This is a genomic window from Pseudomonas fluorescens (assembly GCF_902497995.1).
In the GTDB taxonomy this organism is placed as follows: domain Bacteria; phylum Pseudomonadota; class Gammaproteobacteria; order Pseudomonadales; family Pseudomonadaceae; genus Aquipseudomonas; species Aquipseudomonas fluorescens_BK.
In genome coordinates this window covers 115,344-165,382 of sequence record NZ_CABVII010000016.1, presented here as the reverse complement: position 1 = coordinate 165,382, position 50,039 = coordinate 115,344, and the positions used below count along the sequence as shown (strand labels likewise).

At 61.1% G+C, this 50,039-nt stretch carries 48 protein-coding genes and 2 pseudogenes (1 of these 50 only partly in view); 16 read left to right on the top strand and 34 right to left on the bottom strand.

The genetic code is table 11. From position 1 onward, the window contains the following. Positions 1–64 precede the first annotated feature (64 nt). Positions 65–1,840 carry a glyoxylate carboligase gene (gene gcl, locus F8N80_RS19595; RefSeq protein ID WP_150749150.1) on the bottom strand — a complete coding sequence of 592 codons (1,776 nt, stop codon included), beginning with the start codon at positions 1,838–1,840 and terminating at the stop codon, positions 65–67. A 107-nt stretch (positions 1,841–1,947) separates the two neighbouring features. Here gcl and F8N80_RS19590 point away from each other — a divergent pair, with 107 nt between their 5' ends. Continuing rightward, positions 1,948–2,856: a LysR family transcriptional regulator gene (locus F8N80_RS19590; RefSeq protein WP_150749151.1), complete on the top strand. Its 909-nt coding sequence runs from the start codon at positions 1,948–1,950 to the stop codon at positions 2,854–2,856. 37 nt (positions 2,857–2,893) lie between these two features. On the opposite strand, the gene F8N80_RS19585 is transcribed toward F8N80_RS19590, so the two are convergent. The 3 genes from F8N80_RS19585 to F8N80_RS19575 form a co-directional block, all read right to left on the bottom strand. Beyond that, the gene (locus F8N80_RS19585) at positions 2,894–3,820 is read right to left on the bottom strand and encodes a sugar ABC transporter substrate-binding protein (protein ID WP_150749152.1); all 927 of its coding nucleotides are present in this window, start codon (positions 3,818–3,820) and stop codon (positions 2,894–2,896) included. Positions 3,821–3,919: 99 nt separating this feature from the next. After that, positions 3,920–4,708 (bottom strand): TIM barrel protein, encoded by a 789-nt coding sequence (locus F8N80_RS19580; RefSeq protein ID WP_150749153.1) that lies wholly within the window; start codon positions 4,706–4,708, stop codon positions 3,920–3,922. Next, complete coding sequence (locus F8N80_RS19575) at positions 4,705–5,727, bottom strand: Gfo/Idh/MocA family oxidoreductase (RefSeq protein WP_150784514.1); 1,023 nt, start codon at positions 5,725–5,727, stop codon at positions 4,705–4,707. The genes F8N80_RS19580 and F8N80_RS19575 overlap by 4 nt, the downstream gene beginning before the upstream one ends. Before the next feature lie 187 nt (positions 5,728–5,914). On the opposite strand from F8N80_RS19575, the gene F8N80_RS19570 reads away from it, so the two are divergent. After that, the gene (locus tag F8N80_RS19570; protein WP_191632951.1) at positions 5,915–7,945 is read left to right on the top strand and encodes a sigma-54 interaction domain-containing protein; all 2,031 of its coding nucleotides are present in this window, start codon (positions 5,915–5,917) and stop codon (positions 7,943–7,945) included. A 17-nt stretch (positions 7,946–7,962) separates the two neighbouring features. Here F8N80_RS19570 and F8N80_RS19565 read toward each other — a convergent pair whose 3' ends face one another. Then, positions 7,963–9,012, bottom strand: coding sequence for a substrate-binding domain-containing protein (locus F8N80_RS19565; protein ID WP_150784513.1), 1,050 nt, complete (start codon positions 9,010–9,012; stop codon positions 7,963–7,965). A 182-nt stretch (positions 9,013–9,194) separates the two neighbouring features. Here F8N80_RS19565 and F8N80_RS19555 point away from each other — a divergent pair, with 182 nt between their 5' ends. Genes F8N80_RS19555 through F8N80_RS19540 form a run of 4 tightly spaced genes read left to right on the top strand, consistent with a single transcriptional unit; the run spans position 9,195 to position 12,781 of the window. After that, entirely contained in the window at positions 9,195–10,307 is a 1,113-nt protein-coding gene (locus tag F8N80_RS19555) for a fatty acid desaturase family protein (RefSeq protein WP_150745663.1), read from the top strand. 37 nt (positions 10,308–10,344) lie between these two features. Continuing rightward, positions 10,345–10,665 (top strand): MocE family 2Fe-2S type ferredoxin, encoded by a 321-nt coding sequence (locus tag F8N80_RS19550; protein ID WP_150745664.1) that lies wholly within the window; start codon positions 10,345–10,347, stop codon positions 10,663–10,665. Positions 10,666–10,683: 18 nt separating this feature from the next. Beyond that, positions 10,684–11,925, top strand: a complete 1,242-nt coding sequence (locus F8N80_RS19545; protein WP_150784511.1) for an NAD(P)/FAD-dependent oxidoreductase — start codon at positions 10,684–10,686, stop codon at positions 11,923–11,925. A 1-nt stretch (position 11,926) separates the two neighbouring features. Then, positions 11,927–12,781, top strand: a complete 855-nt coding sequence (locus F8N80_RS19540; RefSeq protein WP_150745666.1) for a sugar phosphate isomerase/epimerase family protein — start codon at positions 11,927–11,929, stop codon at positions 12,779–12,781. A gap of 242 nt (positions 12,782–13,023) precedes the next feature. On the opposite strand, the gene F8N80_RS19535 is transcribed toward F8N80_RS19540, so the two are convergent. After that, on the bottom strand, positions 13,024–14,739 hold the full coding sequence (locus tag F8N80_RS19535) for an amidase (protein WP_150784510.1): 1,716 nt from the start codon (positions 14,737–14,739) through the stop codon (positions 13,024–13,026). Between the two features lie 435 nt (positions 14,740–15,174). Here F8N80_RS19535 and F8N80_RS19530 point away from each other — a divergent pair, with 435 nt between their 5' ends. Then, positions 15,175–16,851, top strand: coding sequence for an MFS transporter (locus tag F8N80_RS19530; RefSeq protein WP_150745668.1), 1,677 nt, complete (start codon positions 15,175–15,177; stop codon positions 16,849–16,851). 43 nt (positions 16,852–16,894) lie between these two features. Here F8N80_RS19530 and F8N80_RS19525 read toward each other — a convergent pair whose 3' ends face one another. The 18 genes and pseudogenes from F8N80_RS19525 to F8N80_RS19440 all read right to left on the bottom strand — a co-directional run bounded on the left by F8N80_RS19525 (position 16,895) and on the right by F8N80_RS19440 (position 32,718). Further along, complete coding sequence (locus tag F8N80_RS19525) at positions 16,895–18,124, bottom strand: hypothetical protein (protein WP_150784509.1); 1,230 nt, start codon at positions 18,122–18,124, stop codon at positions 16,895–16,897. Positions 18,125–18,698: 574 nt separating this feature from the next. Then, positions 18,699–19,658, bottom strand: coding sequence for a PDR/VanB family oxidoreductase (locus F8N80_RS19515; RefSeq protein WP_150745670.1), 960 nt, complete (start codon positions 19,656–19,658; stop codon positions 18,699–18,701). Positions 19,659–19,661: 3 nt separating this feature from the next. Continuing rightward, positions 19,662–19,814: a RidA family protein gene (locus F8N80_RS19510; protein ID WP_191632950.1), complete on the bottom strand. Its 153-nt coding sequence runs from the start codon at positions 19,812–19,814 to the stop codon at positions 19,662–19,664. Next, on the bottom strand, positions 19,811–20,845 hold the full coding sequence (locus F8N80_RS19505) for an aromatic ring-hydroxylating oxygenase subunit alpha (RefSeq protein ID WP_150784508.1): 1,035 nt from the start codon (positions 20,843–20,845) through the stop codon (positions 19,811–19,813). The genes F8N80_RS19510 and F8N80_RS19505 overlap by 4 nt, the downstream gene beginning before the upstream one ends. 21 nt (positions 20,846–20,866) lie before the next feature. Beyond that, on the bottom strand, positions 20,867–21,094 hold the full coding sequence (locus F8N80_RS19500; RefSeq protein WP_150784507.1) for a recombinase-like helix-turn-helix domain-containing protein: 228 nt from the start codon (positions 21,092–21,094) through the stop codon (positions 20,867–20,869). Between the two features lies 1 nt (position 21,095). Next, a pseudogene (locus tag F8N80_RS32215) lies at positions 21,096–21,182 on the bottom strand (hypothetical protein); the annotation flags it as partial. An 18-nt stretch (positions 21,183–21,200) separates the two neighbouring features. Beyond that, a complete protein-coding gene (locus tag F8N80_RS19495) occupies positions 21,201–22,166 on the bottom strand; it encodes a VOC family protein (RefSeq protein WP_150745673.1) in 966 nt (321 codons plus the stop codon). Next, on the bottom strand, positions 22,163–23,659 hold the full coding sequence (locus tag F8N80_RS19490; RefSeq protein ID WP_150784506.1) for an aldehyde dehydrogenase: 1,497 nt from the start codon (positions 23,657–23,659) through the stop codon (positions 22,163–22,165). Before F8N80_RS19490 ends, F8N80_RS19495 begins: the two co-directional genes overlap by 4 nt. A 10-nt stretch (positions 23,660–23,669) precedes the next feature. Then, positions 23,670–24,473: an aspartate dehydrogenase gene (locus tag F8N80_RS19485; protein ID WP_150784505.1), complete on the bottom strand. Its 804-nt coding sequence runs from the start codon at positions 24,471–24,473 to the stop codon at positions 23,670–23,672. A gap of 10 nt (positions 24,474–24,483) precedes the next feature. Next, positions 24,484–26,166, bottom strand: a complete 1,683-nt coding sequence (locus F8N80_RS19480; RefSeq protein WP_150784504.1) for a thiamine pyrophosphate-binding protein — start codon at positions 26,164–26,166, stop codon at positions 24,484–24,486. Then, positions 26,159–26,956 carry an SDR family oxidoreductase gene (locus F8N80_RS19475; protein WP_150784503.1) on the bottom strand — a complete coding sequence of 266 codons (798 nt, stop codon included), beginning with the start codon at positions 26,954–26,956 and terminating at the stop codon, positions 26,159–26,161. Before F8N80_RS19475 ends, F8N80_RS19480 begins: the two co-directional genes overlap by 8 nt. Before the next feature lies 1 nt (position 26,957). Then, entirely contained in the window at positions 26,958–27,794 is an 837-nt protein-coding gene (locus F8N80_RS19470) for an IclR family transcriptional regulator (RefSeq protein ID WP_150745678.1), read from the bottom strand. Then, positions 27,791–28,675: an alpha/beta fold hydrolase gene (locus F8N80_RS19465; protein WP_150745679.1), complete on the bottom strand. Its 885-nt coding sequence runs from the start codon at positions 28,673–28,675 to the stop codon at positions 27,791–27,793. Before F8N80_RS19465 ends, F8N80_RS19470 begins: the two co-directional genes overlap by 4 nt. Before the next feature lie 4 nt (positions 28,676–28,679). After that, positions 28,680–29,243 (bottom strand): cupin domain-containing protein, encoded by a 564-nt coding sequence (locus F8N80_RS19460; protein ID WP_150745680.1) that lies wholly within the window; start codon positions 29,241–29,243, stop codon positions 28,680–28,682. A gap of 13 nt (positions 29,244–29,256) precedes the next feature. Next, positions 29,257–30,024: an SDR family oxidoreductase gene (locus F8N80_RS19455; protein ID WP_191632949.1), complete on the bottom strand. Its 768-nt coding sequence runs from the start codon at positions 30,022–30,024 to the stop codon at positions 29,257–29,259. Next, positions 30,021–30,797, bottom strand: a complete 777-nt coding sequence (locus tag F8N80_RS19450) for an ABC transporter permease (RefSeq protein ID WP_064678597.1) — start codon at positions 30,795–30,797, stop codon at positions 30,021–30,023. Before F8N80_RS19450 ends, F8N80_RS19455 begins: the two co-directional genes overlap by 4 nt. 28 nt (positions 30,798–30,825) lie before the next feature. Continuing rightward, positions 30,826–31,827: an ABC transporter substrate-binding protein gene (locus tag F8N80_RS19445; RefSeq protein ID WP_150784502.1), complete on the bottom strand. Its 1,002-nt coding sequence runs from the start codon at positions 31,825–31,827 to the stop codon at positions 30,826–30,828. Between the two features lie 39 nt (positions 31,828–31,866). Further along, positions 31,867–32,718: an ABC transporter ATP-binding protein gene (locus F8N80_RS19440; RefSeq protein ID WP_150784501.1), complete on the bottom strand. Its 852-nt coding sequence runs from the start codon at positions 32,716–32,718 to the stop codon at positions 31,867–31,869. A gap of 686 nt (positions 32,719–33,404) precedes the next feature. Between F8N80_RS19440 and yiaY the strand changes: the two genes are divergently transcribed. Continuing rightward, positions 33,405–34,553, top strand: coding sequence for an L-threonine dehydrogenase (gene yiaY, locus F8N80_RS19435; RefSeq protein WP_150784500.1), 1,149 nt, complete (start codon positions 33,405–33,407; stop codon positions 34,551–34,553). A 76-nt stretch (positions 34,554–34,629) separates the two neighbouring features. Here yiaY and F8N80_RS19430 read toward each other — a convergent pair whose 3' ends face one another. Beyond that, positions 34,630–34,731: a bacteriocin immunity protein gene (locus F8N80_RS19430; RefSeq protein WP_224790718.1), complete on the bottom strand. Its 102-nt coding sequence runs from the start codon at positions 34,729–34,731 to the stop codon at positions 34,630–34,632. A 78-nt stretch (positions 34,732–34,809) separates the two neighbouring features. Between F8N80_RS19430 and F8N80_RS19420 the strand changes: the two are divergent. After that, positions 34,810–34,932 (top strand): annotated as a pseudogene (locus F8N80_RS19420) (4-hydroxybenzoate 3-monooxygenase); the annotation flags it as partial. A gap of 40 nt (positions 34,933–34,972) precedes the next feature. Here F8N80_RS19420 and F8N80_RS19415 read toward each other — a convergent pair. Continuing rightward, positions 34,973–35,335 carry a DUF6124 family protein gene (locus tag F8N80_RS19415; RefSeq protein ID WP_150784499.1) on the bottom strand — a complete coding sequence of 121 codons (363 nt, stop codon included), beginning with the start codon at positions 35,333–35,335 and terminating at the stop codon, positions 34,973–34,975. 648 nt (positions 35,336–35,983) lie between these two features. Between F8N80_RS19415 and F8N80_RS19410 the strand changes: the two genes are divergently transcribed. Beyond that, positions 35,984–36,793 carry an HNH endonuclease gene (locus F8N80_RS19410; RefSeq protein WP_150784498.1) on the top strand — a complete coding sequence of 270 codons (810 nt, stop codon included), beginning with the start codon at positions 35,984–35,986 and terminating at the stop codon, positions 36,791–36,793. 132 nt (positions 36,794–36,925) lie between these two features. Here F8N80_RS19410 and F8N80_RS19405 read toward each other — a convergent pair whose 3' ends face one another. After that, positions 36,926–38,785, bottom strand: coding sequence for an ABC transporter ATP-binding protein (locus tag F8N80_RS19405; protein ID WP_150784497.1), 1,860 nt, complete (start codon positions 38,783–38,785; stop codon positions 36,926–36,928). Between the two features lie 293 nt (positions 38,786–39,078). Between F8N80_RS19405 and F8N80_RS19400 the strand changes: the two genes are divergently transcribed. After that, complete coding sequence (locus F8N80_RS19400; protein ID WP_150784496.1) at positions 39,079–39,558, top strand: GNAT family N-acetyltransferase; 480 nt, start codon at positions 39,079–39,081, stop codon at positions 39,556–39,558. Between the two features lie 432 nt (positions 39,559–39,990). Beyond that, a complete protein-coding gene (locus F8N80_RS19395; RefSeq protein ID WP_150784495.1) occupies positions 39,991–40,614 on the top strand; it encodes a pYEATS domain-containing protein in 624 nt (207 codons plus the stop codon). 282 nt (positions 40,615–40,896) lie between these two features. Here the strand turns inward: F8N80_RS19395 and F8N80_RS19390 are convergent, their stop codons facing one another. The 3 genes from F8N80_RS19390 to F8N80_RS19380 form a co-directional block, all read right to left on the bottom strand. Then, positions 40,897–41,433 (bottom strand): AAA family ATPase, encoded by a 537-nt coding sequence (locus F8N80_RS19390; RefSeq protein WP_150745691.1) that lies wholly within the window; start codon positions 41,431–41,433, stop codon positions 40,897–40,899. A 228-nt stretch (positions 41,434–41,661) separates the two neighbouring features. Next, positions 41,662–42,834, bottom strand: a complete 1,173-nt coding sequence (locus tag F8N80_RS19385; RefSeq protein WP_150784494.1) for a DUF1624 domain-containing protein — start codon at positions 42,832–42,834, stop codon at positions 41,662–41,664. Positions 42,835–43,027: 193 nt separating this feature from the next. Then, the gene (locus F8N80_RS19380; protein WP_150784493.1) at positions 43,028–44,611 is read right to left on the bottom strand and encodes a winged helix-turn-helix domain-containing tetratricopeptide repeat protein; all 1,584 of its coding nucleotides are present in this window, start codon (positions 44,609–44,611) and stop codon (positions 43,028–43,030) included. Positions 44,612–44,872: 261 nt separating this feature from the next. On the opposite strand from F8N80_RS19380, the gene F8N80_RS19375 reads away from it, so the two are divergent. Together F8N80_RS19375 and F8N80_RS19370 are read left to right on the top strand one after the other, a co-directional pair. Then, complete coding sequence (locus F8N80_RS19375; protein WP_150745694.1) at positions 44,873–45,625, top strand: SDR family oxidoreductase; 753 nt, start codon at positions 44,873–44,875, stop codon at positions 45,623–45,625. 42 nt (positions 45,626–45,667) lie between these two features. Next, positions 45,668–46,081, top strand: a complete 414-nt coding sequence (locus tag F8N80_RS19370; RefSeq protein WP_150784492.1) for a cupin domain-containing protein — start codon at positions 45,668–45,670, stop codon at positions 46,079–46,081. A gap of 95 nt (positions 46,082–46,176) precedes the next feature. On the opposite strand, the gene F8N80_RS19365 is transcribed toward F8N80_RS19370, so the two are convergent. Further along, entirely contained in the window at positions 46,177–46,602 is a 426-nt protein-coding gene (locus F8N80_RS19365; RefSeq protein ID WP_150784491.1) for a hypothetical protein, read from the bottom strand. Positions 46,603–46,709: 107 nt separating this feature from the next. On the opposite strand from F8N80_RS19365, the gene F8N80_RS19360 reads away from it, so the two are divergent. Further along, positions 46,710–47,372, top strand: coding sequence for a TetR/AcrR family transcriptional regulator (locus F8N80_RS19360; RefSeq protein WP_150784490.1), 663 nt, complete (start codon positions 46,710–46,712; stop codon positions 47,370–47,372). 228 nt (positions 47,373–47,600) lie between these two features. Beyond that, positions 47,601–47,906 carry a hypothetical protein gene (locus F8N80_RS19355; RefSeq protein WP_150784489.1) on the top strand — a complete coding sequence of 102 codons (306 nt, stop codon included), beginning with the start codon at positions 47,601–47,603 and terminating at the stop codon, positions 47,904–47,906. 163 nt (positions 47,907–48,069) lie between these two features. Here the strand turns inward: F8N80_RS19355 and F8N80_RS19345 are convergent, their stop codons facing one another. The 3 genes from F8N80_RS19345 to F8N80_RS19335 all read right to left on the bottom strand — a co-directional run. Continuing rightward, positions 48,070–48,231 carry a DUF2986 domain-containing protein gene (locus F8N80_RS19345; RefSeq protein WP_150745700.1) on the bottom strand — a complete coding sequence of 54 codons (162 nt, stop codon included), beginning with the start codon at positions 48,229–48,231 and terminating at the stop codon, positions 48,070–48,072. A 140-nt stretch (positions 48,232–48,371) separates the two neighbouring features. After that, positions 48,372–49,310, bottom strand: coding sequence for a carbohydrate kinase family protein (locus F8N80_RS19340; RefSeq protein ID WP_150784488.1), 939 nt, complete (start codon positions 49,308–49,310; stop codon positions 48,372–48,374). Between the two features lie 104 nt (positions 49,311–49,414). Continuing rightward, positions 49,415–50,039, bottom strand: partial view of a nucleoside/nucleotide kinase family protein gene (locus F8N80_RS19335; protein WP_150784487.1) — the 3' portion only. 35 nt of this gene lie beyond the right edge of the window; the window shows 625 of its 660 coding nt (coding positions 36–660); its start codon lies off the right edge, out of view; it ends in the stop codon at positions 49,415–49,417.

The following is a 50,039-nucleotide window of genomic DNA, read 5'->3' as shown; positions in this document are numbered from 1 at the left end:
AATGTTGAATGGTACGACGCCTTCGCGGGCAAGCCTCGCTCCTACAGGGGGGAGCGGTCAGCCGTTAATCGAGCAACGAAATCGCCGTTGGCGCATCGTTGCCGACCAGCGCCAGGTCTTCGAATTCGTTGACGGCGTTGATCTCGGTGCCCATGGCGATGTTGGTGACGCGCTCCAGAATGACTTCGACCACCACGGGCACGCGATGCCGGGCCATGAGCTCGCGGGCCTCGGCGAAGGCGGCCTGCAGATGCGCCGGATCGGTTACGCGCAACGCCTTGCAGCCCAGTCCTTCAGCGACTGCGACGTGGTCGACCCCGTAGCCTTCGAGTTCCGGGGCATTGATATTGTCGAACGCCAGCTGCACGCAATAGTCCATGTCGAAACCCCGCTGGGACTGGCGAATCAGCCCGAGATAGGCGTTGTTCACCACCACATGAATGTAGGGCAACTTGAACTGCGCGCCCACCGCGAGCTCTTCAATCATGAACTGGAAGTCGTAGTCGCCGGACAGCGCAACGACCTGGCGCTGCGGGTCGGCCTTGACCACGCCCAGCGCCGCCGGAATCGTCCAGCCCAATGGCCCGGCCTGACCGCAATTGATCCAGTGGCGGGGCTTGTAGACGTGAAGGAACTGCGCGCCGGCAATCTGCGACAGGCCGATGGTGCTGACGTAGCAGGTGTCCTGGCCGAAAAAGCGGTTCATCTCTTCATACACCCGTTGCGGCTTGATCGGCACGTTGTCGAAGTGCGTCTTGCGTTGCAGGCGGGCTTTGCGTTCCTGGCAACTGCTCAGCCAGGTTGCGAAGTTTTTCAGGCGACCGGCCGTATGCCATTCACGGGCGACTTCCAGCAGCATGAGCAGGGCGCTGCCGGCGTCCGAGACGATGCCCAGTTCCGGCATCAATACCCGGCCGATCTGGGTGGGCTCGATGTCGATGTGGATGAACCGGCGCCCCTCGGTGTACACCGGGATCGAGCCGGTATGCCGGTTGGCCCAGCGATTGCCGATGCCGATCACTACATCCGATTCGAGCATCGTTGCGTTGCCGTAACGGTGGGATGTCTGCAGGCCGACCATGCCCGCCATTTGCGGGTGGTCATCGGGAATGCAGCCCCAGCCCATCAGGGTCGGAATCACCGGAATGCCGGTCAGTTCGGCGAACTCCACCAGCAGGGCCGACGCGTCGGCATTGATGATGCCGCCACCGGCGACGATCAGCGGGCGTTCGGCCTGATTGAGCAGGGCCATGGCTTTTTCCGCCTGTTGGCGACTGGCTTTGGGCTTGACCACGGGCAGGGGTTCATAGGCGTCGATGTCGAACTCGATCTCGGCCATCTGCACGTCGAAGGGCAAGTCGATCAGGACCGGACCCGGACGGTCACTGCGCATGATCTGGAAGGCCTTCTGAAAAACATAGGGGACCTGGCCAGGTTCCAGCACGGTCGTGGCCCATTTGCACACCGGCGCGGCGATGCGGGAAATATCCACGGCCTGGAAGTCTTCCTTGTGCAGGCGGGCCCGCGGGGCCTGGCCGGTGATGCAGAGGATCGGTATCGAATCGGCAGACGCCGAATACAGGCCGGTGATCATATCGGTACCGGCCGGGCCCGAGGTGCCAATGCACACGCCGATGTTGCCGGCCACGGCGCGGGTGTAGCCCTCGGCCATGTGCGACGCGCCTTCGACGTGACGGGCCAGCACGTGATCGATGCCGCCCAATGCCTTGAGCGCGGCATACAGCGGATTGATCGCAGCGCCGGGAATGCCGAATGCGGTGTCGATGCCTTCGCGGCGCATCACCAGGACGGCGGCTTCGATAGCTTTCATGAGGGGCATGGGGGCTCTCCTGGATTCGATATTTTTTGTACATCGATAGCATCCATTTGTTAGCCTGCTTTGTGAATTGTCAGTTTTATCGTTTCTGTCGGTATCAGGAGTATCGAATGGATCGTTACACGGAATTACGCAGCTACGTGCTCATAGCGTCCCGTGGCAGCTTTGCGGCCGCAGCCTTGGCCGACGGCGTGACACCGGTGATCATGGGGCGGCGCCTGACCGCATTGGAGCAGCGGCTCGGGGTCAAGCTGATCCATCGATCAACCCGCGGGCTGACGCTCACCGAACTGGGTGAGGCCTACCTGGAGCAGGCCAAGGTCTTGCTGCAGTCGTTCGACGAGATTGATGCGAGCATCAGCGAGAACCGCGGCGCGGTGCGCGGCCACCTGATGATCACCGCGCCGGCCGGCTTCGGCCGACGGCATGTGGCCCCGCATGCGCCGGAATTCCAGGCGCGGTTTCCGGATCTCAAGCTGTCCCTCGACCTGACCGACAACGTCATCGATCTGGTGCGCGAGGGCTATGACATGAGCATTCGCATCGGTGAAGTGCTGGACCCCAATTACGTGGCGATCACCCTGGCCGCCAACCGCCGGGTGGTCTGCGGTGCACCGGGTTACTTTGCCGCCCACGGCACCCCCCGGACCCTCGAGGATCTCGCTCACCACAACTGTCTGGCTTTTAGCCTGCAGGGAGGGCAACACCGGGGCTGGACCTTCCAGAAAGACGGCCGGCAGGTGGCGGTCAAAGTGGCCGGCAATCTTTACTGCAACGACGGCGAACTGCTGTTTGACTGGGCCAAGCAGGGCCTTGGCATTTGCTGGCGTTCGGTCTGGGAAATCCAGAGCGAGCTGCAAAGCGGCGAACTCACCACGGTGCTCGATGAGTTCGCCTTGCCCAGCTACGACATCCAGGGTGTGTACCCCCAGCAACATTACCTGCCGGCCAAGGTGCGCTTCTTCATTGCCTTCCTCAAAGAGGTCTACAGCCGCCCGGGTTATTGGGTGCGCAGCTAGATCAGCGAATGTCCGGTCGATCAGGTGTCTCCCGGACCTATTTGTAACGCTGCTCGAACACCGCCACCTGATCGGGCGTGATCAGCTCAAAGGGCACCCAGACATCCGACTCGACCGGCTCACCCTTGATCATACTGGTGGCTGCCTGCAGGGCACGGGTCGCCTGGGCCTTGGGGTCCTGGAAGACCGAGGCGACCAGCATCCCGCGCTTGACGGCCGCCAGGCCATCGGGCAGACCGTCGATGCCGACGATCGCAATCTCGCCCTTGGCTTTGCCGGCTTGCTGCAGGGCCATGGCCGCGCCGATGGCCATCTCGTCGTTATTGGCGACGATGGCATCGAAGCGGCTGCCGGCCAGCAGCCAGTTGCTGGTCAGGTCCATCCCCTTGTTGCGTTGCCACTCGGCACTTTGTTGTTCGACGACCTTGATCCCGGGATAGTCCTTGAGCACCTGTTTGACGCCTTCGGTGCGGTCGTGGGTGGAGTTTTGCGCGAGGTCGCCCATGATGATCGCCACATTGCCTTTGCCCCCGAGCTTGTCGGCCAGGTAGCGCATCTGCAGTTGCCCGGCCTCGATGTCATTGGATGCCACCGTGACTACGCCTTTGGGCAACACGCGTTCGTCCGGGTGGCGGTTGACGTAGACCAGGGGTGTCTTCGCCGCGACGGCGGCGCGGGTCATGTTGGCGGTGGCGGCGGTATCCACGGGCAGGACGATCACCGCATCCACGTTCTGGCTGAGGAAGCCCTCGACCTGATTGAGCTGGCGAACCACATCGCCCTGGGCGTCCTCGAACTGGATCTGCACGTTATCTTTTTTGGCGGCTTCTTCCAGGCCGCTGCGCACATAGGTCATGAAGTTGTCGTCGACCCGGGCGATGCTGACGCCGATGCGATAGTCGGCGGCGGCCCATTGGCTGAAGAGTGATAACAGCGTGGCAAAAAGCAGAGTGCAGCGACGCATGGTGGTGTTCCTTTTGTTGTTATGAGTCGACATTCATCAGGACCGACAGGAGCCTTTCTGGCGCTCCCGGCAGCGGTTTCGCCGGGAGCGCCAGTGTCCTCAAGCCAGGGTGAAGGCCTGTCGAAAGCGTTCCAGTGCCGCTTCGCTGTCGCCGCTGGCCCAACCCTCGAGCCCGACGACACCGGTGTATCCCATGCCGAACAGGGCTTTGGCAATGGCCGGGTAATGGATTTCGCCGGTGCCGGGCTCCATGCGCCCGGGAACGTCGGCGACCTGGATTTCACCAATGGCGCTGCCGGCACGCTGGATCAGTTCGATCAGGTTTCCTTCGCCGATCTGGGCGTGGTAAAGGTCCAGGTTCATTTTCAGATGCGGGCTGCCCACGGCCTCGATCAGCGCCAGGGTATCGTCGGCGCGGGCGAACGGAGTGCCGGGATGGTCCACCTCGGTATTGAGGTTTTCCAGGAGGAATACCCGGCCTGCCTCTTCGCCCAGGCGAGCGATTTTTTCCAGAGTCTTGCAGGCGCTCAACCACATGCGTCCCGTGGTGAGGGCCACCGGTTTGACCGGCAATCCCTTGTCGCCCAGGCCCGTGCCATGCAGGTTCAGGCTCGGGCAATTCAGTTGCGCGGCGACGGCCAGGGATTCCCGTGCACTGTCGAGCAGCTGCTGGATATCCTCGGGGTCGGTCAGGTTGCCCGAGATGTAGCCGGTCATGGAGGTGAAGTCAGCGCCGGTGGCGACCAGGGCGGCGATGTCTTTGTGGGTCCAGTCCCAGATTTCGGCGCTGAAGCCCAGCGCGTGAATCCGTTTGACCCGTTCGGTGAACGGCAGGTCGAGGAACACCATTTCGGCACTGATCGCCAGTTTGAACGGAATGAAACTCATGGACGGCCTCCTTGCACGCGTACGGTCTTGCCTTGCTGGAAGGATTCGATACAGGCGCGGGCAATGGCCAGTGCCGCCCGGGCATCTTCGCCGCTGGCCAGGGGTTTTGCGCCGGTGCGCAGGCAGTCGACAAAGTGATTGAGCTCGGCCACATAGGCATCGCGCAGCAGGTCGGTGTCCAGGCGCTGGGTGTCGGCCTGGATGCCGTTGGCCAGGTAGCGCACCAGGTCGCCGTCATTGACGCTGCCCATGCTCAGCATGCCGGCGCTGCCGAACACTTCACCCCGGACATCGTAGCCATAGACCGCCTGGAAATTGGCCTCGGCCGTGGCGATGGCGCCGTTGTCGAAACGGATCGTGACCACTGCGGTGTCGAGAAATCCTTTGTCCTTGTAATCCGGTGCGATCAGGGCATCGGCCATGACAAACACCTCGACCGCTTCGGCGCCGGGGTTCAGGTAGCGCAGGGTATCGAAGTCATGGATCAGGGTTTCGAGGAAAATCACCCACTGCGGCGAAGCAGCCGGATTGTTCAGCGCCGGATCGCGCGTCAGTGAGCGCAGCAGTTGCGGAGTACCGATACGGCCGGCGACCACGTCGAGGTGGGCCGTGCGAAAGCTTTTGGCAAAGCGCCGGTTGAAACCGACCTGCAGCGGCACGCGCGCATCGGCGGCGGCGGCGATGGCGCGGTCGGCCTCGTCCAGGGTAATGGCCATGGGTTTTTCACAAAACACGCCTTTGCCGGCCCGGGCCGCACTGATCACCAGCTCGGCATGGCTGCGAGCCGGGGCGGCGATCAGGACCGCGTCGATTTCCGGGTCATCGAGCAGTTGCTGTGGATCGGTATAGACCTTCTGCACCCCCAGCTCGGCCGCCAGGCGCGCGGCCTGGCCGGGGGTCGGGTCGGCGATGGCGGCGAGGCAGGCGCCGGGAATGTGCCGGGCGGCCGTCAGGCCGTGAAAGCTGCCCATGCGGCCGGCACCGATGAGACCCAGGCGGATGATTTTGGACGTGCTCATGAAATGACTCCTTTTTTTTGTTATTCAATGACGAGACAGCAGGAATGTCCTCGCTGGTACAGAGCAAGGAGCAAAGGCTGTGCCAATATTTAAGCTATTGATATTTAAGGAGTTTGTTGAGATGGCTTGAAATAAGTGTTCATTCGAATGACATGTCTATAATGACATGTCAAAAATATGAACATGGATGCCGATGATGGTGAGCCCACAGTTGATGGCTTTCAGCGAGCAAGACCTCGATTACATCACCGCTCTGGGTCCTGCATCGTTGAACGAAGGGCCGATCGCCGAGCTGGACGAGGCCTGGCTGGCGTGCCTGAACGGTCGCAGGGATCGACCTTGCGGGGTCAGGCAGCTGATTTGGGACTCCTGGGTACGCAGTGTCAGTGCCGGTCTTGATCCGGATGATGGCCAGTACCGGTTTGTCGCCCCCGCCGTGCTGGCCGCGACGCTGGCGGCCAATCGTGTGTTGATCGCCGCGGCGGCGGAGGTCATGCGCGGCTTGCTGGCCTACAACCCCAGGGGCCACATCAACCTGACCGACGCCGACGGCACGACCCTGTATTTCTGCGGCCTGGACCTTACGCCTGTAGGCAGCCGGCTGCTGGAGTCGGTACAGGGCACCAATTGCACGGGACTGGCGCTTGCCGAAGATCGACTGGTGTATGTGCTGGCCGAGGAAAATTTCGGCAGCGGCCTGCGCCGGCGTCGCATGCATTGTGCCGCCGCGCCGATCCGCGATGCTCAGGGCAGGACCCTCGCCATGCTGACCCTGACCGCGGAGCCGGGCTGGTTTCATTTCCACACCCTCGGCACCGTCCAGGCGGCGGCCGAAGCGGTCGCGCGGCAGATGGCGTTGCAGGCCTTGCTCGAAGAGCAGCAAACCGTGCTGGAAGTGCTCAACGAGGGCCTGGTGGTGCTGGATGAGCGGGGCTGCATCAAGGCGCTCAATCGCTATGCCCGGCAGTTGTTCCGCGTCGGCCGCGATCTGCTGGGCAGCCCGTTCCAGCGCCTGGGCCAGAGCGAACTGACCGATGAGATGCTGCGGCGCGGCGGGGAAGGGCAGCAGTATGAAGGGATAAGAGACCTGGAATGCACCTTCGAGCTGCATGATCGCAGCCAGCTGGCGTGCCTGGTGTCGGTGTGCGCACTGGAGCAGGGTGGGCGCATTGTCTCGTTGCGCGAGAACCGGCGTATCCGCGAAATTACCCGGCGTCTCATCGGCACTCAAGCCAGCTACACCTTCGAGACCATCCAGGGCAGTTCGCGGGCGATCCAGGACGCGTTGCACCTGGGGCGGATCGCCAGTCGCAGTGATTCGACCACGCTGATCCTCGGTGAAAGCGGGACCGGCAAGGAGCTGTTCGCCCAGGCCATCCACAACGCCAGCGAACGTTGCAGCGGCCCGTTCGTGGCGGTCAATTGCGGGGCCATTCCGCGGGATCTGGTGCAGAGCGAACTGTTCGGGCATGTCGAGGGCGCCTTCACCGGATCGGCCCGCGGCGGCTCTGCCGGCAAGTTCGAACTGGCCGATGGCGGCACCATCTTCCTCGACGAAATCGGTGACATGGCGTTCGATGCCCAGGTCAGCCTGCTGCGGGTTTTGCAAGAAGGTGAGGTGACGCGGGTGGGCGCAAAAAAATCCCAGCAGGTGGATGTGCGCATCATCGCCGCCACCCACCGCAACCTGAGCCAGGCCGTGGCCGAGGGCGCCTTCCGTGAGGACCTTTACTACCGGCTCAACGTCCTGAACCTGACGGTGCCGCCGTTGCGGATGCGCCGGGAAGATATTCCCTTGCTGGCGCGACATTTTCTCGGGCGGTGTGCCCGGTCGCTGCGCAAATCGGTACAGGGCATCTCGCCCCAGGCCCTGGAAATTCTTGCGGCCTACGGCTGGCCGGGCAATGTTCGCGAGCTGGAAAACACCATCGAGCGCGCGACCAATCTGGCGACGACCGCGCTGATCCAGCCAGAGGATCTGCCGCTGGAAATCAAGCAACGACTACGGCCGTCGGCGCCGGGGAGCTTGCCTGCACCTCAGGCCGCCCCGGACCTCGGCACCCATGAAATGAATGCGATCATCGCAGCCCTCACGGACACCCGCGGCAACATCCGCCTGGCCGCCAGGCAACTGAACGTTTCCCGGGGCGGGCTGTACAACAAGATGACCCGGTTCGGCCTGAGTGCCGACGCGTTCCGTGCCGGCCCCGAGCGCTGACGGGGCCGCTCACCGTGTCAGGCCCGGGCGTTCTCCGAGGTCATGATCTGCAACGGAACATGGATTCGATGCCGTAGCGGGTCGAACGCCGGCGAGGTCTGCAGCTCGACCAGCAAGTCGACCAGTGCTGTCGCCATCAGGCGTGGCTGGGAGTCGATGACCAGGCTGATCAAGCCCTGGTCCAGGGCGTGGCGCGACAGTTCGGTCGACTCCTGCAAAATACAGCACAGCGACGGTCGCTTCGGCAACTGCGCCAGGGCGCTGATGATGCCGTCGCCGCCCCCTCCGACCACGCACAGCCCGCGCAAGTCGTCATGGCGCGCCAGGAGTTCCAGGGTCGCTTCTTCGGTGACGTCGCAGTTGTCCATGTTGATCACCGCATCGAGTAGCCGCAACCCCGGAGCGTGCTTCGTCAGGTAGCTGTGCAGGCCATCGAGTCGGGCCTGGTGGCCGAGAAAGCGGTGGCCGCCGAGCAGGACGCCGATGCTGCCTTTGCGGGCGCCACAGGTGTGAGCGAGCAGCCAGCCCATGGTGCGTCCGACCTCATGATTATCCAGGCCGACATAAGGCTCGCTCGCCGTCTCATCGATGTCCGACAGCAGCGCGATCACCGGTACGCCGGCCTCTCTGATCTGAGCGATGGCGGCGTTGATCAGCGGGTGCGCGAAGCTGACCACCGCCAGGCCATCGCACTGCACTGCCAGTTGTTCGATCTGGGCAATGATGGCGCTGGGTGTGCGATCGAACACATATTCAAATCGACAGCTCAGGTTGGCGCCGGCGTGTCGCTGCGCGGCCTCGGTGATGGCGGCCGCAAGATTGCCATAGAACGCCTGGGCGGTACCGAGCAGCAGGATGCCGAAACGATAGCTGGGACGACGTTCGCGGATCCGCTGGCCGATCAGCCGGGCGGCGAAATAACCGACCGCTTCGGCGGCCTGGAACACCTGTTCGGCGGTGGCCGGGCTGACCGGTGCCCTGGCGTTGAGTACCCGGTCCACGGTGGCCACGCTCAAGCGCGCGTGCTCGGCGACGGTGGCGATGGTGGGGCGTTTATTGTTGTTCATGGTGGGTCCCGAAAACGCCTTGATAGAAAACTATCAAGCCTTGCTGGGCCTGGATGATAGCTTGATAGGGAATGTATTCAAGGGCTTGAGGGTGATTTGCGCGCTCTCTATATTTTCTCCAGCGATGCCACCCCGCATCCAGGCAAGTGACTCAAACCATCAAGCTTGCGGAGAATAATAAAATGCCTGAACGAAACGCAGCCTTTGAACACCAAGGTAAACCCGGGCCTCGGGATTATCGATTGACCGGCCCCGAAGCCGCCAGGGCGGCGGAAAAAGGCCTGGTATCGGCCAGTTGGTACCAATCGCCCATTTCCCGAAAACGCATGAAGGAACTGATGCAGCGCCGCGACGGCCCGGCCCTGCGCGATACCGCGATCTGGCTGTCGGCGATGGTAGTGACCGGCTTCGGTGGCTACTGGTTTTGGGGCTCCTGGGCCTGCGTTCCGTTCTTCTTCGTCTACGGGCTGCTCTATGGCACGGCGTCCAATGCGCGCTGGCATGAAACGGGACACGGCACGGCCTTCAAGACCCGCTGGATGAATGACGCGATCTACCAGCTGTCGAGCTTCATGTTCATGTTCGAACCCCAGGTCTGGCGCTGGAGCCATGCGCGGCACCACACCGACACCATCATCGTCGGCCGCGATCCGGAGATCGTCGAACCCCGTCCGCCGAGCCTGATCAATATGGTCCTGAGCCTGTTCAGAATGCCTTACGCATGGCACACCATGAAGTCTGTCTGCAGGCATGCGCTGGGGCGGATGGGCGAGGAAGAGCAGACGTTCATCCCCGAATCCGAGTGGCCCAAAGTGGTGCGGGATGCGCGCGTCTGGCTGGTGATTTACGGGCTGGTCGTGGGCACTGCGCTGTACCTGCAGAGCTGGTTGCCGCTGATGTTCATCGGTCTGCCGACGCTCTATGGCGGTTGGCTGTCCTACCTGTTCGGCCTGACGCAGCATGTCGGCCTGGCTGAGGACGTGCTCGATCACCGCAGCAACTGCCGCACCATCTACATGAACCCGGTGCTGCGTTTCATGTACCTCGACATGAATTATCACCTTGAGCATCACATGTATCCGATGGTGCCTTTTCATGCACTGGCGCAGCTTCACGAGGAGATCCGCCGCGACTGCCCGCCGCCTTATACCAGTCTGTTCGAGGCCTTCAAGGAAATCATCCCGACCATCTGGAAGCAGCGCAAAGACCCGACGTATTTCGTCCGTCGGCCTTTGCCACCGCGCGCCGAGCCTGCCGCAACCGTCCAGGCGCAAGCTGAAGTCACACCGGCCTGACACCGTCCTGTTTGTACCCCCGACAAGAGAAAACGCCATGACCGAGCAATGGATCGATGTATGTGCCGTGGGCGAGATAAATGAAGAAGACGTCATTCGTTTCGACCATGGACAGCACACCTATGCCGTGTACCGCTCCGCCGACAGCGAGTTTTTCGCCACGGCTGGGCTATGCACCCACGAATCCATCCACCTCGCCGATGGCCTGGTGATGGAGCATGTCATCGAGTGCCCCAAGCACAACGGACGATTCGACTACCGCTCCGGCAAAGCCCTCGGCGCACCGGTGTGCGTCAACCTCAAGACCTATCAGGTCCGGGTCGAGGCGGGTCGTGTGCTGCTCGCCATCAGCGTTTGACAGCACGGAGTCCGAGCCATGAATTCTGCCAATGCTCCACTGGTCATCGTCGGCGCCGGGCATGCGGGTGGCCGCGCGGCGCTGACCTTGCGCGACGAAGGTTATCGCGGTCGCCTGATCCTGATAGGCGACGAATCCCACGCGCCCTATGAACGTCCGCCGCTGTCGAAGGGACTGTTGCAGGGCACGATGGATCTGGCGGGCTACAGCTTGTGCGATAGCGCCCGGCTCGCCGAACTGGACATCGAACACCTGGCGGGTAACCCGGTGCAAGGCCTGGATCCGCAGCAGCATCGTCTGCAGTTGGCCGATGGCAGCTGGCTGCAGTACGCCGGTTTGCTGCTGGCGACCGGGGGCAGGGCGCGACGGCTGCCCTCGGTGCCCGGGCATCTGTTGAATGTGCTGTATCTGCGCACCCATGACGAGGCGCTTGCACTGCGTACTGCGCTGCAGCCCGGCACTCGATTGGTGGTGATCGGGGGCGGCTTCATCGGCCTCGAAGTCGCCGCCACCGCTCGCGCCTTGGGCTGCACGGTGACCTTGCTCGAGGCAGGTCCGCGCCTGGCGGGCCGGGTCCTGCCGAAGCGACTGTCCAGTGTCCTGCTGGCGTTGCATCGCAGCCAGGGCGTGGATGTGCGGCTGAACGTGGCCATCGAGGCGGTGCAGGGCACCACTGGGGTTGAATCGGTGCAACTGGTCGACGGCCAGCTGCTGCCCTGCGATCTGGTGGTGGTGGGTATCGGCATGCAACCCAATATTGAGTTGGCCGCGGCCGCAGGGCTCGAAGTCGGCCAGGGCATTCGCGTCGATGCCCAACTGCGCACCAGCGCGCCGGACATCTTTGCAGTGGGCGATGTCTGTGAGTTTCGCTTGCACCCGCAAGGGGTTTTCCAGCGCCAGGAAACCTGGCGCAACGCCGAAGCCCAGGGCCGCCACGCCGCGCTGAATCTGTTGGGCGGCGAATTGCCCTTCGAGGTCATTCCCGGTTTCTGGTCCGATCAGTACGACTGGGGGTTGCAGACGGTGGGGGTGATTTCAAACACAGAACCCACGGCGAGCCGGGCAACTTCGGGGGGCGGTTTCCTGATGTTCTATCTCGATGCCGAGCAGCGTTTGCAAGGCGCCTGCGGCTGGGGGCAAGGCAATAGCATCGCCAGGGACATCAAGCTCTGCGAGCGGCTGATCGCTCACCCCAATCCGCTTTCGGTAGACGCTTTGGCCGACGCCGATGTGCCGCTCAAACAATTACTACGGAGCTGACATGCGTGAATTCCTGGTATTTCAGTCGCTTTGGGCCATGCAGGATCACCGCGGCCAATGCGACCTTTCCATAGAAGCACAGCTGGAACAGATCGCCGCCGCCGGCTTCGACGGCATCACCGACCATTTCTGGGTCGGGCAGCATGCCGCACGCCTGAGCAGCGCCGCCAAGGCGCAGGGCTTGCAGATTGAGGGACAGGTGTTCCCGCGCACCGTGGATGATCTGGCGGCGGCGATCGATGTTGCGTCCCGCCATGGCTGCCACCACCTCACGCTGCAAGCCGACGTCAGGCCGCGCACGCTGGCGCAGGCCATCGAACTGATCGAAGGCTGGCAGCGCCTGGCCGAGCAGGTGGACTTCCCGATCCTCCTGGAAACCCACCGTTATCGCCTCACCAGCGACCTGTTGTTCACCCTCGACATTCTCGCTGAAATGCCCGACCTCAAGCTGTTGGCCGACTTGTCCCACTATGTCGTGGGCCGCGAACTGCCGGAGCCGGCCGCTGCGGAGGATGACCGGCAGATCCAGACCATCCTGCGCCACAGTTGGGGGTTTCATGGCCGTGTCGCCAGCTGCGAACAGGTTCAGGTGGCGTTGAGCTTCGCCCGGCATCGTCCCTGGCTGGAGCGTTTTCTTGGCTGGTGGCGCTATGGGATCGAGGATTGGCTGGCGCGACCGAATACGCCCGCCAGCCTGTCCTTTACCTGCGAACTCGGTCCGCCACCCTATGCCATCACGGGGGCCGATGGCGCAGAGATCACTGACCGCTGGGCCGAGGCGCTGATGCTCAAGGATTTGATCCGCGAGCTGTGGAGAGATTGCCAGGCACGGGCTTTAGAGGCTCGCAGACTCTGAGGCCCCGGCGCTGCAAGGGCGCACACAAATCCCGAATCCGGCAAAGATCCAATGTGGGCCGGAGCCATGCCCATACCTCCCAGGTACCCGCAATCCCTTGTGGGAGCGGGCTTGCTCGCGAAGACGGCGGCCCCATCAACATCGCAGTGACAGACAAATCGCTTTCATCGGAATGCCGCCCGGAGCAATCCCGCTCCCACATTATTTTGAATGGATGCGGGCCAGAGCGCCTGGGCGACTTTTTACTTTTTGCTACCCGCCAATGGCGGGGTCCTAGGTGGAATCAAGCGCTTCGCCCCCGTCGACTCAAACGCCGCAGCCAAACGCAACAACGTCGAATCGTCATACGCACGACCGGCAAACGTCAGCCCGACCGGCATGCCGATGTCGGGCATGATGCCCATCGGCACAGTGACCGTGGGCACACCCAGGTGGCGGATGGCGAGGTTGCCGTTGGCGACCCAGATGCCGTTACTCCAGGCGATATCCGCAGACTGCGGGTCGACGTCGGCATTCGCCGGCGCAACGTCGGCTACCGTCGGGAAAATCACTGCATCGAGTCCCAGCCGATCCATCCAGTCCTCCAGATCGATTCGACGGGTCTGCTCCAGCCCGCGCAGGCCATCCGGCACCGTGGCGATCTGGTCCCAGGGTGTGATGCCGCGCTCGGCCATCCGCACATACTCGTCCATGCCCGCGACAAGGTCGCCCTCGCGGTTGGGCAGGGTCCCCGGGTCGTGGGGGAAAATCAGCGGCCCGTCGACATCGACCAGACGATTCAGTTTTGGATCGCCATTGGCTTGCAGGAAATCATCGAACGCCCAGGCCGTCAGATCCCACAATTCATGATGCAGGAACTCCTTGGACACCAGGCCCCGGGTAAACACCGTCGGCGCACCCGGCCGATCACCCTCGCAATTGGAGACCATCGGGAAATCGACCTCGAGCACTTCGGCCCCCGCAGCTTCCAGTGCCTGGCGCGCCTCTTTCCAGAGCCCGATCACCGAAGGGCGGGTGTTGATCCGCTGCCCGGTCGGACCGCCGATACCCGGCGCATCCGCGGTGCCGGCTTCGGGATCGGCGTTGATGTACATGCGCGGAACGCCAAAGCGTTTTCCGGCGAGCGCAGCGCTATTCGCCGCGAGCGATGCATAGGAGGCGGGGCGCACCGAGGCGACACTCGGAATCGGTACCCAGGGTTGCATCCGCCACAGATCGCCCCGGGTGTCGGGATCCTCCGCGACCACCACGTCGAGCACCTCGAGCAGGTCCGCCATGGTTCGGGCAAACGGCACCACAACGTCCATGGTCGGGGTCAATGGCCAGTTGCCGCGCACCGAGATCACCCCCCGCGACGGTATGTAGGCACACAAGCCATTGTTCGACGCAGGCCCGCGGCCGCTCGACCAGGTTTCTTCAGCCAGGCCGAAGGCCGCGAAACTGGCGGCGGTGGCAGTCCCGGCGCCGTTCGACGAGCCCGAGGCGAAGGGGGCGGTGAGGTAATCGGCGTTGTACGGGCTTTCCGCTCGGCCATAGACCCCGCGCTGCATGCCGCCGTTGGCCATGGGCGGCATATTGGTCTTGCCCAGGCAAATCGCACCCGCGGCGCGCAGCCGTTCGATGGTGAACGCATCGCGATAGGCGATCAGGTTGGCGAATGCCGGACTGCCAGAGGCTGCTGTCAGCCCCTTGACCAGATAACTGTCCTTGGCCGTATAGGGGATGCCATCGAGCGGACCCAGGGTCTCGCCCTTGGCCCGACGGGCATCGGACGCCCGGGCCTCCTCGAGTGCAGCGGGGTTGCGCACCACGACCGCGTTGAGGGCGGTGGGCGTGTCGGGTCCGTCATAGGCGTCGACCCTGGCAAGGTAGGCCTGGACCAGTTCGACCGCGGTGGTCCGGCCTGATTCGAGCGCCGCACGCAGTTCGGCAATGGAGACTTCGGTGACTTCGATCATGCTGTTACCACCGGCTGCAGAAGGGGGAGGCCGCGAGTGTTTTCATCACGCCGGATCCTGGAGGCAAGGACATTACTGTTGTCAAAAAGGTTGCTCATAACGGTTCTCGTTGCATTGCATTACGCGACAGGGGCTGGGCTTACGACCTGAGCGTTCTATTTAACACCAGGCCCGGGAGTCGGTGTAAGGGTTCTGCCCCCAGTGTGGGCGTCTGGCTGAAAAGGGTAATGGTCGGGCAAGTAACTGCTTTTGGCGAGTGGATATCTGCGCGAAGCCGATTATGCTTCAGGAAACCTTGCAGCGATGCAAGGCCGTCACCTGTGTGCATGCTTTGCGCAATCCATAATCCGATGACATCAGCCCCAGGGCCAGGGTGCGGCAAGAAGGTAGTGGGGTACTCCGGCCTATAAATAACAACAAAGACGGAGAATACTTATGCCCGCAATCGACAATGCAACGGCGCGCAGCGCGCCCCACCACGGGCTTACCAAGGAGGAGCGCAAGGTCATTTTTGCCTCGTCCCTGGGCACCGTGTTCGAGTGGTACGACTTTTACCTTTACGGCTCGCTTGCCGCGATCATCGCCAAGCATTTCTTCGCCGGGGTCAACGAGACAACCTCGTTCATCTTCGCGCTGCTCGCGTTCGCCGCGGGCTTCGCCGTACGCCCCTTTGGCGCCATCGTGTTCGGTCGCCTGGGGGACATGATCGGGCGCAAGCACACCTTCCTCATCACCATTGTGATCATGGGTATCTCCACGGCCATCGTCGGCTTCCTGCCCGGCTACGCGACGATCGGTGTGGCAGCGCCGATCATCCTGATCACCCTGCGCCTGCTGCAAGGCCTGGCCCTGGGCGGTGAGTACGGCGGTGCGGCGACCTACGTGGCCGAACATGCGCCCAAGGGCAAGCGCGGCTACTTCACTTCGTGGATCCAGACCACCGCGACCCTCGGCCTGTTCCTTTCGCTACTGGTGATTCTTGCCTGCCGCACCATCCTCGGCACTGAAGCCTTCGAGGCCTGGGGCTGGCGGATTCCGTTCCTGCTGTCGATCCTGTTGCTGATCGTCTCGGTGTACATCCGCCTGCAACTCAGCGAGTCGCCGGTGTTCCTGAAAATGAAGGCCGAAGGCAAGTCTTCCAAGGCGCCGCTGACCGAATCCTTCGCTCGCTGGGACAACCTCAAGATAGTGATCATGGCGTTGCTCGGCGGCACTGCCGGCCAGGCCGTGGTCTGGTACACCGGGCAGTTCTATGCGCTGTTCTTCCTGCTGCAGACGCTCAAGATCGACCCGCAGACCGCCAACCTGTTGATCGCCGGCTCGCTGCTGATCGGTACGCCGTTCTTCGTCATATTCGGCAGCCTGTCCGATCGCATCGGCCGCAAAGGGATCATCATGGCCGGCTGTATCCTCGCGGCGTTGACCTACTTTCCGATCTTCCATGCGCTGACCCAATACGGTAACCCTGACGTATTCGCCGCGCAGGCGAAGAACCCGGTCACGGTGATTGCCGATCCCGCCCAGTGCTCGTTCCAGTTCGACCCGGTGGGCAAGGCCAAATTCACCAGTTCCTGCGACCTGGCGAAGACCGTGTTGGCAAAGCGGGCCATCCCCTATGAAAACGTGAAGGCCGAGCCGGGCACCATTGCGCAGGTGCGCATCGGCGACAAAGTCATCCAGAGCTTCGAGGGCACCGGCATGCCGGCCGCCGACTTCAAGGCCAAGAACGACGCCTTCGTCGTGACCCTCGGCTCCTCGCTCAAGGAAGCCGGCTACCCCGAGAAGGCCGACCCGGCCAAGACCAACTACCCGATGGTGCTGCTGCTCCTGACCATCCTGGTGATCTACGTCACCATGGTCTACGGCCCGATCGCCGCCTGGCTGGTGGAACTGTTCCCGGCGCGCATCCGCTACACCTCGATGTCGCTGCCGTACCACATCGGCAACGGCTGGTTCGGCGGCTTCCTGCCCACGGTGGCATTCGCCATGGTCGCGGCCACGGGTGATATCTACTACGGGCTGTGGTACCCGATCATCATCGCGGTGATGACGGCGATCCTGGGTATTTTCTTCCTGCCGGAAACCAAGGATCGGGACATTCGTCACACCTGAGGTTGGCGGTTGCCCTCTCCCGCGGGGGAGAGGGCAACGCGCATCAGAAGTAGTACCCGATATTGATATTGGTCCGGTAGTACCACTCGTTGCTGCCGATCGAACTGGTATTGGTAAAGCCGGTACCGTTTTCCGCACCGCCGTAGGGGTTGGCGTTTTTTGCCCAGGTCAGGTCGACCCATGCCATGATCGGCATCGCCAGAAATTGTGCGCCGACGGTGTACATCTGCGAATCGTCCCAACCGCTCTGGTCTTTCATCATGCGACTGTAGTCGTTGTACAGTTTGATCTTCTTCAATTGCCCCAGCTTCGGCGTCGCAATGTCATAGCCAATGTTCAGCGAAGCGATGGTTGCCTTGGACGCGATCAGGTACGCGGGCGTCAGGCCGTTGCCACCCATCAGCACCGAATCGTTGCTGACGCCGGCCGGATTTTTCGGGTCGTACTCGTAGCGGATGCCCTGGGTGCTGACGGTCCATTGGCCGGCATTGATCACGGCGTGAATGCCGCCGGCCCAGTAATCACCGTCGTCCCGGGTGGTGGCGTTGTACAGCTGGGCCGCGGCCACCGATGCCCCGACCTCGGCTTTCCAGCCGTCGTTGACAAAGGTTCGCGCGACGCGGGCGTTGATCTGGTTGTGCTTCTCGTTGTCCTGGCGCGACTGGGTGAAGGGGATCGCATTGTCCTTGAGGTCGGCGTAGCGTCCGACTTCCGGCGAGTAGCGAATGTCCGAGGGCATCATGCGCGGGAAATACCCCAGTTGCAGGTCCCAGTCCTTGTCCTTGTAGCTGTACTTCAAACCCGACCCGGCGCTGACGCCATACCCCATGAAGAAGGGCAGGTGATAACTCCAGCCGAATTGCGGGTAGGGTTCGAGACCGAAAGGCTTGAATGGCGCGCCCAGTTGCAGGTTTGATTGGCTGTTGATGCGGTAGCCAACGAAGCCACGGTCGATGGAGCGTTTGCCGTCGTCCTGGAACCAGTAGCCGACGTCACTGAACAGGTTTTTGTAGGTCGCCTGCACGTCGATGCGGAAGGTGTCGAAGAGAAACCGACCATTGTTTTCGGTGGTGTCCCAATGCTCGTCGCGGTAATTGGTGCGCAGGGCGCCGCCGATGTCGAGGCTGCTTTGGCCATCATCGCTGCGCCAGGCGATGTGCGGGAAGGGCTTTTTACCGGTAGCCGAGGTCACGGGCGCGGCAGGGCCGGGTTCGCCGGCGAAACTGACGCAGCTGCTCATCATCAGCCCCAGGCATATCACGTAATTCTTCATGCTCACTTCCCCTGCAATATTGAGCGCTACAAAGTGACCGGCAACACTGTTTCGCTTGCCTTGAAAGTGGCAATGGGCGAATGACTTCGAGTGTTGCGGTATTGGAGTGCGTTTTTGTCTTGAGTGTTTCGTAGGTGATACGGCGTTTGACCTATGAACTTGAGGGGAATAGAGCAGAAACCATGCCACTGTTGGGTGGTGTTTTTTTCCGAATAAAATCCAGTAAAAACAATTGTTTATATGGGAAACGCAGTTCTTTGTATTGCCCGTGGAACGTGGGCCTCAAGGAGTAACGAAACTGCACGTTATGTGTGCGCCCTTACTCGACTTGCATAAAAAGGCCTCTCACGGGGAAACACAGATAACGCAATACCTGTAGGAGCCTGGCTTGCCGGCGAAGAACGATAACGCGGTCTAACAGATGCACCGCAGCGCCTGCTTCGCGGGCAAGCCTCGCTCCTACAAGGAGAACGTGCCCAAGCTGGAAAATGAGGTGGCTTCCAAGCCGGTGAATGCCCCAAAAAAAAGGCCGACAAAATGGTCGGCCTGTTTAATGGATGAAATAGAACGGCGGTTATAAGTCGAGTACCAGGCGGCGACTCTTGCAACCCGACACACAGACCATCATTGATTTATTAGCCGCACGCTCGGCCTTGGTCAGCACGCCGTCGCGATGATCGACATCACCTTCCAGGACCCGTGTCTCGCACGAACCACACACCCCTTCACGACAGCTGTATTCAATGTCGCAACCTGCCTCGAGCAACACGTCGAGCAAACTCAAGCCCGGCTCGATCGACAGGGTCTTGCCGGTTTTTTTCAGCTCGACGCTGTAACTGCTCTGCGCGTCTGTGGACGGCGGCAATTCCGCCGCCGCGAATCGCTCGATATGGGCATGGGGATAACCGAGGCCTTCGCAGGTGCTTTCGAAGGCATCGAGCATCGGCGTCGGTCCGCAGCAATAGAAATGCGTGTCACCAGGCTGGCCCGCCAGGTAGGCGCTCAAGTCCGGTGGCATGCCTTTTTCGTCGTTGAAGTGATAAACCACCTTGGCGCTCAGGCCGCTGAGTTCTTCGACCAACGCGGCTTCCTGCCGTGAACGGGCGCAGTAGATCAGCTCGGCGGATTTTCCCAGCGCCAGCAGTTGGCGGAACATGCAGTAGATCGGCGTGATGCCGATGCCACCGGCCACCAGCACGCTGTGTCTGGCGCTGAGGTCGAGCTGGAAGTTATTGCGCGGCGACGAGATCGGCAGCTGCATGCCGACGCGCAATTGGCCGTGCACAAATTCCGAGCCGCCACGGCTGTTGCGATCGCGCAGGATGCCGACCACGTAACGGCCGCGATCGCTCGGCGAATTGAGCAACGAGTAGCTGCGCACCAACCCGTTGGGCAGGTGCAGGTCAATGTGCGAACCGGCTTCGAACGGGGCGAACACGGTGTCGCCATACGGCCGCAACTCGACACTGATGATGCCTTCGGCTTCATAGCGCAGGGTATGCACGAGCGCGGTGAGGGGGGAGGAATTGGACATCGGTCACCTCTTTTCGACAGTTCGCAAATCGAGATCGAGACGCGCGCCGGCCTCAATCTCCACCCACAGTTCAGGAAACACCAGCGCGCTCACTTCAACCCGCGTGGCGGTCGGGAACAGCGCTTGTCCGACGAAGCGGTCACGCCGCGCGTTCATGGCAGCTGCTTCGCGTCAATAAACTCAAGCTGGGCCTTGGCCGCATTTTTCAGGTAGCGGCGCAGGCGCACCACACCGAGGTCATGCTGGTACAGGTTTTCCCGCTGGTTGGCGTCCGGTTCCATGAATTCGAGTAGCACCCGATCCTGTTCCAGCACCGCCCAGTGCCGTGCTTCCAGGCGATTTTTGTAGAGGAAGCGCCAGGTGTCGCGCTGCCAGCCGGTGAGTGGACGGCAACGCCAGTGGAACACCGCCGACAAGGAGCGGCTGCTCGGCGTGTAGCTGCCGATGATGGTGAAGTTGCCGCCGGGGCCGCCGGTTTTCGGGTACGGGATTTCCAGGCGCAGCCAGTGGCAGCTGTTGTCCATGAATTCGGTCCAGTCGAAATTCACCCCGCGCTGGCCTTCCTTCTCGAAGAAAAAACCATGGTCGGTGTCGCGGGTGACGAACTTGGCCGTGGCTTCGCCTTCGCTCATTGAGTGCGACATCTTGTGCAGGTAGGTGCCGTGCATCGGGTCCATGACGTTGTCGATGACATAGCGGTAATCGCCTTGCCACTCGGCGTAGCACAGGAAACTGCTCCATTGCGGGGAGGTCAGTTGCTCGGGCAGGACCAGTTCCGGCGGGGTGTCCTCGTGCGGGTCGGCGGCGTTGTAGAGAAAGATCGCGCCAGCGGCTTCACGGGTGTGGAACATCCGCGTCGGGCGGCTGCCTTCGAGTTTGCAACCCGGGCTGCCGGGGACTTTGGTGACGGTGCCATCGCAGCGCACTTCGACGCCGTGATAAGGGCATTGCAGGCGGTCACCCAACACCGGCCCCTGGGACAACGGCGCGCCGCGATGCGGGCAGTGATCTTCCAGGGCATGCACGCTGCCGTCATTGTCGCGCCACAGGGCAATCTTGTAGCCCAGGCGACGGATCGACACGGGTTTTTCACCCAGCTGATCGGAGGGCAGTACCGGAAACCACAGGTTCTTCAAGCCGTTGGCCAAGAGGTTTTCAACAGGATCGACGGTTGTATTCATGTTCATTTCTTATTGTCCTCCGGCGGGTCATTCGCCCAGCCGAGCCATCAGGGTTTTATAGGCATCCACTGTCCACTCGCCGGTGGTCAGCGGGCAGGGCGGCCCGGCCCGGTTCAGGTGCGCGAGCAGGTCGGGCAGCTCGGTCACGCCATTGCCGAAGGCGCGCTCGATGGAGTCGCCCAGCAACTCTTCGAACGGGGTGTTGGGCCGTTTACGGGCCTGATGCGGCTCCAGGTAGGGTTCGGTATTGCTCATCTCATTGACCTCCATTGCGTACCCGTTCGCGGATCATTTCGCGCACGGGAATAAAATCGTACGTCGGGAACACCTCAGTGCTGAACACGCTCATGCTCGTGTCCGCTCAGGGTTTCGGTTTGTCGGTAAGGAACTTGCCCTGCGGTGCTTCGACGTTTTGCTGGCGACGGGTATTGCCATCGATGCCGCCGGCAATTGCCCATTCGGCGAATACCGTCGGGCCGGGTTCAAAGCTGCGTGGCTGCCATTCGCCAGTCAGTTGGTCTTCGTCGGCGTAGTACTCGACCAGCGCGCCGGCCGGGTTCTTGAAGTACCAGAAGAATGCCGACGACACCGGGTGCCGGCCGGGGCCGATTTCCGTGGCCCAGCCGCGGCGGGAAATGTGCATGCCGCCGCCGAACACTTCGTGCACATCGCGCACGGTGAAGGCGACGTGGTTCAGGCCGGCGCGAGGGGCGGGCAGTTGCAGCATGAACAGGTCGTGATGACCACCTTCTTCGGCGGTGCGCAGGAACGCGCCCCGATCCGGATAGCGGTCCGAGGCCTGGAAGCCGAAGCGCTCGTGGTAGAAGGCTTCGCAGGCGTTGACGTCCTTGACGAAGAACACCACGTGCCCGACTTCGATCGGCGTGGCGCGGTCGTAGATCGGCGCGGCCTTGTTGATCCGGCCCTTGGTTTGCCAGGTGTTGTGCCCGCTGCACTCGATCTGCAGTTCGCGCTTGCGGGTCACTTGCAGGCGGATCGCCAGGCCATTGGGGTCGGTGCAACCAATGCGTCCGTCAGTTTCGATGAAGCCGGGATCGTTGGCGATGCGCTCGCTGTACAGCTTCAGGTCAGCCTCGCTTTCCACGCCCCAGACCACTTCGCGCACGGTCGAACCGGCTTCGATGGCCGGCGGCAGCCCGGCCTTGTTGATGTCGGCGAGCACCACGCGGCAGCCGTTGAGGGTTTCGAAGATCACCTCGTCCGCTTGTTCGCTGACTTTGCTCAGGCCCCAGTCGCTGAAGAACCGCGCGCTGGTGTCCAGGTCCTCGACGCCGTAGGTGACTTCATCAATGCCTGAAACGCTCATAATCCAGCCTCCCGTTGCACACCGGCCCAGGCCAGTGGCTGTTCATTCATGCCCCAATAAAGGCTTTTCTGTTCCATGTACTGCAGGATGCCGAGGCGCCCTTTTTCACGGCCCAGGCCGCTGTCACGCCAGCCACCGAACGGGGTGGAAATCGAGAACTGTTTGTAGGTGTTGATCCACACCGTACCGGCCTGGATTTTTCGACCCAGGGCCCAGGCGTGCTTGTAATCGCGAGTCCAGATCCCGGCGGCGAGGGCGTACAGGCTGTCGTTGGCTTGCTCGAGCAATTGCGCTTCGTCATCGAACGGCATGGCCACCAGCACCGGGCCGAAGATCTCTTCCTGGCACACCTGTTGGCTGTTGTTCAAGCCTTCGAGGATGGTCGGCGGGTAGTAGTAACCCTGGTCGTAAACGCCGCCGCCGGGACGCTTGCCACCCAGCAGCAGACGTCCGCCTTCAGCGAGCCCCAGCGCAACGTAGCGCTCCACCGACTCGCGATGACCGGCGCTGATCAGCGGGCCCATTTGCGTGCGCTCATCCGCCGGATCACCGACCCGCAGCTCGGCCGCCGCTGCTACCAGACGCGCCATGAACGGCTCGTACAGAGAGCGGGCGACAAACAAACGCGAACCGGCGATGCAGGCTTCGCCCGAAGAGCTGAAGATGCCATACAACACACCGGCCACCGCGTGATCGAGGTCGGCATCATCGAGGACGATGGTCGGCGATTTGCCGCCCAGTTCCAGTGATACCGGCATCATTTTGTCGGCGGCGATGTGGGCGATGTGTTTGCCGGTTTTGGTGCCACCGGTGAACGACACGCGCTTGACCAGCGGGTGACGGGTCAAGGCATCACCGAGCAGCGAACCCTTGCCCGGCAATACACTGAGCAGACCTTTCGGCAGCCCGGCCTCTTCGCAGATGCGCGCCAGTTGCAAGGCCATCAGCGGGGTGATTTCCGCCGGTTTGATCACCACCGCGTTGCCGGCCGCCAGAGCGGGAGCGACCTTCTGCGCTTCGCTGGCAATCGGCGAATTCCACGGGGTGATCGCGGCGATCACGCCCATCGGCTCGTAGACGCTCATGCTGACGAAATCACCACGGGACGGCGTGATGGTTTCTTCGAGGGTTTCACAGGCCGCGGCGAAGAACTGGAAGGTGCCGGCCGCGCTGGCCACCAGGGCACGGGTTTCGTTGATCGGTTTGCCGTTGTCCTGGCGCTGCAGCTGCGCCAGTTCTTCACTGCGTGAGCGGATCAGTTCGGCGATGCGGTACAGCACGCTGGCCCGCTCGTGGGGTTTGCGCTGGGCCCAGCCGCTATGCAAGAACGCCTGATGCGCACCTTGCACGGCGTCTTCCACGTCTTCGACACTGGCGGCGTTGAGCCAGGCAACGGCCTCGCCGGTGGCCGGGTAGCAGGTGGCGTAGCGCTCACCGCGGCCCAGGCGCCATTGGCCGGCAATGCAGATGGGTAAAGTCTGTTCGAGAGTCATTGGCTGTCCCTTAAATCGAAATCGCGTGGGCGTGGTTGCCCAAGGCGCGGACGACGCTGTAGACGGTCAACGCCGAGGTCTTCGGGTTGGCCAGCAGCGGTTTGCCACGCAAGCTCAGTTCGAACCCGCCAAAGGCGCCGCGGGCTTCGAAGTGATGCACATTTTCCTCGCTCAGCGGGTCGGCGATCAGCGTTACCTGGGTGCGATCCAGGCCGAGCCCGGCCAGCGACAGGGTCGCGGCGACGTTGGCATTTTTCGGGTAGAGGCGGGCCGCTTCCCGGGCGCTGCCCTGAAAAATCACCGTGGTTTCGGTGAGGCTGTCCAGGTCAAAGGCCTGTTCGGCCGGGGTGTTTTTCCAGGCGCGCGCCGGTTTGCGTCCGGTGTAATTCACCGAGTCCAGGCCGCCGACCTTGGCCGCCGACAAGGCATCGATGCCGCCGATGGCGCCGGGCAGCAATTCGATGCGGGTCTGGCCGCGTTCGGCTGCCGCTTCCAGGCGCTCCACCAGGCCGACTTCGGACAGCGCGCCGACCGAGACGATCAGGCAGGCGATGCCACGCTCCAGCGCGGGCAGCACGTGTTCTTCGATGGCTTTGTGACCGGCGCACTCGACCAACAGGTCGGGGCGCGCATCGGCCGGCAGCGCTGTCAGCACTTGCGGCGGTTGTTTGAAACTGGCCAGCCTTTGACGTACAAGCTCTTCGGAACCGGCCGAGGCAATGACGTAGTCGACGCACAACTGCGGGTCTTTCTCCAGCAGTTCGAGCACGCCGACGCCAATGGCGCCGCAGCCGATCATGGTGATGTGCAACATGACGAAGTCCTCAAGCCGTGGCTTTCTGCGCTTTGGTTTCGCTGTTGGGCGGACCGGCGAACTGGGTGGCGAAGCTGCCGACGGCGAGCATGTCGACTTCCAGCAGGAACGGACCGGGTTGCGCCAGCGCACCGTCGACGACTTTGCCGAAGTCCTTCAGGTCGGTGACCAGGCCATGGCGCAGGTTCAGCGATTCGGCCAGCTTGGAGTAATCCGGCGTGTGCAGGTCGACGTAGCAGTGACGACTGCCATACACCGCGTCCTGAATGTTGCGGATCACCCCGTAGCGCTGGTCGTTCATCAGCAGGATCACCACGTTGGCGTTCTCTTGCACCAGGGTCGCCAGCTCACCGAGGTTGAGAATGAAACCGCCGTCACCGGCCAGGGCGAAGACCTTGCGCTCAGGCGCGGTTTCCGCCGCGGCGACTGCCGCGCCGATGCCCATCGACAAGCCCTGGCCAATGCCGCCGCCGAGGGCATGCACGCCGGCGCGTGGGTGGTACAACGTCAGCAGGCGGTTGCCCCAGATGCTGTTGGACAGCGTGACATCGCGCACCCAGCTGAAATTGCGCCCGGTAATGGCTTGCAGCTGTTCGACCATGGCCGAGTATGGGCCGAGGTCGGCGATCAGTTGCGTGCGGGATTTTTCGCGCACGTCCTTGAGTTCGGCGAGGAACGTCGGGTCGATCTGCAAGCGACCTTCGAGACGGTCCGCCAGGCCTTCGAGGGCCAGCGCCGAGTCACCGCAGATGAACAGCTCGCTGTTGTAGCTGCGACCTTCGATGGCCGGGTTGGCGTCGATGCGCAAGGTGTTGCGCGGCAGCTTCAGCGCGTACTTGAAGGTCTCGTTGCTGCGCAGGCGGGAACCGGCGATCAGCAGGGCATCGCAGCTTTGCAGGAAGTGTTCGACCAGTTTGTTTTGCGAGAACGCCCCAAGGCAGCGCTCGTCATCTTCGTTGACCACGCCGCGACCTTGAGTCGAGGTGATCACGCCGACGCCCATGTCCAGCAGGCGTTTGACTTGCGGGCCCGCATGCCGCGCGCCACCGCCCAGCCACAACAGCGGACGGGTGGCACTGGCCAGGCGCTCCGCCACCAGGTCCAGCGCTTCGGGTGCGGGCACGGCCACCGGAATCGGCAGCGGCGACAGGTCGGTCGGCATCGGGATAAAGGTCGACTGGATGTCGATCGGGATTTCCACGCTGACCGGTCCCGTCGGTGCGGTCAGGGCGGTCTGCACGGCCAGCTTCATAGTGCTCAGTGCGGTTTCGACGCTGCGTACACGGAACGCGGCCTTGGACACGGCCTTGAGCATGGTCAGCTGATCGCGGGCTTCGTGGATGTAGGCGAACTCCTGATCCAGGTACGGCGTTTCGATCTGCCCGGTGATGTGCAACAGCGGCGTGCCGGCGGTCAGTGCTTCGACCAGTGCCCCGGCGGCGTTACCGGCGGCGGTGCCGGTGGACGTCAGGCACACGCCCAGGCCACCGGTGGTGCGGGCATAGGCATCGGCCATGTTGGTGGCGCCGGCTTCACCCCGGGCCATGACGAAGCGGATGTTGCCGCGTACGGCGAACGCATCGAGGATCGGCATGTTGTGGATCGAGATCACGCCGAACGCGGCCTTGACCTCGCATTGCTCGAGAAATGCGGTGATGGCAGCGCCAACGGTGACAGTATTTTCATTACGCATGGCGGGACAGGCCTCCGGAAACATCGATATGGCTGCCTGTGGTGTAAGCCGACAGAGGCGAGGCCAGAAACAGGATCGCGCGGGCCGCTTCAATCGGCAGGCCCAGGCGCCCCAAGGGAATGTGTTTTTGTTGAGCCAGGCGGGCGGTCCATTGGCTCCAGTCCAGCTCCCGTTCTTCGCGGGCTTCGAAACGTCGGCGCCATTGCCCGGACTCGACCAGGCCGATCAGGATGCCGTTGACCCGAATGCCATCGACGGCAAATTCGGTGGCCATCGAGCGCACCAGGTTCATCACCCCGGCGCGGGCGGCCGAGGTGGCGACCATGTGCGGCTCCGGCTGGCTGGCCAGCAATGAATTGACGCAGACGATGGCGGCGTTCGCCTGGCCTTGCAGCTGCGCCTTGAAGGCACGAACCGGGTTGATCACCGAGAAGAATTTCAGGTTCAACTCTTCGGTCCAGGCACTGTCGGTGGTGTCGGCGAAGGTCGAGACCCGACCTTGTCCGGCGTTGTTGATCAACACGCTGGCGGGCCCCAGTGCAGCCAGGCTGGCGGCGACAAAAGCGTTGACCGAGTCGGCCTCGAGCACGTTGCACACCTGGGCCAGCAACCGCGCCTCGGGGAAGCGTTGGCGCAACTCGGCTTCGGCGCTGCGCAGGCGATCTGCGTCGCGACCGCAGAAGGCCACGGCGGCGCCGGCTTCGAGCAGCAACTCGACACAGGCCAGGCCAATCCCCGAGGAGCCGCCGGTCACGATTGCCGTGCTGTCTTGCAGTTGATAGAGACTCATCTCAATCCCTCATCAGGGCGGTCACGCGGTGCTGGCCGTCGTGGCCGGCAGCGCTGTTGTAGTCGAGCAACCGCGACAGTTCGTCGGCGCTGCGCCGCACTTGCAGAAGCAATTCGTTGAAATTGACGTGGGCGATCTGGGGGGTCGGAATGGTCACGCCCAAGGCCGCGACGATCTGCCCGGATTGATCGCGTACCGGTGCGGCGACGGTCGAGATCGCTGATTCGAAGAAGCCCTCGCCGCTGATAAAACCGCGCTGACGGTCGGCCTGGACCATGTCGAACAGCTCCATCACGGTTTTTGGCGTGCAGGGCGAGAACTGTTCCAGGTGATCTTCCGGGTACAGCTCGCGCAACTCGGCCAGTGACAGGTCTTCGAGCAGAATGCGCCCCAGGACCGTGGCGTGGGCGGGCAGGCGGGTGCCGACGTTCACCGCGGTGGAGAACACCGACGGCGGCGAGACCTTGGCCACGTAGACGATCGAGCGACCGTCGCGCACGACCAAGTTGCTCGGGTAGTTGAGGCGGTCGCACAGGCGGGCCAGCAGCGGCTGGCCGAGTTCGGTCAGTTCCAGCGAGGCCAGGTACTCGAAGCCCAGGCGCAGCACCGACATGCCAAGGCGATATTCATTGCCGCTGCGGGTGACGAACCCCATGGTTTCCAGGGTCGTCAGCAAGCGAAAAATCGTCGAGCGCGGGAGCGCCAGACGCCGGGCCAGTTCCGGCGCGGTCAGCGTGCGATTGCGCCGGCTGAACTCGCAGAGCAGCAGCAGGCCGCGCTCCAGGCCCGGCACGATGTATTTGTCCTGAGCGTCCTTCAGCAGATCTGAATCGTTCATAGCGATGCACCTGTCAGGGATTGTTGGATGGCGCAGGCCAGACGGCCCGCCACCACACAAGGTTGTTCGATGGGGCTGGCGTGCCCGGCATCGGCAATAAGGTTGAACGTGCCGCCCAGGGCCTTGGCCAGGGTCAGGCAGCTTTCGGGCGCGGTGATGCCGTCGGCTTCGCCGCAATGTACTTCGCAAGGCATCGACAGCGGGGCGTGGCGCAGCAGGTCATCGCCGCACAGCAGTTCAATGGCCTGGCGATAGCCATCGGGATTGAGCCGGGCCATGTTCCACTGCACCCAGGCTTGTGCCTTCGGGCTGGCGTTGGGCGAGAGCATGTAGGCACTGCGTTGCTCGGCCATGCCCTGGATGCCCAGTTGATCCAGGGCACGCAGGCGTTTGTTGCGTACTTCCTGGCGCTGCAAGGCGCGCGATGGATGGCCGTAGCCCTGGGCGGGGCTGATCAACACCAATCGACTGACCCGCTGCTGATGCACGCCGCTGGCGAACGCGGTGGCGGTCATCGCGCCGAGGGAGTGACCCACCAGCACGCAACGCTGGAGGTCCAGGGCGTCGAGCATCTGCAGCAGCCGTTCGGCGTAGTCCGAAGCGTCGGGGGCCAAGGCTCTGAGCGCAGTGGAATCACCGTAGCCGGGAGCGTCCCAGGCAATCACCCGGGCGCTCTGGCCAAGCTCCAGCGCCACCTGCAGCCACGACGCCGAACCCGAGCCGATCCCGTGCAACAACACAATGGCCGGCCCGGCCCCGCATTCGCGCACGGCCTGGCGGGCGCCTGCGAGCTCCAGCGTGCGCTGGGGAAAGTGCAGCGCCAGCTGGGCCTGGAGGTCAGCCGTGAGCGGCGGGACGAGCGTGTCGATGGCGTGCAACATGGGCTTATCCGCGCTTGATCGAGGCCAGAGGGTGTTCTGGCGGGTAGGTTGGGGTGACTGGTTTTTTCGCGCCGAGCATCACGCACATCAACGCGTCTTCATCGCCGATGTTGATCTCTTCGCGGTACACGCCGGGCGGCACGGAAATCACGTCGCGGTCGGTGAGGATGGTTTCGAAACGCTCGCCGTCCTTTTCAATCACCACCTTGAGTTTGCCGCGCAGCACGAAGAACACTTCTTCAACGTCGGTGTGCAGGTGCGGCGGGCCTTCGTGACCGGCCGGAATCACCATGGTGGAAAACGTGAAGTTCTCCGACGGGATGGTGTTCATGTCGCTGCTCACGCCAGTGCCGCCGGTGCCGATGTAGCGCATTTGCGCGCGGCGGAATTTCGGGTCGTAGTCGGCCTGGAATTTCAGTGCGTTCCAGTCGTACTTGCGCGTTTCGTAGCGGGCGATGCGGGTTTGCATCCAGCTTTCAAGGTCGCTGCCGGCGGGTTGTTCCCAGCTTTTCGCAGTGGCCTGCTCTGAAGAAGCGTGTGCATTCAAGTTTGCGGATAGATCGGTCATGGCAGTCTCCTGATCAAGGCATGACGAACCCGCCGTTGACCGGCAGGGTTTGTCCAGTGATGAAACGGGCGAGGTCGGACAGCGCGAACAGCACGGCGCCGCTGACGTCCTCGGGAAGTTGTGGGCGCTGAATCGCCCGTTGATCGTTGTACAAACGGTGGCGGGCTTCAGGCACGTAGGCGGTGGCTTCGACCAGCACCAGGCCGGGCGCGATGGCATTGACCGTGATGTTGTCGCCGCCCAGTTCGCGGGCCAGGCTGCGGGTCATGGCGATGATCGCGCCCTTGCTGGCGACATAGGCCAGCAGGTTCGGCGCGCCCCACAGCGGGGTGTCGGACGCCAGGTTGACGATGGCACCATGACCGCTGGCTCGCAGGGCCGGCAGGCAGGCTTTGGTCATCAGCCAGGTGCCGCGCACGTTGACTTGCATCACCTGATCCCAGGTGTCCAGGCTCAGCTCTTCGCAGGTCTTGCCGCCGGAATTGGTGATCGACGCGTTGTTGACCAGACCGTCCAACCCACCGAGCAAGCGGGTGGTTTCAGCGATGCAGGCGTCGATCGAATCCGGTTGCGCAAGGTCAACCGTCACGCCATGCACGACCAGGCCTTCAGCGACCAGTTCGGCGGCCGATTGCTGCACGCGCTCGGCGAGAATGTCGGCGATCACCACTTGCGCCCCGGCCCGGCCGATGGCCTGGGCGAAGGCGTAACCCAGGCCGCGGGCGCCACCGGTGACCAGCACGCGACGGCCTTCGAGCAAACGAGTGAGGGTCGTCATCATTGAGTACTCAGCATGGCTTTTGGCATGTAATGCAGAATGCGTTTCTCGGCCCAGACCACCGCGCCGTAAGCGAGTACACCGATCAGCGTCAGCATGACGATGGCGACGAATACGCCCGCGGTATTGCCCTGGCCTTCGGCATCGACCAGCAGGAAGCCCAAGCCCTGGTTGCCGCCGACCAGCTCACCGACGGTGACGCCGATCACGGCCAGGGTCGAGGCAATGCGCAAGCCGGAGAACAACGCGGCCATGGCCGAAGGAAACTCCACCAGGCGAAAGATCTGCCAGCGGCTGGCGTTCATGGTCCGCACGAGGTTGATCATGTCCGGGTCCACGGTGCGGATCGCCGACAGCACGTTGATCATCACCGGGAAGAACACGATCAGGATCGCGATCAGGATCTTCGGGTAAATGGTGTAGCCCAACCACATGACGAACAGCGGGGCGAAGGCGACTTTCGGCGCGATCTGCAGCGCCAGGATGTACGGCGACAGCATGGCCTCGGCGGCAGGCGAGAGGCCCAGCGACACGCCGATCGCCACGCCGAGCAGGGCGCCCAGGCCGAAGCCGACAATGATCTCGAACGCGGTGATCAAGGTGTGCTGCAGCAGGCCACCGGTCTGCCACATCACCACGCTTTCCTGGGCCACGCGGCTCAGTTGCGGCATGACGAACTCGGGCATGCCGAGCAGTCCCGGGCCCCATTGCCAGAGCACCAGGAACAGGATCAGCAGGGCGACGCTGCCGAGCATGGAGTTATTGAGGTTTTTCATCGTGTCGGTACCTTGTTGTCACTGGCCGTCATTGCGCGGCTGTTTGGGTGTCGATGAACTGGTTGGTGTACAGTTCGTCGAGCTTCGGCTCCTGGGTGACGATGCCTTCGCTGACATAGAACTGGCGGACCGCTTCCAGGCGCACCGGATCGATGCGGCCCAGTACGGTCTGGTTGGCATAGACGTGCTCGACGTAGAGCTTGAAGATTTTCTCCAGCGAATCTTCCTTGCCGGCATAGGCGGGAACAGCCTTGGCAAAGGTCACGGCGGCCGCGCGGGGGTCTTCAATGATGTCGCGCATACCGTGCAGGGTTGCCTGGACCGTGCCGCGAACAATGTCCGGGTGATGCTTGATGGCATCGTCGGAGGCGAGGATTGACTGAGCCATGCTTTCGAAGATCTGCGCTTGCGGAATCAGCTTGATCTTCACCCCGGCTTCTTCGGCGTTGATCACCCAGTCCGGCACGCTGGCCATCGCCACGGCTTTGTCGGCCGAGAACAATTGCCAGACACCGGCGGGCCCGGCGGCCTGGATGTTCACATCGTTTTTGCTCAGGCCGGCTTTACGCAGGGAGGCGAGCAAGGCGTAGTAGGTGGTGTCGGAGTAGGACATCACGGTCACCGTCTTGCCTTTGAGGTCGGTGATCGAATTGATGTTTTGCGCCGCGTTGGTAGCAATCATGGTGACGCCGCCGGCGCCCAGCACCGCGACGTTGCGCACCGGAATTCCGTTGGCCCGTACCACAATCGGCGTGTCACCGAGGGCGCCACCGAGCATGGCGTTACCCGCACCGATCTGTTTTGCCACGTCCACACCGCCCTTGGCCGCGATGAAGGTCATGTTCAGGTTCTGGGCGGCGTAGTAACCCTTTTGCTGCGCAATGATCCACGGCGCGAACGCCGGCAGGTTCGGCGGCGCCGGCAACAAGTAAGTCACGTCGGTCGACTGTGCCTGGGCAGCGAGTGCCATGCCCAGGCCAAGCGCAATGGCGCTGGCCTGGCTGAAGCGTTGAAACAGAGACTTGAGCATGAGTACTCCTGAAAAGGTTGATGGCCACAAGGGCGTTGATCAATGCAGTTCGGTGTCTTCGCCGACTTTCAGCAGTTCCATCAGGCGACCGGCCAGCGGACCGATCTCCGGCAGCTTGCGGCGCTCCAGCGGGTTGTCGCGAAACGGCAGGTCGACGGTGATTTCTTCGATGATGGTGCCGGGGCGGGCGCTCATGACCAGCAACCGGTCGGACATGGCGATGGCTTCGATCAGGTCATGGGTGATGAACAGCGCGGTCTTCTTTTCGTCGAACAGCATCCGCGCCATGTCCTGTTGCAGGATCATCTTGGTCTGCGCATCCAGGGCCGAAAACGGTTCGTCGAGAAACAGCACCTGCGGATCGATGGCCAGGGTGCGAGCCAGGGCAGCACGCTGGCGCATGCCACCCGACAACTGGAAGGGGTAGTGGTCGGCAAAACCTTGCAGGTGGCAGCGATCGAGCAGATCTTTGGCCACGGCCTGCCGCTTGGCGGCCGGCACACCCTGGATTTCCAGGCCCAGTTCGACGTTGCGGCGAATGCTGCGCCACGGCATCAGCAGGTCTTTTTGCAGCATGAAGGCGACCTGGCGGACCGGACCGGTAACGGCTTCACCACCGACGAAGACTTCGCCTTCGGTCGGGCGATACAACCCGGAACCCATATTCAGGATGGTGCTCTTGCCACAACCGGAAGGGCCGATGATCGACACCACTTCACCGCGGCGAATCTTGAAGTTCACCTCGCGAATGGCGAATGGCGCTTCGGACTTGCCCTTGGCCGGGAAGCATTTGCCGACATTGCGGAATTCAATTTCGGTGGGCTCCGGATTGTCCTTGGGAGCGGGCTTGGTCCATTGAGGGGCGACGGCGTACATCTCGTTCACAGCCATGGGAAGGGTCTCTGGTCTGTTTTATAGGTGATACGACGTTTAGTGCATGAACAATGCCAGAGCTGTGAGAGTTTTGTTTTTTGTCAAAAACTCCTTTGTTATTAGATGTTTAAGAAGATTTCAGGTTATTTCTGGCGTTTCATATATGAAACGCAGTTTCTTATTTGGCACGAAATTGCCCATCGATTGCGCGACGCCCGGAAAACCCAAGCACGCAGTGACTTTTCAGGTAACGCCGGATGGCGGGAAATAGCGGATTTGTTTCGCATATGAAACGGCGATGGGCAGATGGCGCGGGGGGATGAATGTTGAAGGGTGGCGCTGATGATCGTGAAGGGCACCCGAAGCGGGCCTCACCGAGGAGGCCCGGCCGGTACCCGAATGCGGTTCCACTGTACGCCGGAGCGGGGCGCATTCCCTCCCAGTACTAAAGGAGGTGCCAATGAAAGCTAAAGGACCATTCCAGTCTGGCGTCATAGGGTTAGGCTCAAACCCATGATCAAAAGATACCGGCTGCGATGGCCCATTCACCTCTGCATCTTAAAACACTGTTCGCCTGAACACTTGATGCAGCACCGCCCCCGCTGAACTTCGTCAATGATGACAATCAGACGAGCCTCACAGCCTGCGATATGAATAGAAGACCTCACCTGATTCCGGGTCTCCAGAATAAAAGAGGATTTATCATGAGCAGCACCTTCTTCATTCCATCCGTGAACATGATGGGCATTGGCAGTCTCGACGACGCAATGCTGGCAATCCGCAAATATGGTTTGCGTAAAGCCTTGATCGTCACTGATGCAGGCCTGGCCAAAGCCGGCGTGGCCGCCAAGGTAGCCGGCCTTCTGGCCCAGCAGGACATCAATTCCACCTTGTTTGATGGCGCCAAACCGAATCCGACGGTCAGCAATGTCGAGAAAGGCCTTGAGCTGCTGGGTCGCAGCGACTGTGATTTCATTATTTCCCTGGGCGGCGGTTCACCCCATGACTGCGCCAAAGGCATTGCCCTGTGCGCCGCCAACGGTGGGCACATCAGTGATTACGAAGGCGTGGATCAATCCGCCAAGCCACAGATGCCGTTGATCGCGATTAATACCACCGCCGGAACGGCGAGTGAAATGACCCGTTTCTGCATCATTACCGACGAAGTCCGGCACGTGAAAATGGCCATCGTCGACCGTAACGTCACCCCACTGTTGTCGGTCAACGATCCTTCGCTGATGACAGGCATGCCCAAAGGCCTGACCGCCGCCACCGGCATGGACGCGCTGACCCACGCCATCGAAGCGTACGTGTCGACTGCGGCAACGCCGATCACCGATGCCTGTGCACTCAAGGCCGTGGAATTGATCTCGGGCAACCTGCGCACTGCCGTCGCCCAGGGTGACGACATGACCGCCCGGGAAAATATGGCCTACGCGCAATTTCTTGCCGGCATGGCCTTCAACAATGCTTCGCTGGGCTATGTCCACGCCATGGCGCACCAACTGGGTGGTTTCTACGACCTGCCCCACGGCGTGTGTAATGCGATCCTGCTGCCCCATGTCGCCAGCTTCAACGCCAGCGTATGCCCGGCCCGGTTTAAAGACATCGCCAACGCAATGGGGGTCGACACCCAGCATCTGGATGCGGAAAAAGGCGCCGCCGCGGCCATCGCCGCCATCCGTAAACTGTCTTCGGATGTTGGTATCCCGAGCGGCCTCGCCGAACTGGGCGCCAAGGCCGACGATATCCCGATCCTGGCAACCAATGCCATGAAGGATGCCTGCGGCTTCACCAATCCGCGTCCTGCCAATCAGGACGAGATCGAGCAGATTTTCCATACCGCGATGTAACCGATGTGAAGTGACGCCAGCCAGACAAAAAGCCCCGCCTTCGGTTGAAGTACGGGCTTTTTTGATTCTTCACGGGTTACTCGACGTTGAACCCCGGCAAGCCCTGAGTAGCTAGCCATTCCTTGAATGTACGGGTGATGCCTTCGGCTGAATCGTCTTCTACCAGTCGTTGCTGCACGGCTTTATCGTTCAGCTCTCAGAGGAACCGATTGAGTCAGGACTGGCTTCAGCAGCCAGTTTCAATCGGTCAGCTTTACATACAGACGCGTGGGACCAGAAGATGCAACAGGCCGAGCGTGAGGACTTCTTCAACTCCCACGCTGGTTTGGTCAACATTGCCGAGAACTACGTGGGCTTGCCCTACGAGGCTGTCGAGTAAGCAGCCTTGCGCAAACCCGCAGTCGAGCTGCGGGCTTTCCTTAAGCGGGTGATTCGATCTGATCCAGCACTCGGTTCGCCGTGATTTCCGCCAGCGTGATGCTATTGGAAATACCCAGCAGCGCATTGCGCGATCCACCGTCCAGATGATCCACCAGGTGATGAACCATCACATCGACTGAGGCCAGTGTCTCGACCAGATAAACTACCAGGGTTTCGGTCGTGGCCTTTGGGTCCACGGTAAACAGGGTACTGGGTGTGCGCGGGGTGGCTTTGATGTCGGCAGTCGAGGGGAAGTGGAAGTCGAGGGCGCGTTCGGCGGCTTCGTTGGGTTTGTTTGAATCGGGGCTTTCGTAGGGGGATGCCGGATCGGTGTCTGGCGGATTGGGTGAAGGCTTGATCATATTTGTACGCTCCAAAAACATGGAGCCGTCAGCGAGTCGCTGCTAAACGAATGTAGGGTGGCAGCTGTGTGCAGGTTAGCAGACCGGCGGAGACGATTCCGGCGCGCCCGAGGGCGCCCTGCGCACAGCTACCATAAAGTGCAGGCATGAAATGACCTGACTGTCCGGATGCAAATGCGCTTCGTCACGACGGGCTGCTAAACCCGATCACTGATGGGCAGTGACGGGAATCAAGTTACCGAGCGGGCCACAGGCGCACAAGCCGGCGGATTCTGGCGTACCCGTAGGCAACGGCGCAAGGTCTTGTGGCTTTCAGGAAGTAAGCAGTAGGACGCTTAAACATGCACCTTTCGCGGATGTTTAATGTGCTTGGTCGAACATTGCTGCACGCCTGATTTCTGCACTCGGTCAGTGCTATGTGACGAGTATCCGGCGTGCCACCAGATCGGCAACTGTTGACCCCAAGCTGCCGTTGACCAAAGGCAAAAATCGACCCACAACAGCCCCTCGACCTATCGTGAAATCTACGGCAACTTCCAAGGTACAACAGCCATTCGCCGAGCCGCGTCTGATCGTGTGTGAGCGTAGCGCCCTTGATATCATGCCCAACGTTGCCGCAATCGCGGTGATTGCCATTTGAGGTGATAGTTGGAAACGCCCAGAGTTAAAGAACAGGTGTGGGCACTCGCAGATGAATTAAACGCTGCGTTGGGTGTTCAGCACGTCCAGCCGCACCAGCAGGACGCCACCAAGAAGAATATGAGCCTGACAAACCCCGAAGGGGAAAGGCTTCACATCAAGTCAGCACTTGACGGCTACCAGATAGCGCTTGGAACCAAGCCACTGGTCGCCAGGATGGAGTCTTTCATGGAGCGCCTGACGGGCAGCAAGCCCGACGGGTATAACCAGTTACAGCAGAGGGAGCCCCGCTGGAACGACTGCGACTACGCCCAAGTTCGCAAAGCGGCCTATTTCTTCGCCGACGCGCCCTTACCTCTGGATAATGACAAGACAATCGAAGCTGATCTCGAGGCGATAGCCAGGCGTCCGGGGCTCAAGTCGACGCAGCGCGAAACCCTGATTCAAGCTCGGCTTGGTCAGGGAACTTATCGCAAGCAGATGTTGGAATTATGGGAGGGCAAATGCGCGGTGACGAGCCTCACCATCCAGTCGGCCCTCATCGCGAGCCATGCCAAACCGTGGGCCGACAGCACTGATGACGAGCGCCTGGATCCATGCAATGGTCTGCCGCTCATGGCCACGCTCGACAGACTTTTCGACAAGCACCTGATCACTTTCGATCCGGAAACCGGCAAGATGCTGATCTCACACCGGGTCGAGGAGACGGATCGTGCGATCCTCGGCATCCCCGCGAACCTGCGAAAAATACTCAACGACCAGCAGGCCAGCTATCTCAAGCTACATCTGGACGAGTTCGAATTGCATAACGTCCGTTGACCGGAGCGGAGCCGAAGTACGAATATCCGAGTGAAGGCGCGACCCAACGTCCGTGGGTGGCCGACTGTTGCCTGTCATAAAGAGCAGAAACGACCCAAAGCAGCTGCTCGCAGCGCCTGGGTCCGTTCACGCTCATACCTGATCCATAACCTCGGCCACCTCCCGATCCTCACCCAGAAACCCGCCACTCTGGTGGTGCCACAGCCGCGCATAGATGCCGTTCCTTGCGAGCAATTCGGTGTGGGTGCCCTGTTCGATGATGCGTCCGTCATCCATGACAATAAGTCGATCCATTGCCGCAATCGTGGACAGCCGATGGGCGATAGCGATCACGGTCTTGCCCTGCATCATTTCATCGAGGCTTTCCTGAATGGCCACTTCGACTTCCGAATCCAGCGCGCTGGTAGCCTCGTCAAGTAGCAGGATCGGGGCGTTCTTGAGCATCACTCGGGCAATCGCGACGCGCTGGCGCTGGCCGCCCGAAAGCTTGATCCCGCGCTCGCCTACCAAGGTGTCGTAGCCGGTGTGGCCTTGTCGGTCACTCAGTTGGCTGATGAACTCATCGGCCTGGGCATTGGCCGCGGCACTGCGGATTTGCGCGTCGCTCGCATCGGGGCGGCCGTAGGCGATATTGTCGCGAATGGAACGGTGCAATAGGGAAGTATCCTGGGTGACCATGCCGATGGCGCTGCGCAAGCTGTCTTGCGTTACGTGCGCGATGTCTTGCCCGTCAATGCGAATCTGCCCGCTGTCGACGTCGTAAAAGCGCAGCAGCAGGTTGATAAGCGTGGATTTGCCGGCGCCAGAGCGGCCAACCAGACCGATTTTTTCGCCCGGGCGAATGTTCAGGCTCAGGCCATCGAGCACCTGGCGTTCGCCGTTGTAGTTGAAGCTGACATTGTCGAATGTGACCGCCCCGCCGGAGGTCACCAGCACACCCGCGTCCGGCGCATCCTGCACCTTGGGGCCGCGGGTCAGTGTTGCCATGCCATCCTGCACGGTGCCGATGCTCTCGAACAGCGAGGTCATTTGCCACATGATCCAGTGCGACATGCCATTGATACGCAACGCCATGGCGGTGATTGCCGCCACGGCACCTGTGCCGACCTCACCTTGGTGCCATAGCCACAGGGCATAACCACCTGCTGCCATGATCAAGGCCACCACCAATGCCTGGTTGACGATCTCGAACTGGCTTACGAGGCGCATCTGGCGAAAGCCGGTCTGCTTGAAATCCTCCATGGCCGCACGCGCGAAGTGCGCTTCACGATTGGAATGGGAGAACAGCTTCACTGTCGTGATGTTGGTATAGGCGTCTGAGATACGTCCGGTCATCGAGGAGCGTGCATGAGCCTGTTCCTGCCCCACTTTCCCCAAGCGGGGTACGAAGTAGCGCATGGCTAGCCCGAACAACAGGATCCAGGCAATGAAAGGCAGCATCAGTTTCAGTGCGAAGCCGCCGGCCAGCGCAATGATCGCGATGAAATACACCCCGATTCCGGGTGCGATTTCAATAAGGGTGAACAGCACGTCGCGCACGGCCAGCGCAGTCTGCATCACCTTGGTGGTGACCCGGCCGGAGAACTCATCGGAAAAGAACGAAAGGCTTTGCCGCAGCATCAAGCGGTGGAAGTCCCAACGCAGCCGCAACGGCAGGTTGATCGCCAATATCTGGTGCTGCACCATGGTGCGCAACGCCACCAGTGCGACACTGCTCGCCATTACGATGCCCATGCTCCACAACACGCGACTTTCCTGCGCAGCCGCATCACCGCCTGCCTGCCAGGTCGAGAGTAGATCCACGACCTGACCGAGGAAAGAAAACAGCCAGGCTTCGTATATCGACACAGCGGCACTCAGCAGCGCAAACGCAAGAATATAGCCGCGGGCGCCCCGTGTGCACGCCCACAGGAACCGAGCCAGGCCCTCGGGTGGCGGTGGTACCTCGTCAGGAGGAAAAGGGTCGAGCCTTCGTTCAAATGCACCAAGCATGGTGGTCTCCGAAACGATCAAATTCAGGAGATTCTGCCATTGAACGGTTGCTTTGAGGGTTTTGCGAGGTTGAGGCATGTCGCCTTCAGCACGCTTCTACGTGAAATCTCAGCCTGAAAGGCTCTGCGGACATTCAGGATTTCAATCTCCCACGCGTACTTTTCTGCTTTAGAAAACACGGCCGACTCTTTCAACAGAATCGGCCAGAAGCGGCCATTGCGCTACGCGAGCCTGGTTGCTCCCTCGACACTCTTGTGAGACGTTGAGGTGACGTTAATTTTCCAGGGAAGATCATGGGCATTCGATCGACGGAAACAAAAGACTGGCTACTGTTAAAGCAAATCCGACTCGCCGCGCTTTTGGACACGCCAACGGCATTTGGTGTCAGTTATCAAACTGCCTCCGCATACACTGACGAACAGTGGAAAGTAAGAGCCTCATCAACCGGAACAGCATTTTGGCTGGCATTCGAGAAAGACAGGCCTGTCGGAATGATTGGTGCCGCAGTCAGTAGCGCGCATCGCTTTAACTTGATCGGGATGTGGGTTGAACCTGCTGCACGGGGCTCTGGCGTGGCAACTCAGTTGGTAGATGTAGTGAAAGCTCGCGCTACCGCGGAAGGCTTTGATCGCGTTTTTCTCGACGTATCACCCGACAATGCAAGAGCCTCGAACTTCTATCTCAAGCAGGGTTTTGCTTTCATGGATGAATGGGAGCCGTTAGAAAGTCATCCGCATATTACGGTTCAGACGATGCTCTGGATCGGAAGCTGATTCACGAGTTCTCTATTAGCCGGATGTCCATTACCAGTGAAAAGCGGTTAAGGGGACGGATCTATTCGTGAAAAGGGGACCGTGAAAAGGGGACTGAAAAGGGGACGGATTGATTTTTCCTTCCCTTTTTGGAAAATAAATCCGTCCCCTTTTTCTCTTTTCACTCCTTCGCGACAGTCAGAAAACGGCCAAAGCTGTCAGTGGACGGAGCGATGGCCAATGAGTAGCTATGCTTGGTTTGTTGCCGGAACTGATCGAGCAGATTGGACGTTCTGTCAATGGCGCATAACTCCCTTCAACGGTCACCGACCGTCTCAATGCGCGGCCTAGAGGGGGTAACGAGAGAGAATGTTATCCACCAAGCCTGTGAAGGCATTATTACCCCACTTTGGGTCTATTTAGAGTTAGGCTCGCGAGCAATGGGAGGCACGCATGCCCAAATCCCCGACTACAGTCGCTGACGCCGCTTCAGCCGCTGATGTGTGGGCAGCACTTCCGTCGATACTCTGGGTGCTGCTCGTGTTTATCGCCCTGGTTTTTTTCCGAAGGGAGATCCGAGAGGTGTTTCAGAACCTTTCATGGCGGCTTAGAACAGGAGCAGCCCTAAAGCTGTTCTCACTCGAACTGGGCGGCCAAAGTTACGTCTCGCCGTCAATTGAGACAGATAAAGACGAAACCGCGTTCGAACATCGCACCGACACCGCCGAAGAGCGGTGGCGTCAGCGAGAGCAATACTACAAACCGAACCGGAACATCCATCTGGTTCATCGATTGGCTCCATCCACGAAGGCGGGGATGCTTTACGACATCCAGCTTTATCTGATGCCGCACGGGGACGCTACATTGAGCAACGTAAGCAAAGTCGAATACTACTTCGGTCGGCACTGGGGAAGTCAGATATTCACCTTAATCGATCGTAGCCGCGGCTTTCCAATAACTACCTCAGCCTTTGGGCCATTCATTTGCACGGCTAAGCTCTATTTCACAGATGGTGAGACAGTAATCATCAATCGTTATGTCGATTTTGAGATGGGGGCTATTGGGAGCAAAGCCTAGGTTCTGTACGAAATCAGCTGAAACTCAGCCTAGCACGCTGCTACGTGAAATCTCAGGTCGAAAACCCCTGCGACGATGCAGGATTTCAATCTCAGCCACGTAATTTTCTGCCATGGAAACCGGTGCGGACTTTTTCAACACAATCGGCCGTTTTCTGCCTGTCGCAAAGTGTAGCAACCGACCTGCACGGGACGTCTTGATGGAAGCCGATTCTGCTTGTCCTCCATCACGTACGAACGCGGGGTCTCAGCATAACCATAAGTGTCGAATGCCGCTCTCCATCTATTCAAGACAGCCTTCAGCCGTCGCAGGCAAGCTATCAAGAAATGCAGCAATCTGCCGGGCACCACACAAATGCACCGTAGGAATATGCGGCCCTACGGCCAACCGCACCGCCTCGATGCCTGGCCGATAACCACGATCGAAATTCCACACGAAATTCAGAAAGGTCAAAAACGCCCGATCCAGCTTCTCCGTACAACCTGCTGCAAGATCAGGGCGAGGGCGGTTCGTCACGCTGCGTATGATCACCCGGGTGAAACAGGTGAGCCGCGGGGTATCGAGCCAGATGATCAAGTCGGCGCGGGGCAGGCGAAGATCGAAAGTACGCCGGGCATAGTTGCCTTCACAAATCCAGGCGGCCGGTGCGACTGCTTCGCTGACCCGTGCGCGGAATTGCTCGGCGTCGGGTTCGACCCAGTCGGGCTCCCAGAACAGTGTGTCCAGGTGCACCACGGGCAGGCCAAGGCGCCTGCCGAGGGCGCGGGCGAGGGTAGATTTGCCGCTACCGGCATTGCCCAGAATGACAATCCGTTGCATGGTCGGACTTCCTGTCGAGAAAAAGCCGGCAATTGTGCAGGTTTCATGGCCTCAGTTAAAGATTGATGGGGACGACCGCAGCACAGGAAATCGGCTTCATAGCCCTTGGTTTTTGCCTTGATGCCGACGTAGGCCCAATCCACAAACGCGTTGGCCAGGAGGTTGTTGAACTCGGTGTCTGCTTCAGCCCGATTTTCTTCACGCCGCCCGAGGTGAACCTGTGTCCCGTTAAAAATATTTAAGCCAGCCGATATCGCGACGGCGCGCCTTCAAGGCGGCGAACCAGCGCACAGGCAGGTATAGCGTTGCAGCCAGCAGCACCGCCGTTAGCCACACCGCCCAGATGCTGTCGAAACCGAAGTAGTTGCCTTGGTTCGCGCCGAACACTGCCAGGCTGGTCAGATACATCACTTTCAGTACGTACAGGTGGAGCAGGTAGAAGAACATCGGCGCCGCGCCAAATACCGCCAAGGTGCTGATCCACTTGCGTTGCTGAGCCCGCTCAAAGCCAAGAAGCAGTAGCAGGCCCACCCCCAGCGTCAGAGACAGGAAGAGCAGGGAAGGGGGGTATTTGGTGATGTTGAAGAAACTCATGACGGTTTGCAGGGGGCTTTCATAGGCCACCCAATGCGCCTCGCCATAACCGTTGATCAGGCGCAGTGCAACGAAGCCGATCAACGCGCCGGCCCCCGCCAGTAACAGATAGCGCTGACGCACGGTGGTGGAGGCTGAGCGAGAGAACCAGGGGCCCATGCAGTAACCCAAGGCGATCACGCCGATCCACGGCAGTACTGGGTATGAACTGCGCAGGCGCAGGCTGTCAGAGAATTCGATCCAGCCGCGATCATGCAGGATTGCCCATGGCACATGCATCGCCGATCCGGCCGGGAAGTGCAGCGGATCGAGCAGGTTGTGCCCGGCGACGATGACCAGGCCCAGGACACAGAGGATTGGCCGAGGTAGCCAGACCAGTGCAGCGAGGGCAATCATGCTGACGCCAATCGCCCAGATCACCTGCAGGTAGATCACAGTGGGCGGGAACTGGAATGTCCAGGCGAAATTCACCAGGCTGAATTCCAGCAAAACCAGGACCAGGCCACGCTTGAACAGGAACATCGACACATCGTGCTTGCCCTGGTGCTTTTCGCCGTACAGGCAGGCGGACAGTCCCGTGAGCAGAACGAACACCGGCGCACATAAATGGGCGAGGGTCCGGCTGAAGAATAACGTCGGGTCAGTGGTGTCGATGGCCATCGGGTCGGCGACTTGACGGTGCAGGAAGAAGGTCTCGCGCACGTGATCCAGCAGCATGAAGATGATCACCAATCCCCGGAGGGCATCGATGGACATCAGGCGTTGACTGACGCTCGTGGTGGGGGGGATTTGAGTAAAGTGGGTCATCGAAAGTCGCAGGCAGGGGGTGGATGGCGCTGTCGGTAGACAACCGATAGCTGATGAAATGATATTCTATAACATATCATTAAATTCTTTCCTGTCCATGCGGATTCCAGTAGTCGTTGTACTGCAAAAGCAGAAGGCGGCCTTGAGTCCTGCACCGACCATGACGACGCCTTCGCCGGCAAGGATCGCGTGATCACTCGGGCAACCCGGCCAGCCGCAGTCCATTAGCGAACCGGGCGAAATCCACAGGCCGCTGGATCGGCAACCAGTCTTTCAGGTTGCAGAGGCGCAAAGAAGGATCCAGTTCGCGCAGGCGCTGCATCGCCGACTTCGCTTTATCCATTCGCCCGCTGAGCGCATGACTGGCCGCGACCAGCGCTACCGGGGCCAGCAGACTGGGCAGGTTGCCCAGGGCCTTTTCCGCGCAGTCCGCAGCGGCATCGAAGTGTCCTGCGAAGAAATGCGCGAGCGACATCCCGACCTGCATCCTGAACATTTCCGGATCCAGCGGACTCAAGCGAACGGCATGGTTCAAGTTCTCGATGGCGTCGTCCGTTTCACCGCGCAGCGCGCGTAAAATGCCGCCCAGAAACCAGGCAGGGGCGAGGTTTGGGTTCAGCAGGCGTGCCCTGTCGAGCAGCGCAATGCCGCCGTCGACTTCGCCGGCGAGATGGCTCAGTGCATGTCCGCCGCGCGTCAACGCGACCGCATCATCGCGGCCGAGCGTCACCGCCAGACGCGCCAGCCGTATGCCCTCGGCGATCTCTGCTGGCCGATCGGTCATCCAGCCATTGAGCTTGCGCCAGCAGTGGCACCAGGCGGCCATGCCATAGGCCGAGGCAAACTCCGGATCGAGTTCGATGGCCTTGTAGAACATGGGCAGTGCATCGTCGATGGCTTCACGGCTGCCGCTGTGCAGTTTTGCCATGGCGCGCAGGTAATAATCGTAGGCGTCCAGGCTTTCCGTCGGTTTGCGTTTGGCGCGTTCGATTTCTGCCCGTTCCAGTTGCGGCGCGATGGCGCCGACCACGCTCTCGGCGATCTGATCCTGCAGCTCGAAGATGTCATCGAGCTGCCCTTCGAATCGCTCCGCCCAGATATGCGTCCCGCTTGTCGCGTCGATGAGCTGACCGGTGATGCGTACCCTGTTTGCGCTCTTGCGCACGCTGCCTTCGAGCACGTAGCGCACGCCCAGCTCCTGGCCGACACCCTTGGCGTCCACCGCCCGGCCCTTATAGGTGAAGCTCGAATTGCGCGCGATGACGAACAGCCAGCGGATCCGCGACAGGGCGGCGATGATGTCCTCCACTACGCCGTCGGCGAAATATTCCTGCTCAGGATCGCCGCTCAGGTTCTGGAAGGGCAAAACGGTAATCGAGGGTTTGTCCGGGAGAACCAGCGTAGAGGAGGGCGATGGCCTGGAGTCCGCATGTTCGTCGATGTCGGGCTGCCGCGTTTGCCCGCTGTTGTCGACCTTGACCTGCCCGACGAAGCGGTAACCTTTTCGGGCGACGGTACGCACCAGGCGCTGTTCCTCGCCGGTATCACCGATGGCCTTGCGCACTGCATTGATGTGACTGGCAATCGTCGATTCCGAGATGATCCGACCGCTCCATACCGCCTGGAGCAAGTCGTCCTTGCTGACGACGCGATCGGGATTGCTGACGAACAGCAGCAACAGATCGAAGACCTGCGGGCCGATGGCCACGACGAGCCCGCGTAAAGTCAGTTCCCGGCGTTCCTGATCGAGTACGAAGTCTTCAAACGCGAATTGCAAGATGAGCATCCCCTGGCGACGCGCCCTCAACTCCGTGTCCCAGGCGACTGGCGATTAGTAACGGGTGTTGATCATACGGCAGCTCGAAATCCGCCGCACCGTCCGCGCCAAAGGAGGCTCGACGAACAACTGCTTCTTTGGACGTAAATCCAAGCCTTCGCCAAGGCAAACCCAAGCCGGGCACAAGGACTTGCCTCACGTGCGCAGGCAATCTCTCTCTACACCGACGCAATGGTTGCAGTCGACAAGTGGAGAAAACCTATGAAGATCGTCGTCATCGGAGGCTCCGGGCTCATCGGATCGAAACTTGTGAACACCCTCCGCGCGCGCGGCCATGACGCGCTCGCCGCCAGCCCCAGTACCGGCGTGAACAGCATCACCCGCGAAGGCCTGGCCCAGGCGATGGATGGCGCTGATGTCGTTGTCGACGTGGCGAACGCGCCGTCGTGGGAGGACCAGGCCGTGCTCGATTTCTTCGAGACGTCGAGCCGCAACCTGTTGGCCGCCGAAGCGGCGGCCGGGGTTCGTCATCACGTTGCCCTGTCGATTGTCGGCAGCGAGCGGGTGCCCGAGGCCGGTTATTTCCGGGCCAAGGTCGCGCAGGAAAACCTGATCAAGGCGTCCGGCATTCCTTACACCCTACTGCGCGCCACGCAATTTTTCGAGTTTGTCGGCGGCATTGTCCAGTCGTTCACCGTCGGCGAAGAGATTTGCGTGTCGCCGGCGCTGATCCAGCCGATCGCGTCCGACGACGTGGTGGCGGCGCTCGCCGATGTCGCGCTGGCAGCGCCGGTCAATGGCACGGTCGAAGTCGCAGGTCCCGAAGCCATGCCCCTCGACGAACTGGCCAGGCGCTTTCTGCGGGCAACCCAGGACAGCCGCAAGGTCGTGCCGGACGTGCACGCGCGTTACTTCGGCGCCGTGCTGGACGATCAATCGCTGGTTCCCGGCAAGAACCCACACCTGGGGGCGATCCGTTTCGAAGACTGGATCGCTCAGTCGGCGGCCCGGTAACGGTTCGCGCCATCACCTCCCTACCCACCAAGGAGCAACCCCATGGTTACTCGAATCCTGTTAGCCGCTGTCTTCGCAGCGCTCTCGATCAGCGCAGCGTCGGCCGCTGAACCGCCCGCCGGCAAGGTGACGGTCGTGTTCGACCGTCCCATTCCCAATATCCCCGGCAAGAGCATGAGGGGCGTGGTCGTCGAGTATGGGCCGGGCGCCGCATCGCCGGCCCATACCCATCCGAAAACGGCCTTCATCTATGCAACGGTGCTGGAGGGCTCGTTTCGCATCAAAGTCAAAGGCGAGCCGGAAAAGATCTACAACGTCGGCGAAAACTTCGTAGAGGAGCCGGGTTCCGTGCACTTGGTCAGCGCCAACGCCAGCGACAGCCAACCTGCACGCCTGTTGGCCGTGTTCGTCCTCGACACCGATGAAAAGGTGCTGGTTACACCGATCAAAAAGTGAGCCGATCAACGCGCTCATGAAGGCTCGACAGCCGGGCGGCAGACGACTGCCGCCCTATGGCTGCCGCCGCCAAGGTCGCCGGCAGTTTTTCCGTGTCATGACAGGCGCGATTCGCCTGTCGCGTTGCTCAAGCGCTCGGCCGTGACACCGATGCGCGAGAACACCAGCCACACAAAAAGCAGCACACTGCCGCCAATGAGGATGGATGCAACGCCAATCAATGGCTCGACTGACGGCAAGCCCTTGAGGCGCAGCGTCAGTGCACCGAGCATCACCGGGACACCAACGTTGTAGGTCCAGAACTGGGCTGCAGCAGCGCGTCCTTCGGTGATTGACGGGTGCAGTGTGCCGATGATTCCGAACAGTGCCATCGACACCCATCCCAACAGATTGACATGGGCATGTACCGCGAAGAGCGAGTGGTCGCCGGAAGCGCCCATTGCCACACCCAGTACTACGCCAATGGCGAAGTAGAGGGCAGCGAGCCGAAACCAGGTCCGCGAACGAGGAGTGTGATTCATGGCATTCACCTCATGCGTGCTCATAATGGGCGACCTCTTGTTGTGGGTTGCCGTTGTGTCTATTATGAGACTCATGTCTCATTACAAGACTGAGTATCATTTATCCCATGTCAACTCCGAAGTCAAGCCCGTCCATCCATGACGGCGATCAGGGTCGCGTCAACCAGAGGCTGCGTACGCGTCAAGCGCTGCTCGATGCCGCCGTCGCCTTGCGCGACGAGGGCCATCACCCGACCGTTGCGCAAGTGGCCGAGCGCGCGAGGGTATCGCGCGCCACGGCGTATCGCTATTTTCCCTCGATGGAGGCGTTGATCAGCGAGACGGCGGCGGATCGTGAGATGCCGCCGCTGGAGCGCATCTGGCGCCCGGGAGACGATCCGGTAAAGGGCATTGGCCTGGCGGCGAACGCGTTGAATAAATTGTTGATCGACGACGAGATCGGTCTGCACGTGATGGAACGTTCGTTCATGACGGTGTGGCTCGAAGGTGAGTCCCATGAGCCCCTGCGGCCGGGTCGACGCATGAGCTACATCGAGCCGATCGTCGACTCGCTCAAAGACGTGCTGTCACCCCGGGCGCGCAAACGACTGAAGCAGGCGCTGTCGATCGTCATGGGCACCGAAGCGTTGATCGCCGTGCGCGATATCAGTCGCGCGAGCATCGAAGAATCACTCGACACCGCCGCCTGGGCGGCTCGGGCGCTGGTTCGTCAGGCACTGGCGGAGGATGAACAGGCGCGGCGCAAGCGTTGCCCGCGCCGGATCGGGTAAATCCGGGGTGGGGCTTGAATGGTTGATGGCCTCCAGTCTCGAAGCCCTTTTGCTAACCTCGTTGATATCGACAGGAGTTACCCGCTCGCGGCGCAAATTTTGTACCCGAGCCTTTCGCCCAGCACAGCCACCCCCAACACCGCGACGAGTACAACACTCGATAGAGGTAAAAGGATCGCCTACGCTTTAGCGGGTCATGGGTAAAAGCTCGAACTGAAAAAAAGGGTAATGGAGATGTATGGATACGGAATGGTGGGGGATTTACTTCATCTAGCCCTATATTTAATGGCCATTGGGTTCTGGGCGTTGTTTTGGATGGTCTGCATTTTCAATGCCAAGGGGCGCCTTAGTAAGCTTCTGGGGGCTCACGCATTACTGATCTGCGTGGTGATGTTCCCGGTTTTACCTGCGACACTCGTGGGTGGTGCGCTCATTGCCTTTGGCATTGAAGGTTTGATCTGGAGCTTGTGTATTACGGGAATTGGAGTGCCGCTTGCTGGCATGCAACTGGTTCGGCGATACGTGAAAAATTGACCCGAACAGCCAAGGCCGCGCTAACCAGCGGCTGCGAACGCGTCAAGCGCTGATCGATGCCACCGTCGCAATGTGCGACGAGGGCCAAAACCCTACCGTGCGTGCGTGGGCGGCTCGGGCGCTGGGACTTCGGCCTGCGTTCGCTGATCGGCAGTTACATAGATCAGCTTTCAGGGGAAATGATTGAGTCGTGACCGGCTTCAGCAGCCAGTTTCAATCGGTCAGCCTTACTGATGTATTTAGCCTTGCTTGGCGGTGCCAATTTGGCACTGGCCTTTTTGGCGTGAGCCTTTAATAACTGCTTTATTTTTTTACGACGATTCATGTTTTTTGCTCAGCTTGTAAATCCTTGAATGATATCAGCTTAAAACATTGAGTCAGCTCCCTGTGGTGCGCTCCTGAAGCATAGCCTTGGAGGTAAGCGGCGCCGCTGGGCGTCCGCTTGATTGACGGGTTGGCTGGATATCAATCCAGCTGATGCCGTAAAGGCAAGTCCGGCCCGGTCTTACCGCAGGTCAGGGCGGCGGCGCTGATGGCGAAGGTGAGCATTGCGTCGATCTGTTCGCGGCTCAAGCGCTGCAAGCCCGCTACCGAATCCAGCTGCTGCTCGGTCAGCCAGGCGATCAATGCCGCCTGGAAGGTGTCGCCGGCGCCCACGGTATCGACCATCACCACGGCACGGGCCGGCACCGACCAGGTGCCATGGCGGCGGCTGAACACTGTCGCGCCCTGACCGCCACGGGTGAGGAATACCAGTTGGCAGCGGTGCTCCAGCCAGCCCTCGATCACGTTCTGCGGATCGCGCCCGGGGTAGAGCAGGTTCAGGTCTTCGTCACTGACCTTGATCAGGTCGGCATGCTCGACCAGCGTGCCGATGCGTTCGCGCCACAGTTCGATATTCGGCTCTGGGTTGAGCCGCACGTTGGGGTCGAGGCTGATCAGGCGTTTGCCGCTTTCCCGGCGGACCAGAGCCAGCAGCGTATCGGCAATCGGCTGCACCACCAACGAGAACGAGCCGATATGCACCCCGCGCACCTCAGCGCCCAACTCAGGCAAATGCCCCGGCAACAGCTGGCGATCGGCGCAGCCTTCGCCGCGGAAGCTGTAATGCGGCGAGCCATCGGCACCGACGGCGACCATGGCGAGGGTGGTCGGTGCATCGAAGTCCTGCAGGTAGTCCGGGCGCACGCCTTCCTCCTGCAGTACTTGCTGTAAACGCCGGCCCAGGTAGTCGGTGGACAACCCGGCAAACAGCGCCACATCGATGCCCAGGCGCCGCAGCCCGATGGCGACGTTGAACGGTGAACCGCCAGCAATGGCCTTGTAGTTCACTTTTGAAACTTTAGCGCCGGCGTCGTTTTCACTGAAGAAGTCGAACAGCGCTTCGCCACATACCAGATACATAGTCGTTTGCTCTTTAAAGGTTCGCTACAGGTTGTAATGGGATCAATTGCGCCAAGGCGCACACCCGATCAAGCGAAGCTGTCGGTTAACGGCATGATGCTTTCTCAAAGAGAGGAGGAGGGTTCTCCATCGGTGAGCGTGAAGTCAGCGATATTGCTGGCCGACATCACGAATTCGGCATTCGGAAGGTCGTTGCGACGAACTTTTTCATAGCAAGCAGACTCATCGAAACCGAATGATCGCCATCGATCAAGCAGTCGCGCCTCCAGGGTTTTGCGGTCAACCTGCAGCATAATGGTCGCGTCAAAACAGTCTCTCAAGGACGACCATGGGGCGAGGTTCAATAGAAGGTAGTTCCCTTCCACGATGAGATATTTCACGTCAGAGCAAACCAGTCGTCCTGCAGCACGGGATATCTCCAGGGCTCGATCGAATACTGGAACGGCAACCGTTGGTTCGTTGTTCGCACGAAGCCGCAGCAGCAGATTCCTGAAGCCACCCACATCGAATGTTTCGGGGGAGCCCTTACGATCCAAAAGGTTCAAGGATCCAAGAACCGCGTCATCGTAATGAAAGCCATCCCCGGGAATGACCGCTGCGCTCCCCGGCGTAATACTATTAAGGGCCTCTACCAAGGCCTCGGCGACGGTGGACTTGCCGGCACCAGGCGGCCCCGCTAGCGCAACGACAACTCGATTCCCAGACAGAGCCTTGATGTAGTCGAGTAGC

Bases quoted from the DNA above. Each gene is read 5' to 3' on its own strand.
- gcl (WP_150749150.1), bottom strand. From the start codon at position 1,840: ATGCCCCTCATGAAAGCTATCGAAGCCGCCGTCCTGGTGATGCGCCGC.
- F8N80_RS19590 (WP_150749151.1), top strand. From the start codon at position 1,948: ATGGATCGTTACACGGAATTACGCAGCTACGTGCTCATAGCGTCCCGT.
- F8N80_RS19585 (WP_150749152.1), bottom strand. From the start codon at position 3,820: ATGCGTCGCTGCACTCTGCTTTTTGCCACGCTGTTATCACTCTTCAGC.
- F8N80_RS19580 (WP_150749153.1), bottom strand. From the start codon at position 4,708: ATGAGTTTCATTCCGTTCAAACTGGCGATCAGTGCCGAAATGGTGTTC.
- F8N80_RS19575 (WP_150784514.1), bottom strand. From the start codon at position 5,727: ATGAGCACGTCCAAAATCATCCGCCTGGGTCTCATCGGTGCCGGCCGC.
- F8N80_RS19570 (WP_191632951.1), top strand. From the start codon at position 5,915: ATGCCGATGATGGTGAGCCCACAGTTGATGGCTTTCAGCGAGCAAGAC.
- F8N80_RS19565 (WP_150784513.1), bottom strand. From the start codon at position 9,012: ATGAACAACAATAAACGCCCCACCATCGCCACCGTCGCCGAGCACGCG.
- F8N80_RS19555 (WP_150745663.1), top strand. From the start codon at position 9,195: ATGCCTGAACGAAACGCAGCCTTTGAACACCAAGGTAAACCCGGGCCT.
- F8N80_RS19550 (WP_150745664.1), top strand. From the start codon at position 10,345: ATGACCGAGCAATGGATCGATGTATGTGCCGTGGGCGAGATAAATGAA.
- F8N80_RS19545 (WP_150784511.1), top strand. From the start codon at position 10,684: ATGAATTCTGCCAATGCTCCACTGGTCATCGTCGGCGCCGGGCATGCG.
- F8N80_RS19540 (WP_150745666.1), top strand. From the start codon at position 11,927: ATGCGTGAATTCCTGGTATTTCAGTCGCTTTGGGCCATGCAGGATCAC.
- F8N80_RS19535 (WP_150784510.1), bottom strand. From the start codon at position 14,739: ATGATCGAAGTCACCGAAGTCTCCATTGCCGAACTGCGTGCGGCGCTC.
- F8N80_RS19530 (WP_150745668.1), top strand. From the start codon at position 15,175: ATGCCCGCAATCGACAATGCAACGGCGCGCAGCGCGCCCCACCACGGG.
- F8N80_RS19525 (WP_150784509.1), bottom strand. From the start codon at position 18,124: ATGAAGAATTACGTGATATGCCTGGGGCTGATGATGAGCAGCTGCGTC.
- F8N80_RS19515 (WP_150745670.1), bottom strand. From the start codon at position 19,658: ATGTCCAATTCCTCCCCCCTCACCGCGCTCGTGCATACCCTGCGCTAT.
- F8N80_RS19510 (WP_191632950.1), bottom strand. From the start codon at position 19,814: ATGAACGCGCGGCGTGACCGCTTCGTCGGACAAGCGCTGTTCCCGACC.
- F8N80_RS19505 (WP_150784508.1), bottom strand. From the start codon at position 20,845: ATGAACATGAATACAACCGTCGATCCTGTTGAAAACCTCTTGGCCAAC.
- F8N80_RS19500 (WP_150784507.1), bottom strand. From the start codon at position 21,094: ATGAGCAATACCGAACCCTACCTGGAGCCGCATCAGGCCCGTAAACGG.
- F8N80_RS19495 (WP_150745673.1), bottom strand. From the start codon at position 22,166: ATGAGCGTTTCAGGCATTGATGAAGTCACCTACGGCGTCGAGGACCTG.
- F8N80_RS19490 (WP_150784506.1), bottom strand. From the start codon at position 23,659: ATGACTCTCGAACAGACTTTACCCATCTGCATTGCCGGCCAATGGCGC.
- F8N80_RS19485 (WP_150784505.1), bottom strand. From the start codon at position 24,473: ATGTTGCACATCACCATGATCGGCTGCGGCGCCATTGGCGTCGGCGTG.
- F8N80_RS19480 (WP_150784504.1), bottom strand. From the start codon at position 26,166: ATGCGTAATGAAAATACTGTCACCGTTGGCGCTGCCATCACCGCATTT.
- F8N80_RS19475 (WP_150784503.1), bottom strand. From the start codon at position 26,956: ATGAGTCTCTATCAACTGCAAGACAGCACGGCAATCGTGACCGGCGGC.
- F8N80_RS19470 (WP_150745678.1), bottom strand. From the start codon at position 27,794: ATGAACGATTCAGATCTGCTGAAGGACGCTCAGGACAAATACATCGTG.
- F8N80_RS19465 (WP_150745679.1), bottom strand. From the start codon at position 28,675: ATGTTGCACGCCATCGACACGCTCGTCCCGCCGCTCACGGCTGACCTC.
- F8N80_RS19460 (WP_150745680.1), bottom strand. From the start codon at position 29,243: ATGACCGATCTATCCGCAAACTTGAATGCACACGCTTCTTCAGAGCAG.
- F8N80_RS19455 (WP_191632949.1), bottom strand. From the start codon at position 30,024: ATGATGACGACCCTCACTCGTTTGCTCGAAGGCCGTCGCGTGCTGGTC.
- F8N80_RS19450 (WP_064678597.1), bottom strand. From the start codon at position 30,797: ATGAAAAACCTCAATAACTCCATGCTCGGCAGCGTCGCCCTGCTGATC.
- F8N80_RS19445 (WP_150784502.1), bottom strand. From the start codon at position 31,827: ATGCTCAAGTCTCTGTTTCAACGCTTCAGCCAGGCCAGCGCCATTGCG.
- F8N80_RS19440 (WP_150784501.1), bottom strand. From the start codon at position 32,718: ATGGCTGTGAACGAGATGTACGCCGTCGCCCCTCAATGGACCAAGCCC.
- yiaY (WP_150784500.1), top strand. From the start codon at position 33,405: ATGAGCAGCACCTTCTTCATTCCATCCGTGAACATGATGGGCATTGGC.
- F8N80_RS19415 (WP_150784499.1), bottom strand. From the start codon at position 35,335: ATGATCAAGCCTTCACCCAATCCGCCAGACACCGATCCGGCATCCCCC.
- F8N80_RS19405 (WP_150784497.1), bottom strand. From the start codon at position 38,785: ATGCTTGGTGCATTTGAACGAAGGCTCGACCCTTTTCCTCCTGACGAG.
- F8N80_RS19400 (WP_150784496.1), top strand. From the start codon at position 39,079: ATGGGCATTCGATCGACGGAAACAAAAGACTGGCTACTGTTAAAGCAA.
- F8N80_RS19395 (WP_150784495.1), top strand. From the start codon at position 39,991: ATGCCCAAATCCCCGACTACAGTCGCTGACGCCGCTTCAGCCGCTGAT.
- F8N80_RS19390 (WP_150745691.1), bottom strand. From the start codon at position 41,433: ATGCAACGGATTGTCATTCTGGGCAATGCCGGTAGCGGCAAATCTACC.
- F8N80_RS19385 (WP_150784494.1), bottom strand. From the start codon at position 42,834: ATGACCCACTTTACTCAAATCCCCCCCACCACGAGCGTCAGTCAACGC.
- F8N80_RS19375 (WP_150745694.1), top strand. From the start codon at position 44,873: ATGAAGATCGTCGTCATCGGAGGCTCCGGGCTCATCGGATCGAAACTT.
- F8N80_RS19370 (WP_150784492.1), top strand. From the start codon at position 45,668: ATGGTTACTCGAATCCTGTTAGCCGCTGTCTTCGCAGCGCTCTCGATC.
- F8N80_RS19365 (WP_150784491.1), bottom strand. From the start codon at position 46,602: ATGAATCACACTCCTCGTTCGCGGACCTGGTTTCGGCTCGCTGCCCTC.
- F8N80_RS19360 (WP_150784490.1), top strand. From the start codon at position 46,710: ATGTCAACTCCGAAGTCAAGCCCGTCCATCCATGACGGCGATCAGGGT.
- F8N80_RS19355 (WP_150784489.1), top strand. From the start codon at position 47,601: ATGGAGATGTATGGATACGGAATGGTGGGGGATTTACTTCATCTAGCC.
- F8N80_RS19345 (WP_150745700.1), bottom strand. From the start codon at position 48,231: ATGAATCGTCGTAAAAAAATAAAGCAGTTATTAAAGGCTCACGCCAAA.
- F8N80_RS19340 (WP_150784488.1), bottom strand. From the start codon at position 49,310: ATGTATCTGGTATGTGGCGAAGCGCTGTTCGACTTCTTCAGTGAAAAC.